The following is a 57,671-nucleotide window of genomic DNA, read 5'->3' as shown; positions in this document are numbered from 1 at the left end:
ACCGGAAGTGCGTGGTCGACAGTTAAAACGGAGCTAATGACCCGAAGGGGACTCTGCACCATCTGCCCGTGAAGGATGGTTTTGCCACCATTTCGGCACGGTTCCGTAAATTGCTTCCTTTCCTAAGAGAAAAGCGCCGATGCGCGGCTGCATTGGATTGAGGTTGCTGGGCCTCGCTCCACCGCCCACGATGCTGGCCGAGGCCGACGAAATGTGGCTCCCTAGCGGACAAATAACGGCAGTCGGTCCGATTTCGGCTTTCGACCATCTGAGACATCGAGCCTGATCGCGTCTGAGGCCGGTTGGGTGCAACTCGAAATTCACCAATGCTGGGATCAAGTGTGCGGCTGGATGCAATAGTACCCGGGTTGCCGAGCACTCTCCCGATAGCGTTCTCCGCTGGCATGATTGCAGACCCAGCGCTCGTGTATTCAACCGCATTGTCGCGTGAAAGGAGGTCGTCGTCCGCGAAGACGATCAAGCTTGTTCACAAGAATGTCTTTTCGGTACGCATGTTCCTGCTCATGGTGTATTGTATCCGACAGTTGCCCTTAATCTGGGACGTGCTGACGTTTCCAGCTGACTGATTGGGCAACTTTGATGCCATCAGCAGGCATAGCAGCCTCGTAACCCGACATTCCTTTCTGCCGGCGATCAACATTCGCATTGGAACGCGGAAGGGGCATAATGGCGAAGATCGATCCATCAACCCTGGCGGAACCTCACGCCTTAGTGAGGCGAGCTGTCTATCTGCAGCGCCACACCGCGCTCGCGTTGCCGTATCTCACCCCGCACAAGGTCGCGAATCTTATTCTCAATGAGATCGAGCTGCGGCTGGCTCGAACGCGTCCGCACAGCGTCCCTCCCTACATCAAAGTCGAGGCGACCCCACTCTGTCATCTGAGTTGTGGCGCCTGCTGGCACCACAGCAAGGCCTATAAGAAGACGCTCAACAACAAAATGCATCTCACAGTCGAGCGCATCGCGCGCATAGTTGATCCGATTGTGCGTGAACTCGTGGGGGTGAGCCTCAGCTATTCAGGCGAGCCGCTCTTAAATCGCGAGTTGTCCCAGATCGTTCGCTATTTACATGAGCGTCGCATCTGCACCGGCTTCCCCACGAACCTGTCCGTGCCAATGACACCGTCGCAAGCCGAAGCGTTTGTAACTGCCGGCCTCGATCAGATGCTGATTTCACTCGATGGTGCCTGCGAGGAGACCTATCTGAAGTACCGGATCGGCGGTAGTTTCGAACTCGTCCTCCAAAACGTCAGCAAGATGGCCGAAGCCAAGCGGCGTCTGGGCGCGAAGCGCCCAATCCTGGTTTGGAAGATGGTGGTATTTCCTCATAACTCTCAGGAGATCCCAATTGTCAGGCGGACGTGGCGCTCACTGGGCTTCGATGCAGTCGAATTCGTACTCGACCACCAAAGTGCAGAAAGCAATGCGATCAAGGCACAGGCGAACAGCGAGATGGTTGCCGGCCGCAAACCATGCTTCTGGGCTTGGAACACCACCGTCATCGGTTGGGACGGCGGAGTGCAGCCGTGCTGCCAGCAGGTCAACGAGATCCAGCTAGGGAACGCGGCCGACCAGGACATACGAACGATTTGGCGGGCAGAACCTTATGCCCGCCTCCGGGCTGGGTTCGCTCGCGACCGCTACGGCGAAGACATGCACCCGGTGTGCCGGCGATGCGTCGGTTTACCTGCGAAAGCTCAGCAGAGTAACGTTGGCGGCGACGTTGACTATGCCGTGCTGGTCCACGAGCCTGAAAGTGAAAAGCGACCGCAGAGTGCATAGGACTGGGAAGCTAGAAAACTGAGGCGCCGCTTCTAGCGGCCGAGGTGAGAAATCCGGCGAGCAGCAAATGCCCTGGGACGCAGTTCCTGCATTCTCCAGAAGGACGCACAGAGAAACCGCTGAGGCCAGCGCGTCGCCTCGCTCCAGCAATGCGTAGTCGGGATCAGCCAACAAAGCGAACATCTTGGCCAGCGGCCCAATGTCTGGATCTGGCCCTTCGCGTCATTTCGTTGCCACGCAATAAGCTGGTCGGTTTCGGGGAAGAGCAGACATCGAACACAAGCCGAACCCGCAGAGTCGGTCGAGAATGCCCCGAAGCGGACATTCGGTAGCAGCATCTCGCGCATGGGCCGATCAAGGGCACATAGCTCGGCCGCGATCCCTGCCGATGTAGCGAACCCCACGCGGCGAATCGCCGAAGCGAGCTCGGAACAGGCGATTGAAATGCGAAACGTCCGAGAAGCCCACCTCGAGGGCGATATCGGAAATCAGTTGCGCGCCGGCGCGCGCCTCGGTCAGCAATTTGAGCGCAAGTTGCAGACGTAGCTCATTCACGTGCCCGGTGAACGATGATCCTGACAGCGCCATCAGGCGCTGCAGATAGCGAGGTGATATGCCCTGGCAACGAGCGACCGTCTCGACGCTGAGCCCTGGCTCCTGAAAGTGTGTCGCGATGTAGTCGAGGACGGCACTGTGGCGCGCGGCCACGACCGCACTCGCATCGCTCTCGCCCAAGGGAGCGCACTCGCCGACTGCGAGCGCTACGAGATCACAGGTGTGAGCCATGACGACTTCACGCAGCTTGGGAGTGGCCAGAGCCCCCTCCTTGAATGCCGACTTCAGATAGGCCATGAGGAGACGAAGCGGTTCATTTCGCTGAGGGATCGGTCGCATAGCGAGGCTCTCGATGTCCGTCACGCGCTGCGCAAGCGCCTCGCGGGGCACGGCCAGACCGAATAGTATTCCGTCGACATAGGTGACGGTGGCGGGCTCCGAATGCAGAATCGAGACTGCGCCGCCGGCGCAAAGCTCGATGTCGCGGCCCCGCTGCGTCAGCCGACTTTTGCCGGGCGAGGAGACGATCAGGCCGATCGAGTCGTCACCGTCGGCAATGCTCGTCCGCAAGCGCTGGAAGCGCATTGGCGAGCCTTTCAGTGCGAGCGTGCGCAAACTGCGGATCGCTTGCAGCGTTGCGTCGACTTGAAACGGAATGTTCGCAAGAGGCTCGACATCGACGTGGACTATCCCCCGCACAAAGCTCTCGCGCCATAGTGGAAGTCGCATCGGCTCCGGATGTTCGCGCGTCGAAAATCGATGCGATACGAAATCGGCTGCGTCCGTAGACATGGGGACCTCCAGCCTTGATAAGACATTGAGTTCAGATGCAGCGACAGGCCAGCTGTAGGTATTCGTACTTTGCAATTTGCGCACCGACCGTCCCTTGAGGTACGCAGAACTCCAAGAAGCTACATCACTTGTCTGCTAGTCTCGTTCACCTGTGATTGATGTTGATGTGAACTGGCTCACGTGGCGACCAGAAAATTGCGACAATCTTTGATTGCGAATATCGCGTGCAAATACCTCCTTGATGATTGTGATGGCTCTATTTCAAATTGCTGCCATCGGATCAAATTTGGAAATCCCTGGCAGGGTGCAAGACCAAGTCCAACTTTACAACGCTGTTCGCGACTGCTCGGGCTCATCGATCCGCGAGCAGAAGTTCTGCAGCACGAGATATCCTCTACCGATTTCCTGTCGTGCCTTGATCGTCGCATCACCATTAAGGTCCGTCGGACACAAATTACGTCCCGGCACTGCTCCTTTTCAGCCGCCGGGTGAAATGTTCGAAATCTTTCACATGGGACGTCAACCGTGGTGATCAGGAAGGGATTCGATCATGTCCGCCATAGTCGACATGCTTTATCGCGAATACTGCCGTGCCCGTCTCACCGAAATGCGAAAGCAACTTTTGATACGGGGCGTCGGCGACAAAACCTTGCAAGTGCCCTGGGAGAACGATGATCCCGCCGACCGTGGCGCTCAGAGGAGCTGCTGGGTGACCAAGGAGTCCCCATCATCCATCGGGTAGCTGGCGCGCGTTATCGACCCCATGAGCGCGAGCGCACGCAGACAGGCCGGCAGATGGATGATCGAACTCACACCTCGACGCGGTTGTTCGGCGAAACTCCGCCGGAGTTCAAAGCGGCTGGCCGCGATCTGCGTATCGACATCTGTCGCGGGATCGCGTTATGGTGGATCTTTCTCGATCACGTTCCCAATAACATCGGGAGCTGGCTGACACCGCGCAACTACGGCTTCTGCGATGCCGCCGAGATCTTCATGTTCCTCTCGGGCGTGACCTGCGCACTCGCGTACGGCAGGGCACGGGAGCGCGAGGGCTGGAGCAGCATGATCGGCCGTTCGCTGCGGCGAGGATGGGACATCTATGCGGCGTTTCTGCTGCTCACGCTCGCTTGCGTCGTCCTCGTCTACCTTGCGGGCAGCGATGATCTCGCCGACTTGAGCAATACGCGAATTCTGCTCCAGCATCCGGGCGCCACGCTTGCGCACGCCGTAATCCTGCAATACCGGCCCGTCAATACCGACGTCTTGCCGGTTTTTGTGATTTTTCACGTGCTGTTCGCGCCGCTGCTGTGGCTGCTGCTGCGAGCACCTAACGTGACGCTGGGAGCGTCCCTGTTGCTGTACGCGCTCGTGCACGTCTTCGGTTGGAGTGTGCCAGCCTGGCCCAATGGCGTCTGGTTCTTTAATCCGCTGGCTTGGCAGCTTCTGATCGTGCTGGGCGCATGGTGCGTCATTGAGGGAGGGAAATTCCGGCCATGGATGATGTCGCGCCCGGCGCTTGTTCTTGCTGTTCTCTATCTGGTTTTCGGCCTGGTCCTTGCACAGAGTTGGAGCATCAAGCCGCTGGTCCCGCAAACTTTGAAGGATCTGGTGTTTCCATTGGATAAATCGAATCTCAGTCCGATACGGCTGCTGCATTTTGTGGCTCTCGCAATTGTGGTGCTGCGATTCATTCCCCAGAATTGGGGAGCGCTATCAACGCCGACGCTGAGCTGCGCAAGGTGGTGTGGCGAGAATTCGCTGTCGATCTATTGTCTCGGCGTCCTTCTGGCGCTCGCTAGCCACCTTACGCTGCTCGACCTCTCCGAGGGGCTTGCGATGCAGATCGTGGTCAGTTTTGCTGGAGTCCTGATGATGATCGTCGGCGCGCGGCTACTGAACGCGATCAGCCTCAAGCGCGAGCGGAAGTCAGGGTGGACGCAGTCGATCGAGAAAGTTCCGCCGGTTCGCTAAACTGTAGGCTAAACTGATAGATTGCGTGGAGCACGGCGAGCGGCTCTTGGCCCTGAGCCGACGTGCAGCCAAAGCCCTTGGCATGTCCGCTATCGAAGAAGACAGAGCGGACCAAGCATCTGGCAGCCTCAGACTTCCGCTTTTGACCCAAATGTATGGTCCGGCCGTGCGGTGCAAGAAGATTTCGACGATCCGATAGATGCGGTCTTGCATCAATGTATCCGGCCTCTGCTTGGAGCGCAGTGCTCCGGGCCATCATGGATATCAGCGCGCAATGCGATCTGTTTAGCGGACAGGCCTCGACCGGGCCATTTGGGTCACCAGTGTTCGCATGTGCCGGGAAGACCGATTCTCCATCGTCGTCTCATCCTCTCGCAGACCTCGGCGGGTAAGGGTTTGTTACGTCATCGATAGCTCCTCACGTCGCGCTGTTGCTTTGTTCGTGCCCAGCGGTCGTTCCTTCGTCCCGGCCTGCGCGCGCAGACGCGCCGCGCGCAAGGGGCCGTCAAGGCCGGCCGTCGTGCTGTCCTGACGTCTTGCTCTCCTGCTGCCAGGCTGGATGGTTCAGCCATTCCGTTTCATCACCGGGATCCTTGCTCAATCCACGGCAAGAACGGCGTCCATGATCGGGGTGGCGGTGGTTCGTCCCCCCTAAACTCAGCATTTTGACGTTTTACCCTTAGCCATTGCGGCCAGATTTCTGGTGGCGGCGTTACGGGATCGTCGGTCAGTTGCAGAATGACGCGCTTGAGCTGGAAGCCCGGTCCAAAACTTGCGGCAAGATCGTCAGGCGAGACCGACACCCGCGTATTTGGATCATTGATATCCAGAAATCGATCAAGCTGGGGCAACGCCGCGAGGGGAACCTCGCGCGGTCCGCTTTGCCGAAGCAACTCGGCGAGCGCAGCCTTCCTCTCGCCGTGGAAGCTGCTGCTGCTGCTAACGATTAGCTTGGTTAGTTTGTAAGCTACGAACGGCATGCATCCGATATCTCTATAGAAACACCGCATCATGTTACTTTCTTTCCGCTGCGCCGGTGTACGGATCGGATCTATAAATGACAGAAACAACAACCCCTTTTCACCGAGATCGACGGTTGGGGCATAGCCAGAAATGCTCACATCGGGGAGGGCGTCCGTGAAAATATCTGCCATAGGGTAAGCGACATCGATGACGCTCGATCCGGCCTTAATCTGATCGCCATCTTGCACCTCAACGGTCAGCCGGTAGCGAACATCGATGGAATGAAATCTGATCCAGATTAAAGCGATCAAAGCGATCGCTGCCCCTGCGAAAATTCCGAGCACGATGAGGTAGACTTTTTTCATTCGATTTCATCGCAACGAGGAGGGCAGCACCGAAGAGCGCAACGCCTAGGCAAACACGCGTTGGGATTGAATACGCATTGAAATGAGGGTGATCGATCACGGCACACTCCCTCTCGTCTCATGCGGGAGCGCGATTGCTCTCTCAAAGGGTCCTTTCGGCCCCTAACCGCAAATCGAAATCATTGTCCCCCGCGCTTAATCGCAGTCCTACGACTCGCCATGTTGCAGGGAGCCGCATACGCGGAGCCGGCGCTGAAGGCTAGCACCGCACCGAAGATCATAAGCCTGTTAGCAATCATCGTGTTCTCCTTTAGGTTGACGCTAAACTAATGAACAGAAAGTCCGTTCCGGCGTTTCGGCGCTGCATGATCTGCACGATGAAGGTTCAGATCATGGCTGCAGCGCACCAGAGCGTGTTGATCTGCTCTGCAAGGATGGACAGGACGCCGAACGAGGCGCCCGTTCTCTTGCCAGCGACCAGAGGCCGCCAACCGAGTCCGAACAGAGCGTCGGGCACTAAAATGAGGACACTGGGGCTTACCCGTCCGCACGTCAGCGGCAACGGCCTTGCTGATCGGAAGACATGCGCTCGAGCGCCGAAGGCTGACGTTGGCTGCTTTCGAAGTACGTTGCTAAAGCTCCCGCGTCATCGCCGGGTGCGTCCGGTTCTTCACCTTGATCCAGTCCTTTGACCGGCCGGCGCCGTAGCGCCGGTCGCGTCGTTTCGAGACCAGGCCCTCGAGCCCCATGCTGCAGGCCGCGCGAAACAGCTCCGGCCGGATCTCGCCGCTCTCGAACGGCGCGATGAAGATGCCGTCGGGACGGCCACGCAGCAGCCGCGCAAGCTTGGTCTTGCGCGTGGTCAGCGGAAGCGGCCGCAAATCCTCTCCGCCGAGGGCGAGGATATCGAACGCGTAGAGCTGCACCTCGGCATCGTTCTTGCGTGAGTGCAGGGCGTTGAAGTCGGAGATACCGTCGACGCCGAGCACCACGGCCTCGCCATCAATGACGAAGTGCTCCTCGCGGTTCTTCAGCGCAGCTTCGACGATCCAAGGATAGCGTTTGGTCCAGTCGTGGCCGTTGCGGGTGAAGAGGCGCACGGTGTCACCCTTGCGCTCGACGCGCAGCCGGTAGCCGTCATATTTGATTTCATGCAGCCAGCCGGCGCCATCGGGCACGATTTTGGCGGCCGTCGGCAGGCAAAATTCGAACGCGGTGGGCATGACGATCAGATAGGGATGGCCACAGAAAAAGCGAATCCGCAATACGAGAGGGCCGCCTTGCGGGCGGCCCTGTCCGAAGTCTCTTCAACGCCAGTCAAAAAAATTGGTGCCAGCAAACCCAGCCCCGGGGAGTAAATCACTAAGGATGAAACGCGCTGCCCGGTCGACGCAGTAAAGCAGCAGCGCATTTTCGCCGCAATAGAAATCGTCGTTCCGCTCCTTGGAACCGCGTCACGCTGCGCCGCGCAAGGGAAGCGAGAGCTGGATGTCGAACGTGTTCGAAGTGTTGGTGGCGATGAACGCTTGCAGAGCTGGCGAAACCTCTGCGTCGGTGTCAACGGCCCGCTGCGCCACGGCGTCGGCGACATCTGTGGTGGCGTCGCGGCTCCATCCCTCGCTCGGGTTAAAGGCGACGATCCGAACGGGATAGGTGTATTCGCTGGACAGGATGTGCCGGATCACGGTCTCAAGGTCGGTGTCGGCCTCGTCGGTCTCCCGCCAGGCGCAGCCGGCGCGCGCGCCGAAATCTTCGAGCACAAGGTAGATGTCGCGGTCGAGCCGATCGAGCGGGACGATCGAGGGTGAGGTACGCATTACGCTTGCTCCGACTGCAGCAATAAGGCCGGAGTGTAGTGCAACGTTCCGTCAGTGTCGCCAGCCGTCCTTGCCGACCTCGACCCGAAAACCTTGAGGCATGCCCGGCACCTTGCCCTTGGCGGGGACTCTGTTCACAAGTGAACAGAGCTTTACCCGTCGACTTGGCATTATGACTCATCACCGCCCGGCCCTAGGTATCTATCGGTGATGAGAACGTCGGTTGCGCTCCCGCCCCACTCGAACAGGGAGCTGCGCCATGACAGAGCGGCGTCGTATCCAGCAAGCTAAATCCCTAGAAGAGCGCCTTGCAACCGAGGCTGTCCGCCTGCGCGCGGAGGCCAAGGGCACTCCCCCTGGTGTCGAACGAGAGCGCTTGCTGCGGAGAGCCCGCCAAGCCGAGACCGGATCTCACATAAGCGAGTGGCTACGCTCGCCTGGCTTGCTGCCGCCAGAGTAAGGCCGTCTCAGTTGGCTGCGCCCTAACGGGAATGAGATTTCTTGTCGGACGTTTGCAATATCGGTCTGTGGCGCGATAGCCAGATCCCTCTTGCTCCGCGCCATCCACCCGGAACGGTCCATCGTCCAACGCGCGTGAGGCGGTGGGCCGGTTCTCGCTAGGCCGCGTAAATTGGCGGCCTCGGCGCCGAGTAAACTTAAGCGGCTGGGTTCGAGGGGGCGATGACGCAGCACCGACGCCGCATCAAGCAGACAGCATACTTGGAAACGCGCCTAGCCGCGGAAGCCGATCGGCTTCGCGAGGAGGCCGAACAACTCGCGCCCGGTGCGGCGCGTGACGAAGCTCTGAGAAAAGCCCGCCAATGCGAGAAGTGGCTGCGCTCACCGGGCTCGTAGTCACCCGACTGAGGGAGCGTTATCCGCTGCCGAGGCGCGGCGGCCGATCATCGCGCCGCTGGCCGACATGCCGGCCTACCGCATTGCCGAGATTTTGAATGAGCGTGACGTCCCCACCGTGCGCGGCGGCAAGTGGCAAGCCAACACAGTGGCGCGCAAGTGGCCCGCCTCCGGCTCGCGCGATAAGCCCCCGGGGGGGATTGTTTTGGACGTGAACACGCGTCCGACAGAGCGCGGGCCGGGGGGGCGGCTCAGCAGTGCGGCCATCGTTAAGCGCAAGAGCCTCGGTATCGCCGCATGCAGTGTTAAGTTGATGCTTCAGCGGTAATTCGATCGAGACGTAATCGATGCCGATGATCGGTGAGCAGACGTGCGCCTCCCATTACCGCAGCGAGAGTTCCCAATCCCGTCCCACCGGCGATTAAGAACATGATCAAGAGCTGATATTTAACAGCGTCGATTGGTTCGACGCCCGCGAGAATCTGGCCAGTCATCATCCCCGGTAAGGAAACAAGGCCGATCGCCGCCATGCTGTTCATGATCGGCATGAAGCCGCTTCTCAAGGCGTCGCGTATGACTGGCAGCAGGGCTTGGTGTCGGGTGCCGCCGAGCGCAAGACAAGCTTCCACGGCTGCTCGCTCGCGCACCAGGCTGTTTGTCAGCACGTCCAGGCCCAGGCTTATTCCGGTCATGGTGTTGCCCAGGATCATACCCAGCAACGGCAGCGAATAGCGCGGGTGAAACCACGGGTCTGGACGCAGCGCTGTCAAAAGTGCAAACATCGTGACGGTACCGGCGGCGAGCAGCATGCATCCTGCGCCCAAGCCGTAGCTCCAAATGCCAGGCAGGCGCCGCTTCTGCCGCGCGACGATCTCTCGCGAGGCGAAGAGAACCATGATGAAAGCGGCGAGTGCGGTCCAGAGGGGCGATACCGCGGCAAACAGGAACGTCAATACATATCCAACGAGGACGAGCTGAACCACCATGCGCACGGTCGCGATGGCCAGTTGTTTTTCAAGCTTGAGGCGGAGAACAAGCGAAAGAACGCCGTCCATGACGACAAGGAGGGCGGGTAGGGCCAGATCACCGTACGAAAGCTGGATGTAGGTCACGTCCGGCTCTCCTCGATGCCGCCGTCGGGGCCCATCGCGAATATCCTTGATCCGACCCGGCGCGCTTGAGCGTTGTCGTGGGTGCTCCAGATGACGCTCGTTCCATTCGAAATGCGTTCGGCGATTAGGGATTCCACCGCCGCGGCGGAAGCCGGGTCGAGCGCCGAGGTTGGCTCGTCCAGCAGCAGCACGCGCGATCGCAGCATGAGCGCCCGCACAAGCCCCAATCGTTGTCTCTCGCCGGTCGAAAGCCTCTGGATCGGCCACGGCCCGCAGTCGTCCGGAAGCCCCAGGCGCGTGGCCAGCGGTAGGGCATCACCCCAGCCCGTGAAGTGTTCCTGCACGGTGTCGGACCACCAGCCGGGCTCGGCGGCGAGGTAGGTCACTCGCTTTCGCCAGGCGGGGGCGGGCATCGTCTCTCTCAGCGTTCCGTCAAGCTTGACCGTTCCATCGTTGGGATCGAGGTCCGCGATGGAGCGAAGCAGCAAAGTCTTCCCGACCCCGGACGGCCCCTGCAGGGCGACGCATTCGCCGTCCCGCAGCTCGAATGACACGGAGATGTGCAAGCGCCTGAGCCCGTTGACCGTCAGCATGCGTCACAGCTTGAGCTGCAGCCGATCGGCAACGCGCCTGGCGATCTCCGCCGGCGCCTCGTCGGGGTAGGGATGCACCGAGCTGACGTTGATCTCGCCGAGCACGTAGCTGTCGCTCCCGTCGGCCTGGGCGGAACCGAGCATGAAGTCGGCGTCCCAGATCGCGGGCAGGTCACCTCGCGCGACATCCAGCAATGAGGTTAGCTGCGGCGTCCACTCGTCTTCCATCAACCGCCGCAGCCGCTAGAAGCGCGGTTCGGCGTTGGACGTGTAGAGCCGTGGCCCGGCTCCGGCGCGTGCGGCCGGCGATTCGACCAGGGCCTTGACCCTGTGATGGCCGAAATCCGCGCAGCGATCGCCAGCCATGTAGCAGCGCATGACGCCCTCGCTCAGGCGAGGCTGGAACGCTTGGTCGATCACGCTGTCGTTCTCGAAATACTCCGAGCAGCGACTGAGAAAATCATCAAGCGTCAGTTCCTCGGGCGCGTCCTTGGTCGCGTCCAGCACCCTGATCATGGGTGAAGTCGGCAGCTTCTCGACCTTCCAGACGCCCTGGCCGCCGTTGCCCCGGTTGCGTTTGATCACGCGCGGACCGCCGGCCAGCCGCGTCGGCAACTCGGCGCGCATCGCTTCGGCGGTTCGATATAGGGCCGTATCGCTTCCCCATCCCATCGACTGGGTCCGATAGAGGACTTCCTTGGTCCCCATCTTGAGGATGACATCGGGATGCGCGCTCACCCAAACGCCCTGCGCGGCGACGTCGCGCAGCATGGCGTCGAGACCGGCGCGATTGCGGCCGTCTTGAATCGGGTTGACCCAGACCAGCACGCCGTCCGCCGCGAGCAGTTGTTCGCGGGCGGCGTCCGCGAAGCTCTCGTCGTAGATGACGGGGTGCCCTTCCATGCCGGCGGCGGCAAGCGCTTCGAAGACGTCGACGAAGCGTCCGTTTTTTGAGGTGGCATCTCGACGCGCAGCGGCGTCTCCTCGCGAGAGGACAACGACGGTATTTCGGGGAGAGGGGTGTTTTTCGGTGTCCATGCGCAAGCTCCACGTGTTGCGTGCTGCGCAGAGCTTGGACCGAAGTCTCGCCGGGAGTCTGCTTGATCCCGCTCAGGCAGTCTACGTGAGGTCGCGTGGATCCTTCAAGCCGGTGTTTTCGGGCTCCCAGGTCGCTTCAGTGGTGAAACCGATTCCGTTCCAATCGGACGGTGAAATCTTCGTGACGTCCCGGCGATGGATTTGGCGGTGCCCGAGCAAACGCGGGTTGACAGCCCCGCGATCCGGGCTTTTATTCGCGGCACGGGGATGTGCGATCTCCCCGCGAGGCGTCATGCCCAAGAATCGCGTCCTGATCACCAAGGGCGCAGCATGTCAGCATCGTACACCTCCATTTCCCCCGACAAACTGTCTCGATTGATAGGCACGGCGGCCGCGCCGGCGCTCATCGATGTACGCATCGACGAGGACTTTTCGGCGGATCCGCACCTGATTCCTGGCGCGGTGCGGCGCTCGCACCTCGACGTCCAGGATTGGGCGTCTCGCCTGACGCGCCAGTCCGTGGTCGTGGTCTGTCACACGGGCAAGAAGCTCAGCGAAGGCACCGCGGCCTGGCTGCGGTGCGGTAAGGTCGCCGCCGAGGTCCTCGAAGGCGGCCACGTCGGCTGGAAGGAAGCGAACCATCCGACTGTGCCGGCCAACAAGATCCCCAAGCGCGACGGCCGTCGTCGCACGGTGTGGGTCACGCGATCACGTCCCAAGATCGATCGCATCGCCTGCCCATGGCTGATCCGCCGTTTCGTCGACCCCGCGGCTGTCTTCCTGTTCGTGACGCCGGCCGAGGTCGAAGCCGTGGCCGAGCGCCTCGGAGCCACGCCGTTCGACGTCGAGAATGTGTTCTGGAGCCATCGGGGCGAACTCTGCACCTTCGACGTGATGGTCAAGGAGTTTGGTCTGTCGTCGCCTGCCCTGGAGCGGCTGGCGACGATGGTCCGCGCCGCCGACACGGGGCGGCTCGATTTGTCTCCGGAGGCGCCGGGCCTGCTCGCAGCCTCGCTTGGCCTATCGCGGATGTTCGACGACGACCTAGAGCAGTTGAACGCGGGTTTCCCATCGCCACGAACTCCGTGCGCCATCGTTCGAGGCTCCCGAAGTCGCGTACGATCGCTTCGGCGAGCGCGCCACCGGGCTTGCTCGCGCCGCCGAGGCCATCGAAGTAGACCTCATGCAGGATCATCGAGTTCGCCGCGATCAGCTCTTCACGCTTCAGGCCGTTGATGACGAAGTTCGGCGCCTTGGCGAAGTCCAGCTCGGCGAGTTGCGCGCTGATCGCGTTGAGCCGTTTCACCGCGCCGCCGTAGTTGTTCTCATAGTGACTGACGAGAACCTTTTCAGAGATGCCGTTGATCGACTTCGGATCGAACGGCATCGGCTTGGTTTCGTAAGGCATCAGGCGACTCCTTGAATCTTTGGCTCAGCTCTTCGTACTGGCAGTCTTGTCGAGGGCCGCGCGCAGGCCTTCGGCGAGCTTCACGGCGTCGTCGTTCGCCCAAAAGTGCATGAAGAACAGCCTCGGCGTGCGTCGCGCACCGGGTCGTTAGCCAGTCGTCGCCGTGAAGGCGGCCAGGATCACCGCGCACCTCGCAGCAGGTGGCGCTGCGGGCTTCCGCCAGCGCGATGGCCTCTTCGACCTGGATGGTTTTTTCCGCTGAAAGCCTGCCCTCCCAATAGACGCGCAGGGTGCCGTACTTCTCCTTGATCTGGCTGAACTTGAAGGTGCCGCCGGCCCTGATCGCGGTCCGGATCCGGACGCACATCCGGTCGAGGAGGTCATGCCAACCGGAGCCGCACTCGGGGGCGCCCTGGGCCGCCAGCGCGGTGTCGCACGGCGGGGAGAAGAGGTCGCGGTGAGCTTCGATGAGCTCCACCCTCCAGTTTCCCACGCTACACGGAGCGTCGGTCCCGGGCGAATGCCTTCGACCTCCGCTACGCTGGCGACGTGACTCCGAAAGGCGACCGTTGGGAGCTCTGCGAGAAGGTTCTCGCCCGGCACGATGTGAAGCAAAGGCTTTCGCGCGGTTGGGGTGAGCGGGAGCGTTCGGAGCAATCAGTGGTGGCATAGCAATTGGGGGAAATTCGTGAGCAGGAAGGGGCATTACAACGGGGGCGGCACGATCATCCGCTCTTGGGATTCATCGTGGTTCGGCAAGAAAGTACCCAAGTGGGCCAAACGAAAACAAACCGATAGCGCACCCAAGCTCCCACTATCGCTGGCGGAGAAAGCTGCCCTTGAGGCTTTCAAACAGGAACGCGAGTCGGGCAGCAAGTTGATCCGGAAGGGCGAGAACCGACCGAACAAGAAGCGATCCGGCAAGCCCAACTCCGCCAAACTCAAATCCGCAAAACCCAGTCCGTCGGTCATCAAGCCCAGCCAATCACGACCCACCCCAGGGTTGACAGAGATCCATCAGTCACAGCGCTTCGGTCGATCAAGAAAGGTCACCGTCGAGTTTGCTTCAAAGGGGAAGCGCGAACCTGGATGAGCCCTGCCACCATCGGTCAGCTGGCAGCGATCTCCACGCATCTCTGGCGAGCGTAGTCCCATGCCGAGAATTTGACGGGCGCGGCCCCTGGGCTGTCGGGAACAACGAAGGGGTCCTCGCCGAACATCGTATAGCTCTCGAAGAGGGCGTCGGCCGTCATGCCTGGCTTGAAGGCGCCGGATAGGTACTCGTCCACGATCGACCGGCAGGCGGCAACCGCCTCCTCGGGGGTCGCGAAGACGCCGTGCTTCACGCGCTCAGATTCGTCCTGGTAGTGGAAGTTGTCGTCGATCAGGACCTGGTAGCCCATCCCTTATTCGCCTCCTCGGAAAGACTATCGTATTTCGCGTGAGCGCGCCGTCGCCGACGGGGTTCAGGCAGGGCGGGTCATCTCGAAATACTCGTAGTCCTGCTCCTTCTCCGCGAGCATCTTTCGGGCGACTTCCAGCCACACGGGCTGGTATTTCGAGGTGTTGTCTCGAAGTGGGACTGTGCGCTCGATCCTACGGTGGAGGTTGACGGCTCTTTCCAGCCGTGCGGCCGCCATCTCCATCGCGCCCTTCGCCGTCGTCGCCGACGCGATATCGCTCACATTATTGGCGACGGAAAGCAGCAGGTGTCGGTACGACTCCCACTTGTCCCAAGGGAGATCGCGCTCGGTCGGGGCGGAATAGGAGGTGGACAGCATGATCTCCCGCCTGAGCTCCCTGTCGATCTGCAGGGCTTCGTCGGGATAGACGATGGTGCCCCAAAGCGGAGCGGAGAAGAACCGCGGTGGAGCATTGCCGCCGCCTCCCTGCTGATCGGCGCTCTCTTTCCAGCGCTCCCTGTTGAAGCCCCACAGATTTTGCCAGAAGGACACCGCCGTGCCCGTTGCGCCGGATCCGAACGACAGAATCGAAATCGGGCCGGCGAAGGCGTGCAGAACGGGCGCACCGGTGCAGGCCAAGGTAAGCGAGGCATTCGCGAATCGGAATACGTCGTCGACGTCCGTCGGCAACCGCTCTTCCTTGAATTCGAACGTCGAGTACCACCCGTCGGCCTCTTCGGCGGTCGCGCTGGAAAGCGCTTTCTCCACGAGCTCCATGTTCGAGAGCGTTTGCGAGATCGCCACCGTTCCGTAGGTCGGCACCCCGATGGCCTCGCCGGCCTTCTTCGCCGCGCGAAACAGCTTGGAATTGAGCGCTGCGATGTCCGGACGGGCGGCTTCGTACGGAAGCGCCGGCGCGATGACGGCCGATGTCCCGAACTTGCGGTTCTCGTCTTCGAGCGCACGGGCCAAGCCCTCCAGGTCTCGTTCAGTCACGGCTCCGAGGGTGGTGATGGATTGTCTGAAAGCAGCCGTTGGATAGGTCCCGACTTTTCCGGCCGAGTATTCGGGTACGTAGAACTGCGGATCCAGCAGGACATCCGCTCCGTCGGACCTGTATTGGGACGCGTGCTCGATGGCTTTGTCGTGAGCCAAGTCCTTCGGGCTCACGATCACGCCGACGCCGACGCCGGCCTGCAGGAAGTCCTTGACCACGATCTGGGTGTTGAACCCGAGTTGATACCATACGCCGCGCCGCATCACTTGATGCTCCGGAGGAGTTTAGCGACCAGGTCGGCGCTCACCGGGCGTCGCGACCGTTCCTTCTCCAATAGGCGGGTGATGATCATCTTTAGGCCGTCCGGCAGCGAAGCGAACTCTGCATCATCCGAGATCTTCACCCCTTGGCACACGGCCTGGAAGAGGTCGTCGATCGTCCTAGCGGTGTGGCAAGGGTGTTTGCCGGTGGCGGCTTGGAACATGATGGCGCCCAGCGCGTACAGGTCCGTCCTGTGGTCGATGCTGTGCTTGTCGCCGACGCACTGTTCCGGAGAGAAATACAGGGGCGTCCCGACCTTCATGCCGGTCTGTGTGAGGCTGTCCAGATCCAGCATGCGAGCGAGGCCGAAATCGATGATGACGGGACTGCCGCTCTCGCGGATGCGGATGTTATTGGGCTTGAGGTCGCGGTGAACGATGTTGCGGCGCCTAAGCTCCGATAACCCGTCGCAGAGCTCCCCGAATACCTTCTTGATCTGCTCCAATGGCCAGCAAAGCCCCGGGCGGATGTCCTGGGCCAGGTCGTGTCCCTGGATGAATTCTTCGACCATGTAATGGGTCGTGCGGCCGCCCTTGGAGCTGAAGACGTACTCGATCAGCTTGACGACGTTGGGCTGGTCTATCTCCTGCATGGCAGCGACCTCCCGCTGCGCCCGCTCCAGAGAGTGGTTGGGGGCGATGATCTTCAGGCAGAGATCGTCCGTTCCCCGTCTGACGTGGAAAGCGGCCTTCTGTTCGCTGGGAGTAAGGGCTGAGACGAACTCGAAATCTGGGAAATCGGCTCTGGCTTTATCAATGTCGACTACGAACGGCACCGCGAGCTCCGTTGAAATATTCAGCGGCAAGACTCGCGATCAGGTAGTAGTACAGCCAGATCCTTGGTGTTGCGCGCCTTGCGTGTCTAAGGACGCGAACACTATCACAATTTTCAACCGAGAGAATCCCAATTCCGTATCGCTTGAACGTTTCGTCTTCTTTTGCTCTCAGAGCGACGTTGGAAGGAAGCGCGACGAAGGATCGATGGGCGAAAAGCTGATTCCGCACGGCCTGATTCAGGGCACGACGCCAATCACCGACCTTGGCTTCGATCGTGACGATTTCGGGCAGCACCGATTTCCAGGGATCAGACATCTTGAAGCTGTCGTTCTCGGCGAGGACGATCTTGGCTTCGAGTAGACCCTCGAGCGACTTCTTCACAGAGTTGGCGTCGTACCCGAGTCGAGCAGACATCGTCACAAGCTTCGCCTTGCGCGCCATTCTGAGATAGGCCAGGAGAGCTTTGGCTCGGCCGTCTGTGTGGTCGAGGGCGACAACTTCAGGGGCGCAGCCGGCGAGTATGATGTCGGGCTTGCCGGCGCCTACCGGCGCGGAGCCAGCCCTCCATACCAGGCGATCTTGTTGCGGGAAAAGCTCGAGCAGTCGTCCTTCGACGGCATGCTGCAGGGGCGCTTCCGGTCCCTGCTTCAGACTGCCGTATTGGATCATCTCAGATGCGTACATCGGGCCCTCGATGAAGGAGGGTATAAGGTGATTTGCTGCATGGAAACAGGTCTATCTTAAGTTTCCCTGACACCCGTTCCAGGGCAGCCGGCGACCACAGATACGGCTGTAAACCGGCAGCGCGAGATTCGCGACTACCTAACGGCAAACCCGCATTGCTGCGGGGGCGGGGGAATTGGCGGATACATGTCGATCCCATCTCTTCGGGGCCCCAAGACGGCGGCCTTCAAGGCGCTCGGGATCAACTGAAGCTCTGTCGTCGGAGCAAACGTGCCGAGGCAGCTTAAGTCACAGCCGGCCGGCCGCGGTATGGTCGCTGCGCTAGGGCCGCCGCTTCCGCCGACGGGAGGGACAAAACGGGTCTAATGGTCGTCCTCTTCTAGATTCACGAATTCCTTCACCCATCCGGATTCAACTCGCCGGTAGGTTACCTTGCGGTAGAGTTTCCTGAATTCCTTTTTTACGCGGCCCCGCGCACGGTCAGTAACCTGTTCCATCAGGTCAATAAAGCCTGGAACGTCCGTCTGGTGACTGGCGGAGATGCAATTCTCAGCGAGGTGTTGCAGCGTCAGTTCGTAACGCCATTCCTCCTTGCGTCGATCCAGCAGGTATGTGGCCGCATACTCATCCATCCGACCCAGCACGAACGAGGAGCTGATCGGTCGGTTTGAACGCTGAAACCCGCGATCGGCGAAGACCCCGGCGCAATATTCCGCCGCCTGAAGGCTCGACGTGTTCAACAGGCGTTCTGCAGTTTCCTTGCTTGGCAGTCCCTTGCCGATGCGCCATGAAAGATCAGTTGCAGGAAACGCGATCATGAAGGCAATCAACTCATCGACGTTTAGCCCGCCGTTTGGGTTGGCCCAGTTGCAAAAATGCGCAGCCATTTTAAGCGAGATGTCAGTGGCCATTAGCCGGAAGCGCTGGTCGCGATCTGCTCGAAGCAACACCAGGCATTCGTTTATGTTTTGGGGCCGCTCCCGACGATCGAGAGATAGGCACTTATCGATGAGGCTCAGTAGGCGGTCGCTGTATTTCCCGCCAACAAAGTCTTTAACCGACACAAAGTTCTCATCGGTCAGGCGGCGGCGTGCTGGGCTCGGACGGCGTCCGGTCACCATCTCGAACATCACTGCTCCCAACGAGTAGATGTCAGTCCAGGGACCGAGGTCGCCGGTTGGATCAAACTGCTCGGGAGGCGCGTAGGCCTCCGTGCCAATGAATGGAATTGGTCCTCTAGCGGCGTCTCCAAATTGAACGGCGGCGCCAAAATCTATCAGCGCAGGAGAGCCGTCCGGACGGACCACTACGTTGTCCGGCTTGATGTCACGATGGAGCAACCCCAGACGATGTAACTGGGCCAGTCCGTCGCATAGGGGGAGGATCAGCCCCTCGACTTCCTGATCGGGCATGGCGCCGTCAAGATTCGAGATGATCTCGCGCAGGCTTCCGCCTGCTTCGTAGTCCATCACGAAGTAGCCAGTGCCGTGCGCCTGAAAATACCGATTTACGCGAACGATGTTTGGATGATGGAAGAGGGCAAGCTTCCGTGCCTCTTCCAAGAACTTGCCAAGGCCATCAGCGAAGACGATCGCCTCGCGACTGCCTAAAGCCTCTAGATTGCCAGCGGGGCCTCGCCTCACCAGTCGGTGTGGAGTGTACTCTTTGATAACAACGAGCTTCTGTAGGTGCTCGTCTCGACAAAGGTATGTCGTTCCGAAACCACCCTGTCCGAGCACGTCTTGGACGACGTACTCAAGGAGTGAATGGTCGCGGTTCAGCGGCTTAACTAGCTCAAACAATTGGAGCACCTGCTGGAAATGGAAATGAGCGCTGGAAATAGGCACCGTAGGTCATCTCCGCCACCTGTAGAAATCTCGCAAATCCTAAGCGGAGTCCTGCCGTCGCCAGTGCGATTTGCTGACTAAAAAGGGCGTCGCGACCCCCCAAAGACCCCCCCTTGCTTTTTTCGCCCTCAAGAATCGGCGAAAAAATCGGGGCGAAATTCGTAAGTCGTGTCAGTGGGATCTGAGATCGAGTCGTTTTCAAAACGAAATCGAGTCGTTCTTAAACCGCGAATCGAGTCGTTTTCAAAGTGTCCGCACAGATGCTGCCGACTGGTGGGCCCGGCAGAACTCGAACCTCCAACCAGACTATTATGAGCGGCCGGCTCCAACCATTGTAGCCGCGCGCAGGAGAACGGTATTCGCGGTTCAGTCCAGACTTACCTGGCGGTGAGTCCAGCCTGGATGGCACAAGTCCAAACTTAGGTGGCGTCCAACAGAAATCACTGGTGGGCCCGGCAGGACTCGAACCTGCAACCAGACCGTTATGAGCGGCCGGCTCTAACCATTGAGCTACAGGCCCCGCCGCGAGACGGCCGCCTTGACGTGCGGCCGGCAACGGTGCGCGGTTCGTTTACAGGGCCTGAGGCGGGGGTGCAATGCCGGCCCTGGGCGATCGGGAGCGCTGGCGCCGTGGCGTCAAGCTCTGCTCGCCGGTCGATCGCCGGGATGGGGTGATGATAGGATTGTGCCGGTGTTTTGCCCGACGAGTCAAATACCCCTGCGGAGTTCATTTTTCGCTTCTGTAACTCGCTGTGATCCCCCGCCTTTTCTACTGTGCATGGGGTTGTTTTCGAGTTTTTTGATTCGAGGGGGCCCCTCCGGTCCCCCCGATGTGCCGGCGAGCTACACACCCCTGGCCGGCCGGCCCTAGTCGACCGAGACGCCAGCGAATTCCACTACCTTGCGCCACTTTTCGGTCTCGTCCGCGACCAGTTTGCCGAACTCGGCCGGGGTCATCGGCTTGGGGATGCCGCCGTTCTCGGTCAGCCGCGCCGCCAGCTTCGGGTCCTTCAGCGCCTCGCCGACGGCCTTGTTGAGGATCTCGACCACCTCGGGCGGCGTGCCCTTCGGCGCGGAGATGCCGTAGAAGCCGACCGATTCGAAGCCCGGCACGGTCTCGGCGATCGCGGGCACGTCGGGCACGGCGGGCCAGCGCTGCGGCGAGGTCACGCCGAGCGCGCGGACATTGCCGCCCTTCGCCTGCTCCAGTGCGGAGGGCAGATTGTCGAAGATCAGCTGCACCTTGTTGGAGATGATGTCGGGGAAGGCGATCGCCGAGCCGCGATAGGGCACATGCACCATGTCGCACTTGGTCATCACCTTGAACAGTTCGGCCGACATGTGCACCGAGGTGCCGTTGCCGGAGGAGGCGAAGGAGATCTTGCCGGGATTGGCCTTGCAGTAGTCGATGAACTCCTTGACGGTCTTCACCGGCATCGCATTGGAGACGACCAGCATGTTGGTGAGCTGCATGATGCTCGCGACCGGCACGGTGTCGCGCAGGAAGTCGTAGGGCAGCTTCTTGTAGAGCGAGGTCGAGATCGCGTTGTTGGGCGCGACGAACAGCAGCGTATAGCCGTCGGCCGGCGCGTTGATCGCCGCGGCGGCCGCAATGTTGCCGCCGGAGCCGGCGCGGTTCTCGACGATGAATTGCTGGCCGAGATGGTCCGACAGCCACTGTGCCATGATCCGCGCAACGATGTCGACCGGGCCGCCGGCGGCGAAGCCGATCATCCAGTGCACGGGGCGGTTGGGGTAGTCGGCGGCGGAGGCGGGAGGGGAGGCGCTGAAAAGACCGACAAGAAAAACCAGCCCGAAAACAGCATTACGCAAAATTCGCAACATGTCGCCTCCCATTGTTTTATTGTCGTTGGGCAGCATGCTTTCACAAAATCGGGCCGTTGCCTACATCGCCGCAAGTCGGTGTTGACGCAGGTCCGCCGGGAACGACCATGAGATTCGCTTTCCTTTTCCTTCTCAGTGCGGCGCTGCTCTTAAGCCCCGCCGCTGCTCAAACCGGAGGCAAGGCCATTCCGACCACGACGATTAGCCTTACGATCAGCCTCGGCACCGCGACGCCCGGCGGCGGCTTTCCGCTCTATGGCAACGCCTTTGCGGAGGTGATGAACGCGGCCGATCCGCAAGCCACCATCGCCCCGCGCAACACCAAGGGCAGCAACGAGAACATTCCGCTCCTGGAGAAGGGTGAGCTCGATCTCGCGCTGGTCGCGGGCGAGCCGGCCTATGAAGCCTTTGCCGGCATCGGCCGCGCGCCGGTGCGGCTGAAGATCCTCACCGCGATCTATTCCAATCCCGGCATGTTCGTGGTGCGGGCGGACAGTCCCTACAAGACGATCCGCGATCTGGTCGGCCAGCCCGTCGCGTTCGGCGCCAAGGGCTCGGGCCTGCCGATCCTGGCGCGCTACGTGCTGGATGGCCTTGGCTTGAAACAGGACGAGGACTTCAAGGCTGTTTATCTCGACCGCGCCGGCGATGGCCCCGCGATGGTCGAGGATGGCCGCGTCGCGGCGCTGTGGGGCGCCGGCATCGGCTGGCCCGGCTTCGCGGCGGTGGCATCGAGTGCATCAGGCGCGCGCTTCATCGCGCCCAATGCCGAAGAGATCGCGCGCATCCGCGCCAAGCATTCGTTCCTCAAGCCGCTGACCGTGCCGGCCGGCTCCTACCCGAAGCAGTCCGAGCCGATCGCCTCGCTCGGCTCCTGGAGCTTTGTCCTGACGCGCGAAGATCTGCCTGATGATGTCGCCTACCGGCTGGCGAAGACGCTGCACGGTGTCGAGGCGACGTTCTGCAAGAAGCTCGCGCAAGCCTGCGAGACCACGGCGGCGAACACAGTCGCGGCGGCGCCGAGGGTAGAGCTGATACATCCGGGCGTGATGAAGTACTTTCGCGAGATGGGCGTGGTGAGATAGGGCACGACTGCACGCACAGTCGTCATGCCCGGGCTTGTCCCGGGCATCCACGACCGATGGCGATCGCGGAAGCGCGTGGATGGCCGAGACAAGGCCCGGCCATGACGACGCGGCTAGATTCGGTTGCTTGTCACTTCTTCACCAGCGGACACGCCGGGTCCGGCGGCCCAAAGGCCTTCTCGCCCGAAATCGTCGTGAGGATCTTGTAATAGTCCCAGGGGTACTTGCTTTCCTCGGGCGTCTTCACCTGCACCAGCCAGAGGTCGTGCACCATCAGATTGTCCTCGCGCAGCTTGCCGTGGCGGGCGAAGAAATCCTCGACCGGCTTTTCCCGCATCTTCGCCGCCACTTTGAGCGGATCGTCGGTGCCGGCTTCCTTGATGGCGTTGAGATAGTGGATCACGCTCGAATAGACGCCGGCCTGCCACATCGACGGCATCTTGTTCATCTTGGCGAAGTAGCGCTTCGACCATTCGCGGGTCTTGTCGTCCATGTCCCAGTAGAACGACGTCGTCAGCAAGAGGCCTTGGGCCGCCTGCAGGCCGAGGCCGTGGATGTCGGTGATCAACGCCAGCAGCGCCGCCATCTGCTGGCCGCCCTTGAACACGCCGAACTCCGAGCCGGTCTTGATCTCGTTCATGTTGTTGGGCGGGCCGGCGGCGATGCCGATGATCTTGGCCTTGGAGGCCTGCGCCTGCAGCACGAAGGAGGAGAGGTCGGGCGTTGCCAGCGGCGGCCGCACCGAGCCCAGCACCTTGCCGCCATTGGCGGTGATGACGCTGGAGGCGTCGCGCTCCAGCGAATGGCCGAAGGCATAGTCGTCGGTGATGAAGAACCAGCTGTCGCCGCCGCGCTTGACGACTGCATCCGCGGTGCCGACCGCGAGCGCGCGGGTGTCGAATACCCACTGCATCGCATAGGGCGAGCAGAACTTGCCGTGGAAGTCCGCGGTGCCGGTGGAGTGGGTGATGAATAGCCGCTTCTTCTCGTTGGCGATGTTCTGTACGGCGAGCCCGACCGCGGAGACCGGCACGTCGACGATCAGGTCGACCTGGTCGACATCGTACCAGCGCCGCGCAATGGCGCCGCCGACGTCGGCCTTGAGCTGGTGGTCGCCGACGACGATGCTGATCGGCTTGCCGAGCACGGTGCCGCCGAAATCGTCGATCGCCATCTGCGCCGCCGTCACCGAGCCCTGGCCGGTCGGCGCGGAGGCGGGACCGTTCATGTCGGTGAGCACGCCGATCTTGACGACGTTGTCGGAAACCTGCGCCGACGCGGCGCCCGGCATCAGCGCCGCCGCCAATGCGGCAACGACCGGCAGTCCAAATCTAATTGGATTCACGCTTGTCCTCCCCTGATCCGGCTCGTTGGCCGGTGTTGCCCGGGTATGGCCCGGTTTAATTGGTTTCTTTTGCAACTATTTGGGGGTGGCCGTCAACGTCAGGCTGCGAAGCGGATCTGTCCCGCGGGCGAGGGATCGTAGCCGGTCAGCTCCTCGGCGCGCTGCCGCAGCCGTCTTTCATTCAGGAACCGGAGCAGGGCCTGCATCGGCGGGCGGAAATAGCTGCGCTGCCGCATCGCCAGATCGAAATTCTCCCAGACCAGCGGCACGAAATCGAGGCCGGCCGAGCGCGCGGCCGCGCGCGTCGCGACGCCGCAATCGGCCTGGCCGGCGCGAACCACTTCGGCGAGATCCGGCCCGGTGAGGGCTGGCGTCTCCACCCGGCGCAGATCGCGCGTCGAGGCTCCGGCGCGCTTCAGCAGCATGTCGAGCAGCATCTGCGCGCCCGTGCCTTGTTGTCGCATCGCCATCCTGCTGCCGAGTGCGAGCACGTCGGACAGGCCGCGCAGCCGCTTGGGATTGCCCGGCGGCAACACGAGACCCTGTTCGCGGCGCGCGAACGCGACCAGCACCGCATCATGCAGGTCCGGAGCGACCCGCAGCGCATCGGCGCTGGCATCGCGGGCGAGATTGTCGGAGGCATCTAAGCCGTGGAAGTGCACGGCGACCGCCATCACCTCGTCGCGCTGCAAGCGTTCGAGCCCGCGTGCGCTGCCTTCGCTCATCGATCCCAGGCCTGAGCCGGATTCGCGCAGGCTCCAATCCAGGAGCTCGTCCTGGCTGCCGCCCACGACCGGCGGCGGCTCCGCGATCAGCATGCCGGCCGGACGCGACATTCCCGACAGCACCCAGCGATCGAGCTCGTGCCGTGGGAAGAGCCACTTCCCGGTCACCTTGGTGCAGGGGATCGCACCGGTGGTGACGAGCTCGTAGAGCTTGCGTTCGCCGAGCCGGAGATAGTCGGCGGCTTCACTGGTCGTCAGGAATTCCATCCTGCATTCCTATGCAAATTCTTGCTTCTGCTAGACGTTTGATGCAGGTGGAATTCTGCAGTTCAATTTCGGTTCACGCGGACCATGCCCGATCATCTCGCTGCTTTGCAACACGTCCTGACTTCCGATTCTGCACCTGTCGTCATTCTTGCACGCTGACTTGGTGCGGGCCTTGCGACGCGCGCTCGCGATTGCAATCGACGTGCCGGTCGATGCATTGCCGATGTTTCCCGGGTGCGCAATCGGCCGCGCGCGGTGAGACCCGCTGCCGGTGGTGGTCAATCACGCGTTCTATCTGGTATTGTCCTGTTTGTGCCGTTCGAAGCGGAATCGCGTCATGAGCGCGGCGCAATCCGCCATCAGGATCATGCCGATTTCGTACCTCACGGGAACCAGCCATGGTCGTTCGCCGCCTGTCCGTTGCATTAGCGCTTCTCTGCGGCCTTGCCGCAGGCGTCGCGGCGTCATCCGCGGAGGACCGCGCGATCGTCCTGGCCACGACGACATCGACGCAGGATTCAGGCCTGCTCGATTATCTGCTGCCGATCTTCCGTGACAAGACCGGCATTGAGGTGACGGTGATTGCGCGTCGCGCCGATGAGGTGCTGGACGGGGCGCGAAGGGGTGAAGCCGATGTCGTGCTGATGCATGCGCGGCCGCAGGAAGAGAAATTCGTCGCCGACGGTTTTGGCGCAAAGCGCTTCGACGTCATGTACAACGACTATGTGCTGATCGGGCCCAAGAGCGATCCCGCCGGCGTAAAGGGCAAGGACATAGCGACCGCGCTGAAGGCGATCGAGGCTAAGGGCGCCCCGTTCGTGACGCGCGGCGACCGCTCCGGCACCCACGCCGCGGAGCTCGCGCTCTGGATCGTCGCCGGCATCGACATCGCCAGCGCCAAGGGAGCCTGGTATCGCGAGGCCGGGCAGGGCATGACCGCAGCGTTCGAGGCCGCCCGGGCCGCCAATGCCTATGTGCTGTCGGACCGCGGCAGCTGGATCGCCTTCAAGGATCGCGGCGATCTCGACATCGTCGTCGAAGGCGACAAGCGGCTACTCAACCAATACGGCGTGATGCTGGTGAACCCGGAGAAGTTTCCAACCGTGATGAAGGAACTGGGGCAGACCTTCATCGACTGGTTGATCTCGCCGGAGGGGCAGGCGGCGATCGCCGGCTACAAGGTCGACGGTCAGCAGCTGTTTTTCCCGAATGCGGGCAAGTCTGGCGGCTGACGCCCGCATCGCCAGCGGTTGCCAAACCGGGCGATGCATGGTCCATCATGGCGCATGACCCAGCGCCTGCCGCCATCGCTGACGCCGCTCGACACTGCGCTCGTCGCGTTGTTGGAAGGGCTCGGGCCGGTTGCACCGGTGGAGCTGCCGCTGACCGAAGCGGCCGGTTGCGTCGCGGCAGGTACCCCGCTGCTGGCGGCCTATCCGCCTCACGACATCGCCGCCGCAGACGGCTGGGCGCTGTGCGCCAATGATCTCGTCGGAGCGTCCGCCTATTCGCCGCTGCCGCTCGCAACGAAGCCGGCCTGGGTCGATGCCGGCGATGCGATGCCGAGGGGATCCGACTGTGTGCTCGATGCTGACGCCGTCGAGATGTCGGGTCCGCTTGCCCAAGTGCTGGCGGAGGCCGTGCCGGGGCAGGGCGTCAGGCGCGCCGGAAGTGATATCGGAGAACGCACGTCTGTCGCGATAGAGGGGCATCCGGTTGGTTCCGCCGCTCTGCTGCTCGCGCGTGTTGCCGGGCTGGACCGGCTGAGCGTACGACGACCGCGGTTGCACATCGTCAATGTATCGGGCGTGGCGGCGACAATGCATATGATTGCGGACGTCGCGCGTACTGCGGGACTGCATGTGCAAACGCGCCAAGCCGGCACGCGCGACGCCGCATCGATCGCAGAGGCGCTCGGCGATCTCGACTGCGATCTTCTTGTGACGATCGGCGGCAGCGGCGTCGGCCGCCGCGATGCTGCTGTGACCTCGCTGGCCCGGCGAGGCGACGTGATCGCCCATGGCCTTGCGCTCCAGCCGGGCCGCACCGCGGCTGTGGCACGGCTCGGAAAAGTTCCCGCTGTCGCCTTGCCCGGCTCACCGGATCATGCGCTCGCGGCCTGGTTCGCGCTCGTGCTTCCGCTCATCGACCGACTGTCGGCGCGCCGGCCGCGCCGACAGTCCACCTTGCCACTCGCGCGCAAGATCGCATCCAGTGTTGGCATCGCCGAGATCGCCCTGCTGGCGGAGGAACATCATGCGTGGATGCCGCTTGCGGTGGGGGAGTGGCCGTTACAGACAATTGCCCGTGCGGATGCCTGGCTGATCATTCTCGGGAGCAGCGAGGGATTTGCAGCGGGCGCGCCGGCCGATGCCTATCTGATGCGGGAATGATATGGGTTCCGGCATGACCTTGATCCCGCAGTCGCAAGATCGTAGCTCGCTCGAACAGGAACAGTTCCTCAAGATCCTGTCGCGCGAGGATGCGCTGGCGCGCTTCGAGGCTGCGCTGTTCCCGCGCGCGGTCCCGGGCGAGCCGCGCAAGCTTGTCGATGCGCTCGGCACCGCGCTCGCCGAAGACATTACCGCGCCGATCGATGTTCCGCCCTTCGACCGCTCCAATGTCGACGGCTTTGCCGTGCGCTCGGCGGATCTCGCCGCAGCCGACGAAGGCGCACCCAGGCGCCTCGCGCTGAACGGCGAAACCATTCACTGCGGCACCGCGCCGATACTGCTAGTCGCTGTGGGAACCGCGACGCCGATCGCCACCGGCGGTCCGCTGCCGCGTGGCGCCGACGCCGTGGTCATGGTCGAGTATACCCAGCCGGCTGGTGCGGATGCGATCGATGTCCGTCGTGCCGCGTCTCCCGGACAATTCGTGTCCTATGCCGGTTCCGACATCGCGCGCGGCGAAGCGCTGCTTCGCACCGGAACGATCATCGGCTCGCGCGAGATCGGCATGCTGGCGGCCTGCGGCATCGCCGAGGTGATTGTCGCGCGCAAGCCGCGCGTCGCCGTGATCTCCACCGGCGACGAGCTGGTGCAGCCCGGCGAAGTGCTCGCGCCGGCGGCGATCTACGACACCAACGGCGCGATCGTCGCAGCCGCAATCGACGAGAATGGCGGCGAGGCGGTTTTCCTCGGCGCCATTCCCGATGATGAAGCCAAGCTCGAAGCCGCCATGCGCCGTGCGCTGGTGGACGCCGACATGCTGGTGCTATCAGGCGGCACGTCGAAGGGCGCGGGTGATCTGTCCCATCGCATCATCGGCCGACTCGGCAAGCCCGGCATCATCGCGCACGGCGTTGCGCTCAAGCCCGGCAAGCCGCTGTGCCTCGCGGTGTGCGATGGCAAGCCGGTGGTGATCCTGCCGGGATTTCCGACCTCGGCGATGTTCACCTTCCACGACATGATCGTGCCGGTGCTGCGCAAGATGGCCGGATTGCCGCCGCGCTCCGATGCCAAGGTGAACGCGACCGTGCCGGTGCGCATCGCCTCCGAACTCGGCCGCACCGAATTCGTCATGGTCTCGCTGGTCGAGGGCAAGGACGGCCTGATCGCCTATCCCTCCGGCAAGGGGTCTGGTGCAATCACCTCGTTCGCGCAGGCTGACGGCTTCCTGCGCATCGACGCGCTTGCCGACCAGATGCCGGCGGGGACCGAGGCCGAGGTGACGCTGTTCACGCCGCATGTGCGGGTCCCCGATCTTGTCATCGTCGGCAGCCACTGCACCGGCCTCGATCTCGTCACCGCACAGCTCGCGCATGCCGGCTTGACCGTGCGCTCGATTGCGGTCGGCAGCCTCGGCGGGCTTGCGGCGGCGAAGCGCGGCGAATGCGATCTTGCGCCGATCCATCTGTTCGACGACAAGAGCGAAACCTACAACACACCTTACCTCGTCGAGGGGCTCGAGCTCGTGCCGGGCTGGCGGCGGATGCAGGGCATTGTCTTCCGCAAAGGCGACAAGCGCTTCGAGGTCTTCAGTCCGAAGGATGCCGTCGCCGCTGCGCTCACTGACCCAGACTGCATCATGGTCAACCGCAATCAGGGCGCCGGCACGCGCATCCTGATCGACCGGCTGCTCGGCGGTGCGCGCCCGGAAGGTTATTGGAACCAGCCGCGTTCTCATAACGCTGTTGCTGCCGCCGTCGCGCAGCACCGCGCCGACTGGGGCATGACCATTGCGCCGGTCGCCCATGCGGTCGGCCTCGGTTTCATTCCGCTGGCGGAAGAGCATTATGACTTTGCCTTGGTGACGGCGCGCAAGCAGCGTCCCGCAGTGCAGGCCTTTCTCGAGGCACTCGGCTCGGGCGTGGCGCGTACGGCACTGGAGCGAGCCGGCTTCCGGCCCGCGTAGAATAGACGACGCGGCATTCAAGCCGCGCGGCAAATAGGGTGGGGGACGCGATGGCACGGCCGCTTTCGGTTGCGATCGTGGGTGCCGGCATGGGCGGGCTTGCGACTGCCGCGGCGCTCAGGCGCGTTGGCATCGACGTGATGGTCTACGAGCAGGCTTCCCAATTCGCCCGGATCGGCGCCGGCATCCAGGTCGGCTGCAACGCCATGAAGGTGCTGCGCGCGCTGGGGCTGGAGGCCCGGATGCGCAGCCAGTCCTTCTATCCGCGCTCCTGGAACAACCGCGACTGGCGCAGCGGCGACATCAAGTTCGACATGATCTTCGGCGAGAGCGCGGAGGAGAAATTCGGCGCGCCCTATCTGCTCGCCCATCGCGGCGATCTCCACGCGGCACTGGCGAGCGCGGTGCCGGACGAATGCGTGCGGCTCAACCACAAGCTTGTCGGTCTCGACGAGACCGGCGAGGGCGGCCGGCTGACCTTTGCCGACGGCACCAGCGCTATTGCCGACGCAGTGGTCGGTGCGGATGGCGTTCATTCGGCGGTGCGCGACATCCTGTTTGACACCGCGCCGGTGAGATTCTCCGGCCGCATCGCCTATCGCACCACCTATCCCGCCGCGCTGCTCGGCGGCGGGACGATCGACGACTGCACCAAATGGTGGGGCGAGGACCGCCACATCGTGATCTATTACGTCAAGCCGGACCGCAGCGAGGTCTACCTCGTCACCAGCCAGCCCGAGCCGAACTTCCGCATCGAGTCATGGTCGGCGAAGGGTGATGTGCGCGATCTGTGTGCATCGTTCGAAGGCTTTCATCCGCAGGTCGGCCAGGTGCTCGCCGCCTGTCCCGATGTGCACAAATGGGCGATCATGGACCGCGATGCGCTGGATCGCTGGGCCGACGGCAAGGTGACGCTGCTCGGCGATGCCTGCCATCCGATGACGCCCTATATGGCGCAGGGTGCGGCCATGGCCATCGAGGATGCCGCCGTGCTCTCGCGCTGCCTCGACGGCGTTGAGCGCGATGGCGTCGCCAACGCGTTCCGGCGCTTCGAGGCGACGCGAAAAGAGCGGACGACGCGGGTGCAGGAGACCTCGCGCGCAAACATCTGGCTGAAGGAGAGGACGGATACGAGCTGGGTCTACGGCTACGACGCCTGGTCGGTGCCGCTGGCCGCCTGATCCTGGGACAACTGGCGCGCGTCGCTGCCGGCTTCGATCCGGTTCAATGCACCCCATGAACTCGGATGGCCGCCGCCGCGACAAAGGAACGTGAGCCAGCCATGACCACGTCAGCGCCCCTCAATTTCCGCAAAATTGCCGCCCTCGTCGCAGCCGCCGGAACGCTGTTCTGGCTCTATACATTCTACGCGATCGCCCATGTCCCGCCCGGCGACGGCACCGGCTTTCAATGGCTCGCGGTATTTCCGCTCGGCATGATCTTTGGGCTCTTCTTCCTTCCGGTCTGGCTGCTGGTCGCGCTCGGACGTCTGCCGCGATTCAGTACTGCTGTCGGTCTCTGCGGGCTGATCACCTTCGCGATCGTCTGGACGCAGCTCCTCAACGAATTTCCCAAATCGTGAGTTCGCTAGATTGCCGCATCCAGCGCCGCCAGCCGCTCGGCTTCGGCGATGTCCTCGACCGTGTTGGCATTGAAGAACGGATCGAGCGGCTCGGCCGGCCATGTCACCGTCGCGAGCGGATAGCGCGCGGTCCAGCGATCGATCTTGCGGAGGTCCTCGACGACCAGGGCGTGACGTAGCTCGTCGCGCAAGGCGACGCGCCACAAGCCGATCACTGGATGCGACTGATCGCCCGATGCGGCGACTGCGAGCTGCGCGTTCTCCCGCTCTCGCGCTTCATGCAGGCGCGCGACGAGATCGCGCGGCAGGAACGGGCAGTCGCCGGCGGCGCTGAGCACCCATTCGACCTCGGGCCGGTTCGTTGCGGTCCAGTCGAGCGCGGCGAGGATGCCGGCGAGCGGGCCGGGAAAGCCGGGCACGTCGTCGGCGATGATCTGCAAGCCGAACGCGGCGAAACGCGCGGGATCGCCATTCGCATTGAGGATCAGCCCGCTGCATTGCGGCGAGAGGCGCGCGATCACGCGCTCCAGGATGGTGCGGCCGCCGATGGTGCGCATCGGCTTGTCGCCGCCGCCCATGCGCCGCGCCAGGCCGCCGGCGAGCAGCACACCAAGAGTCGATGGAATGCTCGTCAGCGGAATCTCAGTCGTCACCACCTTCACCCTTGCGCTTGTGCTTGGCCGATTCTTCCTCGACATAAGCGAGGTTCTGGTCGTAGACGATGCGGTCCTCGCCAGCCAATGCGATGAAACGTTTTCCGCGGGTGCGGCCGATCAGCGTCAGGCCGACCTGGCGTGCAAGATCGACACCCCAGGCGGTGAAGCCGGAGCGCGACACCAGGATCGGAATTCCCATCCGCACCGTCTTGATCACCATCTCGGAAGTCAGGCGTCCCGTGGTGTAGAGGATCTTGTCGGATGCATCGACGCCGTGGCGGTACATCCAGCCCGCGATCTTGTCCACGGCGTTGTGGCGGCCGACGTCCTCGGTGTAGCAGAGCGGTTCGCCCTCCTTGCACAGCACGCAGCCGTGAATCGCACCTGCCTCGAGGTAGAGCGAGGGCATGGTGTTGATGGTTTGCGTCATCTGGTAGAGCCAGGAGGTGCGCAGCTCGGCCTTGGGCAGCGCGACGCTCTCGACCGCCTCTAACAGGTCGCCGAAGGCGGTGCCTTGCGCACAGCCCGAAGTCTGCGTGCGCTTCTTCAGCTTGGCTTCGAAATTGGTGTCGTGCTCGGTGCGCACGACGACCACCTGAAGGTCGTCGTCGTATTCGACCTCGGTGACCGCGTCACTATATTTCAGCATATTCTGGTTCAGCAGGTAGCCGAGCGCCAGATATTCCGGATAGTCGCCAATCGTCATCATGGTGACGATCTCCTGCGAATTCAGGTAGAGCGTTAGCGGTCGCTCCATCGGCACCTTGATCTCGACCTTGGCGCCGGTCTGGTCGGTCCCGGTCACGCCCTGGGTCAGGCGCGGGTCGTCCGTGTCAGGGATGATCAGGGGCACCGGGACTTTGTCGATCTTCATCATGGTTGCGACGTTAGCATGACATTCGGGTCAAGCCGATATAAGCATGGCGGGGAATAGGTGAAATGCCTCCGTTCGTCATTGCGAGCGCAGCGAAGCAATCGAGACTATCTCCGCGGTGGCAGTCTGGATTGCTAGAGGTTCCATCGGCGCGTGCCGGTTGCGAGAGAGACCTGGAATGAAAGTCATCGGCCTTGCAGGCTGGAGCGGTGCGGGCAAGACCACGCTGTTGACGCGGCTGATCCCCCATTTCAACGCACAAGGTCTGCGCGTCTCTGTGATCAAGCATGCGCATCACCGGTTCGACGTCGATGTGCCCGGCAAGGATTCCTGGCGCCACCGCGAGGCGGGTGCGGCCGAGGTGCTGGTCTCCTCGGCGAACCGCTGGGCCCTGATGCATGAGCTGCGCGGCGCGGCGGAGCCGCGGCTGCCGGAACTGCTCGGCAAGCTGTCGGCGGTCGATCTCGTCGTGGTCGAGGGGTTCAAGCGCGAGCCGCATCGCAAGATCGAGGTGCACCGCGCCGCCAACGACAAGCCGCTGCTGTTTCCCGATGACCCCGGGATTGTCGGGATCGCGACCGACATCGCGATTGAAACCCGGCTGCCCACTGTCCATCTCGACGATATCCCGGCCGTCGCGGCCCTGATGCTGCGCGCGGCCATGCCACTCGAGGAAGCGGTGGCAAAAAGCGCTGCAATGCGCTGACGAGGCACCATGGCGCAACTGTCTGACGATTGCTTTGCCTTCGGCGGCCCGATGATGTCGGTCGACGAGGCCGTTGGTCTGATCACGACCCGCGTCAACGCGATTGCCGATCTCGAAACCGTGGCGCTCGTCGATGCCGATGGGCGCGTGCTGGCGCGTAATATCGCAGCGCCCCTGCCGCTGCCGCCCTTCACCAATTCCGCTGTCGACGGCTATGCCGTGCGAAACGCCGATCTTCCTGATAGCGCCGAACAGGCGCTCCCGGTCGACGGCCGTATCCAGGCCGGCGGCCTCGCGCAAGCACCGATCAAGCCCGGCCATACCGCGCGCATTTTCACCGGCGCGCCGATGCCGCCGGATGCCGAAACCGTCTTCATGCAGGAAGATGTCCAAATCGATGATGCCGGCCGAATCGTGCTGCCGCCGGGGCTGAAGCCCGGCGCCAATGTCCGCCCCGCGGGCGAGGACATTCCCGAAGGGCACGTTGCGTTGCGCGCTGGCCAGCGGTTGCTGCCTCAGCATGTCGCGCTCGCCGCGGCGTTCGGCCTGACCCGGCTCGACGTCGTCAGGCGCATTCGCGTTGCCGTGTTCTCGACCGGCGACGAGCTGACTTCGCCCGGCGAGCCGCGCGCGGCATCGCAGCTCTTCGATTCCAACCGCTTCATGCTGATGGCGATGCTGCGCCGGCTCGGCTGCGAGGTCTCGGATCTCGGCATCTTGCGCGATGAACGCACCTCGCTCGCGAATGGTTTGAAGCAGGTTGCAGGTAGCCATGACCTCATCCTCACGACCGGCGGCGTTTCGACCGGCGAGGAGGACCACGTCAAGGCTGCGGTCGAGAGCGTAGGTTCGCTGGTGCTGTGGCGGATGGCGATCAAGCCGGGCCGGCCCGTGGCGATGGGCATCATCGACGGCACGCCGCTGATTGGATTGCCGGGCAATCCCGTCGCGAGTTTCGTCACGTTCGTCCATGTGGTGCGGCCGACCGTGCTTGCGCTGGCCGGCGGTCTGCCCGAACCGCTCTCGCCGATTCCCGTGCGCGCTGCGTTTGCCTACAAGAAGAAGATCGGCCGCCGCGAATACGTTCGCGCATCGTTGCGGCGTGGAAGCGACGGCGCGTTGGAAGCGGTCAACTTCCCGCGCGAAGGCGCCGGGCTGTTGTCGTCTCTGGTCGAAACCGACGGTCTCGTTGAACTCGGCGAGGACACTACGCAGGTTGAACCGGGGCAAGCCGTAGGTTTCTTGTCCTATGCCGATCTGCTCTGAAGTCCTTGCGTTGACGCCGATCATCGGCCCCGCCATGTTGCGTTCATGACAAGAACGATACTCGATCTCACCGGACTCAAATGCCCGTTGCCCGCGTTAAAGACGCGCAAGGCGCTGAAACCGTTGCAGCCGGGCGATCAGCTCGAAGTGCACTGTACCGATCCTTTGTCGGTGATTGACATTCCGAACCTGATCCGCGAGACGGGCGACACGGTTGAGATCACCGAGCGCAGCGACGCGCGTATCGTGTTCTTGATAGAAAAGACGAATGGCTCGATAGAGCGCGTCAATGGTGCGCTGCATCCGTGAGAGCGTAACCTCGCTGATACCGACCTTTTGTCTATCGACATCAACGACAGCTTCTGCCCAATTGACGATCTCCGTGCAGACGCGGAGGTTGAGTCTTGTCTGCGATACGCGTCAACGGGGCCCCACCCACGAAGACAGCACGTTGTATCGGGCATAGAGCCCCGCTTGCGGGGTTAACGTTTCGGATGCGCGCGATGATCCTGGCGCGCGTCGGATGATTGTGCGGGGTAGCAGGGACCGTTGGCTGCACCGCAACGGGGCTGAAGAACTGGATCGTAGCGGCAGACCTGCTCAGAAGGGCGGCTGCAGGGGAGGAGTACATGACAACAATTGAGAGCGCCGGAACGATTTCGGGCGCTGGCACAGGTTTTCTCGATCGCGAGCGAACGATCGCCAAGGCCGGCTTCAACCGCTGGCTGGTGCCGCCGGCAGCGCTGTGCATTCATCTGTGCATCGGCATGGCCTACGGCTTCTCCGTGTTCTGGTTGCCGCTCTCACGCGCGATCGGCATCACCGCGCCGAAAGCCTGTCCGGATATGTCGCTGTGGCAGGAGCTCTTCACCACCACTTGCGACTGGAAGGTCGCAAGCCTCGGCTGGATGTTCACCCTGTTCTTCGTCGTGCTCGGCGTCTCCGCCGCTCTGTGGGGCGGCTGGCTTGAGCGTGCCGGCCCCCGCAAGGCTGGCTTCGTTGCGGCGCTGTGCTGGTGTGGCGGTCTCATCCTCGGCGCCATCGGCATCTATCTGCATCAGCTCTGGATCATGTGGCTCGGCTCCGGCGTGATCGGGGGCATCGGCCTTGGCCTCGGCTACATCTCGCCGGTGTCCACGCTGATCAAATGGTTCCCCGATCGCCGCGGCATGGCGACCGGCATGGCGATCATGGGTTTCGGTGGCGGCGCCATGATCGGCGCACCGTTTGCCAACCTCCTGATCAACCACTTCAAGACGTCGACCGACGTCGGTGTGTGGCAAAGCTTCGTCGTCATGGGCGTGGTCTATTTCGTCTTCATGACCATCGGCGCATTCGCCTACCGCGTGACGCCGGTCGGCTGGAAGCCCGATGGCTGGACGCCGCCGAGTGAGAAGAAGACGATGATCTCCGAGCATCACGTTCACCTGGACAACGCGCACAAGACGCCGCAGTTCTGGCTGATCTGGTGGGTGCTGTGCCTGAACGTGTCGGCCGGCATCGGCGTGATCGGCATGGCCTCTCCGATGCTCCAGGAAATCTTCGCCGGCAAGCTGATCGGGCATCCGGAGCTTGCCTTTGGTCAGCTCTCGGTCGAGCAGAAGACCGTCATCGCCGGCATCGCGGCGGGCTTCGCCGGCCTGCTGTCGCTGTTCAACATCGGTGGCCGCTTCGTCTGGGCCTCGCTGTCCGACTATATCGGCCGCAAGAACACCTACTATACGTTCTTCATCCTCGGCATCGTGCTCTACGCGCTGGCGCCGACCTTCGCGGCAATGGGCTCGAAGCTGCTCTTCGTCCTCGGCTTCGGCATCATCCTGTCGATGTATGGCGGTGGCTTCTCCACTGTGCCGGCCTATCTCGCCGATATGTTCGGTACCCAGTTCGTCGGCGCCATCCACGGCCGGCTGCTGACGGCGTGGTCCACCGCGGGCATCATCGGCCCCGTTGTCGTGAACTACATCCGCGAGTTCCAACTCGCGGCTGGCGTGCCGCGTGACCAGCTCTACAACACGACCATGTACATTCTCTGTGCGATGCTGATCGCGGGCATGATCTGCAACTATTTGGTCAAGCCGGTCGCTTCGAAATGGTACATGAGCGAGGCAGAGGTTGCGAAGTTGCAGGCGGCTAACGCCGGCGCCGCTGTGGTCCAGACGGGCTCGTTCGGAATCGGCACTGGCGGCCTCGACGTCAAGGCCGCGATGTTCTGGCTCGTCGTCGGCATTCCGCTGGCGTGGGGCGTGTACAAGACGCTCGAGAGCGCGGTTAAGATCCTCTGATCGCAAACCCGCCGCCCGCGGGAAGCTGACGCCAGCTTCCCGCGGTGTTCGCCTTCCAATCATTGAGAATGGGACCAAGGGGGATTCCTATGCTTCGCACCCGTATCTGCCTCGCCGCCATGCTTTTGGCCGCGGGCCTTCACGCCGCGTCTGCGCAGACCGCAGCCGCACCCGCGACTCCCGCTCCTGCGGCATCAACCGCCGCCAAGCCGCCGGGCAAGATCAAGCTCACCATGCAGAAGCTGAAGGACATGAAGGCCAAGTGGTCGGCCAACAAGCCCAAGCTGAAGGCCTGCCGCGCCGAGGTGAAGGCCAGGGGCCTGATCGGCGATGACCGCTGGTTCTTCATCCAGGACTGCATGGAAAAGACCTGATTCAGGTTCCGCGCGAAGTTTGCGCGAGGGGGGGTATGGCAGGGCGGCTCCCTGCCCCCTAACTCCTTATAGAGTCGTTCTAAATTGTTCTTGCATCTGGCATACCAGCAACTAGAGTTGGGTCGAATGAGACCTGATCCGCGGGGCGCCGGCGACGCGGTTGCCGGCGATCAGGCCTGGAGATGAGAGCGGATTGCGACGGCGATCCCGCCCGACATCATCGCGCTTTTGAGGAGAACGCGACGTTTCCATGAGTAGCAACGACGACGTTCACAAGGTCAGAGAGTTCGAGCATCCGGGCGAGGGCCGCCGGCGCGCCAAGGCCACACCCAAAGGACGGCAGGTCGATCCGACCGCCTCCCACGAGATCGAGCAGTTGCTCGGCGACAGGCCGAGGCGGCGCGACCTCCTGATCGAATATCTGCACCTGATCCAGGACAAGTATCACCAGATCTCGGCCGCGCATCTTGCCGCGCTCGCCGACGAGATGAAGCTTGCCTTCGCCGAGGTGTTCGAGACCGCGACCTTCTACGCGCATTTCGACGTGGTGAAGGAAGGCGAGCCTGACATCCCGCCATTGACCATCCGCGTCTGCGATTCGCTGACCTGCGCGATGATGGGAGCCGAGAAGCTGCTGGAAGAGCTGCAGGACACAGCCGGCCCCGGCATTCGCGTTGTGCGCGCGCCCTGTGTCGGCTTCTGCGACAGCGCCCCCGTTGCCGAAATCGGACACCGTTATGTGCTGAACGCGACCACGGCGGAGGTGCTTGATACCGCTGCGCGCGGCGAAACCGATCCGATCATTCCGGCCTATGTCGACTACGACGCCTATGTAAAGGAAGGCGGCTACAAGCTGCTTGGCGATCTTCGCGCAGGCAGGATCAGCAAGGAGGACATCCTCAAGACCCTCGATGATTCCAGCCTTCGCGGACTGGGCGGCGCCGGCTTCCCGACGGGACGCAAATGGCGCGCCGTGCTCGCCGAGCCTGGCCCGCGATTGATGGTCGTCAATGCCGACGAGGGTGAGCCGGGGACTTTCAAGGACCGCTTCTACATGCTTCGCGACGTGCATCGCCTCTTCGAGGGAATGCTGATCGCCGCGCATGTCGTCGACGCCACGGACGTCTATATCTACTTGCGCGACGAGTATCCGGCAGCGCTCAAGCTCGCGCCGATCGAGATCGCCAAGCTGCCGCCGGGCGGCCCCACCATCCACATTCGGCGCGGCGCCGGCGCCTATATCTGTGGCGAGGAATCGGCGCTGCTCGAGAGCATCGAAGGCAAGCGCGGCCTGCCGCGGCACAAGCCGCCTTATCCGTTCCAGGTCGGGCTGTTCAGCAGGCCGACGCTCATCAACAATCTCGAGACGCTGTTCTGGGTCCGCGATATCGTCGAGAAGGGCGCGTCCTGGTGGACATCGCACGGGCGTAATGGCCGCCACGGCTTGCGCAGCTATTCGGTCTCCGGCCGCGTCAGGGAGCCGGGCGTCAAGCTTGCGCCCGCCGGCATCACCGTGCGCGAGCTGATCGACGAATATTGCGGCGGCATGGCTGACGGCCACAATTTCTATGCCTATCTGCCGGGCGGTGCATCTGGCGGCATCCTGCCGGCCTCGATGGACGATATCCCGCTCGATTTCGGCACGCTGGAGAAATACGGCTGCTTCATTGGCTCGGCGGCGATCGTAATCCTGTCGCAGCAGGACAGCGTGAGATCCGCGGCGCTGAACCTGATGCGCTTTTTTGAGGACGAGAGCTGCGGCCAGTGCACGCCGTGCCGCGTCGGAACTCAGAAAGCGGCGCTGTTGATGCAGAGGCCGGTCTGGAACCGGGCGTTGCTGGAGGAATTGAGCCAGGCGATGCGCGATGCCTCGATCTGTGGTCTCGGACAGGCTGCGTCCAATCCGCTCACATCCGTGATCAAGTATTTCCCTGACGAGTTCAAGGAAGCGGCCGAATGACGAAGATTACGTTCGAGCTCGACGGCAAGCAGGTCGAAGCCAATCCCGGCGAGACGATCTGGCAGGTGGCCAAGCGTCAGGGCCGCGACATCCCGCATCTGTGCTATTCGCCCGCGCCCGACTATCGCCCCGACGGCAATTGCCGTGCCTGCATGGTCGAGATCGAGGGCGAGCGCGTGCTCGCTGCGTCCTGCATGCGGACGCCGTCGGTCGGCATGAAGGTGAAGACCGAGTCCGCGCGTGCGGTGTCGGCGCAAAAAATGGTGATGGAGCTGCTCGTTGCCGACCAGCCGGCGCGCGCGACCTCGCACGACCCGGATTCGAAGTTCTGGCACTGGGCCGAGACGACTGGCGTCACTGAAAGCCGCTTCCCCGCCGCCGAGCGCTGGGCGACCGACGCCAGCCATCCGGCGATGCGCGTCAATCTCGATGCCTGCATCCAGTGCGGTCTCTGCGTACGCGCCTGCCGCGAGGTCCAGGTCAACGACGTCATCGGCATGGCTTACCGCAATCACGGCGCCAAGATCGTATTCGACTTCGACGATCCCATGGGCGAGTCCACCTGCGTCGCCTGCGGTGAATGCGTGCAGGCCTGCCCGACCGGCGCGTTGATGCCGTCCGTGATGCTCGACGAGGCGCAGACCCGCGTCACCTATGCCGACAAGAAGGTCGATTCGCTCTGCCCGTTCTGCGGCGTCGGTTGCCAGGTGACCTATCAGGTCAAGGACGAGAAGGTGATCTATGCGGAAGGCCGTGATGGCCCCGCCAATCACAACCGTCTCTGCGTCAAGGGCCGCTTCGGCTTCGATTACATTCACCATCCGCATCGCCTGACCAAGCCGCTGGTGCGCTTGCCGAATGCGAAGAAGGATCCCAACGACCAGGTCGATCCGGCCAATCCCTTCACGCATTTCCGCGAAGCGAGTTGGGAGGAGGCGCTCGACATCGCCGCCAAGGGGTTGGTCAAGATCCGCGATGAGAAGGGCGTGAAGGCGCTCGCGGGCTTCGGCTCGGCCAAGGGCTCGAATGAAGAGGCCTATCTGTTCCAGAAGCTGGTGCGCACCGGCTTCGGCTCGAACAACGTCGATCACTGCACCCGCCTGTGCCACGCCTCGTCGGTGGCGGCGCTGTTTGAAGGTCTGAGTTCGGGCGCTGTGTCGGCGCCGTTCTCCGCGGCGATGGACGCCGAAGTGATCTGGGTGATCGGCGCGAACCCGACCGTGAACCATCCCGTCGCCGCGACCTTCATCAAGAACGCGGTCAAGCAGAATGGCGCAAAGCTGTTCGTCATGGATCCGCGCCGGCAGTCGTTGTCGCGTCACGCGACCAAGCATCTGCAGTTCAAACCCGGCGCCGACGTCGCCATGCTGAATGCGATGATCAACACGATCATCACCGAAGGCCTCACCGACGACCAGTACATCGCGGGCTACACCGAAGGTTTCGAGGACCTCAAGGAGAAGATCAAGGAGTTCACGCCGGAGAAGATGGAGCCGATCTGCGGCATCCCGGCGCAAACCCTGCGCGAGGTGGCGCGGACTTACGCGCGTGCCAAGTCGTCGATCATCTTCTGGGGCATGGGCATCAGCCAGCACGTCCACGGCACCGACAATGCGCGCTGCCTGATCGCACTCGCGCTGATCACCGGCCAGGTCGGCCGTCCCGGCACGGGCCTGCATCCGCTGCGCGGCCAGAACAACGTGCAGGGCGCCTCCGACGCCGGCCTGATTCCGATGTTCCTGCCGGACTATCAGCCGGTCGGTCGCGACGACCTGCGCGGAGCCTTCGAGAAGCTGTGGGGCCAGGAGCTCGATCCCGTGCGCGGCCTGACCGTGGTCGAGATCATGAACGCGATCCATGCCGGCGAGATCAAGGGCATGTATATCGAGGGTGAGAATCCCGCGATGTCCGATCCTGATCTCCAGCATGCGCGCCAGGCGCTTGCCATGCTCGATCATCTCGTGGTGCAGGATCTCTTTGTCACGGAGACCGCATTCCACGCCGACGTGATCCTGCCTGCCTCCGCCTTTGCGGAGAAGGAGGGCTCCTTCACCAACACGGATCGCCGCGTGCAGCTCGCGCGTCAGGTGATCAAGCCGCCGGGCGATGCGCGGCAAGATCTCTGGATCATCCAGGAGATCGGCAAGCGGATGGGCCTGCCGTGGAATTACTCCGGCCCCGGCGAGGTCTACACCGAGATGGCGGAGCTGATGCCGTCGCTCAAGAACATCAGCTGGGAGCGGCTGGTGCGAGAAGGCGCCGTGACCTATCCGGCCGATGATCCGAACAAACCCGGCAACGAAATCATCTTCACCACGGGCTTCCCGACTGCGAACGGCCGCGGCAAGATCGTGCCGGCCAAGGTCATTCCGCCCGATGAGCTGCCCGACGCCGAGTATCCGATGGTGCTCTCGACCGGCCGCGTGCTGGAGCATTGGCACACTGGCTCGATGACCCGCCGTGCCCAGGTGCTCGACCAGATTGAGCCCGAGGCGGTCGCCTTCATGTCGCCGAAGGACATGCGCAGGAAGAAGCTCGCGCCCGGCGATTTCATCCGGCTCGAAACCCGCCGCGGCGCAGTCGAGGTGAAGGTCCGCTCCGACCGCGACGTGCCGGAAAACATGGTGTTCATGCCGTTCTGCTACGCGGAAGCGGCGGCCAACCTCCTGACCAACCCGGCGCTGGACCCCTTCGGCAAGATCCCGGAGTTCAAGTTCTGCGCGGTCAGGGCCGAGCGTGCGGAGATGCGGGACGCGGCGGAGTAGGGCTCCGCCGCCGTTTGGCGGCAGGGCTTCGCGGAGTCCTCCGCCGCGGCTTGCGTCGCGACGACGGCTCGGTGTGTGGCCGATCATTGTGCCCGCACCGTCATTGCGAGCCACCGGGTCCGCGCGAAGCGCGGCCCGATGACAGGCTCCGCGAAGCAATCCAGACTGCCCCCGCGGAAAGACTCTGGATTGCTTCGTCGCTTCGCTCCTCGCAATGACGGTGCTAAACGTTGACCATGTCCAAAGTCACCCCAGCCACGCGCGCACTTTCGGCCGCCGGTGTTGCCTTCTCCGTTCACGCTTACGATTACGATCCTGACGCCGAGAGCATCGGGCTGCAGGCGGCGGCCGCGCTCGGCGAGGATCCGGCGCGCGTATTGAAGACGCTGATGGCGCTGGTGGATGGCAAGCCGGTCTGCGTCGTCGTCCCGTCCGACCAGGAAGTCTCGATGAAGAAGCTTGCCGCGGCCACCGGCGGCAAGTCGGCGCAGATGATGAAGCCGCCTGAAGCCGAGCGCGTCACCGGTTTCAAGGTCGGGGGCATCAGCCCGTTCGGGCAGCGAAAACCGGTGCGCAGCGTGATCGAGCAGAGCGCGCTCGCGCATGACCAGGTCTATCTCAATGGCGGACAGCGCGGCTTGCAGGTGCGGCTGAGGCCGGGCGACGTGCGGGATGCCTTGAAGGCGGTCGTCGCGGATGTGCTCGCGTGAAGGCGAAGAATAGCGATAGCGGTCCGCGTGGGTAGTGTTAAGCGATTGAACTATCGCAGAGGCTTGGTTGATGCTTCGTCAGGAAAGAGATCATCCCGAAATGTTCCGAAGATCTCTGCTACCTTCATTCTCGGCTTTTCTTGATCGCTGTTGATCAAAGCGCGTTCCTCCAACCAGGCGTCCACCTCTGTTGGATCAATGGATTCGCGGTTTAAAAGCTGCGTGAGAATAAACTGACATAGTTGAAGAGCGGCGGTGGCTTTTGCGTCGCCATTTTCGGGCATGAGGGCAAGTTCTCCAAATTCGAAAGAGCTAAGTTTAGCCGTGTAGGCCGGGGGAGCCTAATACGGGCGGGCCAGCTAGTTTTGGTCTCTCCCCGCTTTAAAATTGAACCGGTTGCCGACTTTATTGCCAATTATTCCTGGCACCCTAGCGAATAGATTAAATTGATACACGTAATAAATGCCTGCGCGGCCGTTACCAATTCGGATAAGCTCGTAGGGCCTACTTCCTGATCTTCCTTGCCGTTTCTCTCGCTCCGCTGGCGCCGTATTGGTGAGTCGCGAGTTCAGCCTGCGCAACTCTCTCACGCAAAGAAATGACCTCCGACATCTGGCGCGTCAATTGCGCTTCCGAAGGCGCCGCGGGGCGATGTCGAGCTTTCCGTTTTCGCGATGACTTCAAGTTCGTGATCCTCGCTACGGTCCATGCCGGACGGCATCGGTGCTCTAAACATCGCCAAGGAATGTGGCCACAAATAGGGCCGCAATCCTCGTGAAATTCGAAGGGCATCAACAGCCCTGACGGAGCGGCTATCGCTCCCCACCCAGGTCAGCTCCGCGAGCGCGCTCCCTCGTCGTTGTTGCTTTTTCAGAGAGAAGCTCAATCAGAATGACCGTCGCGAAGGCGGGCTCTGCATGTCTATTCTGACGGTCTGCTCGGCGGTCATTTTTCTTTATCGGCCCGCAGTCGGCGCGCCTAGCTCAGGCGGACCGTCTGGTTCTGGCCCCTACGTTCCTAAGCTTCAACTCCGATGCGGGTTATGCTTACGACGATCAGCGCAAGCAAGCCTATCCAAAGACACACGGAGAAACTGTTGGACAGAAATCGACGCATGCGGCGCTCCGAGCGAAGCCGCCGTGCCGAACATCCTGGCGCAGCGACTTCGCCGTGGGTGGACCCGGACAGTGCAATGTCCGGTGCGGGCAAATCTAACTGCGGCGAATGCGATCGCAATCAAACTCGCGAATTAAGCTTTATGCGGTGGGCGCTGGCTAGTTTCGGAACTTGAGGGCGCGCGGCCCACTCTTGGCATTCTGCTTGCTCAGTCAAGGGCCAAAGATCAATCCCAGCGAAGGGGTTGTTTCAGGTTGAGGCAAACGATGCAAGAAGTGTCCCGTTCCGGCATCACCGGAGAACTGCAACTCAGTGCGCTCATCGCGGATTTGTGGTGGCGCGTCGATCTTATGAATTCCGATATTCTCGAGGAAGAGGCCAAGGCCGGGGTGTTCGACGTGCGCCAGCAAACGTATCCACTGCTCGCGCTAAACCTTCGTGCGCGTCGCGATAACCTCGTGTCAACGATTAGCGTTCTTGAGGCGCGTGCGAGGTTGGTCCGAGCAGCGGCGTGATATGCCTACCCGACGGCGGTCCGTCCTTACCGGTAAGGACCGCCGATGTCGAATACGCCTAGACGGATATCTTCCTCCACCGACTGCTCAGTTGGCGATCACGCGATCAGCGTGAACGTCGCCTCGTGGTAGCGCGTCCACACCTCAAGATCCTCTCGCGAGACGGTTAGATGTCCGAACAAGCACGGTATCGACCGGGCTTGGCTATGCGGCCAATTTAACCATCAGTTGCGCTCTCGGGAGAGGCTTGCAACCTTTCCTCAATAGATCGAAGCTATTCTTTCGCAGCATGAGCCATGAAGACGTTTCTGATTGGTGGGTGCCGGCTTTCAGGCACAACTATGCTTTCCTGGCAGCGTGGATGACGCGTGGCAATCGCGTGCCTGAGCCTGGCCGGTCGCCGGCGCCACCGCGGGTGGAGCCGCCTGCTCGCATCCCTGACGAGCCACGACGGCCAGCACCGCCACGCGTCTGAACGGCAGAGGTCTCGGGCGATTCGCCTTTCCGATCATCTTGCAGGTCCCGCGAATGACAAATGATCGCTCTTTGACGCGCTCGTGGATGCCGGAAGAGGAAGCGAGCTTGCTCTCGCTCTTTCGGGAGGGTGCTACAGCGGATGAGGTTGGCCAACGGCTCGGCCGCACGCGCCAAGCGGTATACGCTCGATTGCAGCGCTTTCACAAACAGCGAGGTCGGGCGAGCAAGACGAGCGGCAAGTCTTTTCCTCAGTTGTCAGAGTGATTGAGCACCCTGCGCCGCAAGGCGCTCTTGCGGATCCACAATGCCCGCAACGGTCGCAAGAGGAGCGGCGTCAGCAGTCCGGCCGTGGCGGATAAGGTAACAACCGACCCTGCGTATTCGAGCACTTTGGCGTAGAGGTTCACCCCAGAAGTTCGCACAAGTGAGACTTCGCCATCGATTCCGTTCGGTCCGTGGAGCTATAGTTGTCTGGACCCTTTGATCGACGTCATGTCGTTAGCGTCTAGTCCGTAGCGACTAACACGGATTTCGGTCTGCCGCGGAACGACCGAACGGTACAGAATTCGCAGAATGTGATCAGGAGCAGCGTGCGTCGTCCAAGAAAACGCGACGACTGTTGACAGGGAATGGAGTGATCGCGATGGCAGTGCAGCACTGCAGATCAATTTCGCGCTCTGGGGAATCCTCATCTGCGCAGCGATCAAGATTGGTCGCGTGATGTCCGCCTTCTAGCCTAACATCCAATCGGCGTAGGCCAGCGTGGCATCTCGATAAGTCCATTTCCTCCAGGTGAACGGCGCGCCAAAGACCGCCCGAAAGCTGTCTCTCTACAGCTCTGACAGGGTTAGCTATCAGGCCACTGCAAGCAAGTTACGGCGGCGATGGGCCAGAAGGCGCCCAGGCGGCGAGCCGCCGGGACATAAACCTTCGCCAAAGTTCTAATTTCCCATCCCGGTGAGATGGGTGCATATTTTCCCGATTTGAACTGGCCTTTTCTCGATGGGGGGTCGTTGCCATGTCGAATAGCGTCGAAGATCTGCAGATGCTGCGCTTAATCAAGGCGTTTCAGAAGATTGCCGACCCGAATGCCCGGCGCAGTATTCTTCTATATGTAGAGGACCAGCTGGAGAAGCAGCAGGCGAGGGCGCAGCAAAACCCTTCGCGAACGCGGTGCTGACCCGCGACTGGGGCCCGGCCGCGGGAGCAACCTAACGTGAGTGCGGCTCGAGCCAGCCGGTGCCGCGGCCTATGATCCGCTTTGCTTCACGCCGAAGCAGAGCCCTTGCTCGCCGGAGAGCATTGCTGTCAGCGAGACCAATAGGCCGACCTCAGAGAACAGAGCAAGGGCAACGATTTGGTTGGGGTCGGTTTTCTGATCTTCGAGAAACGGGATTTCTTCGCGTGAATGGCTGATGCTGAAGCGGACCGCCCCTAGGTGTAACGACGCCGAGCCCTTTGCGGTCCGCTGCGTGCGGTGCAACGTTATCACGCTGCCGGAGAGACCCGGTCGGCCTCTCGGTCCCCGCGCCGGGGATAGGTGCGGACCCCACGGCGCGGGGGGCTGATTTGTATGTCTGCCGTCAACTGGCCGGCTGCTGTCGGCGACTTGGCTTGATGATGGTATCGACTCTCCGTCGCGGGGCTGGACGACGCTTGCTTGGCTTTGCCTATATGACGCCTCATCTCGCTGTCACAGGCTGCACGGCGTGCTTGCCGGCGCTGCTGCGGTCCTGTCGACGGCGACGGCGTCGTCTATCGGAATAGCTTCTCCTGCGCCGGCTTAGCCGGCGACATCGTCTATTGCTCCGCCGTGCTGACCGAGAAGGATCCAGCTCCACATGACATATGGGCGCACTTGAGTTCTCACGCGAGCCTTGTATAGAACTGGGGTAGAAATAGAATAATGTTCTGTTGGATAGAACAATTCAAATCGAGGGACGAAACGATGGAGTCCGAACGCGTCCGCCAAACCACTGATCCACCGGTGCCGTTCGCGCATGATGCCGTCATCGCGGCTTTCAAGGCGATTCCCGGCTTGCTGGCGCGCGATGCGGCGCTGACCGCGCGCGGCCGCTGGCTCGACGTTGACTGCCTGCTCGGGCCGAGCACGCAGCCGTTTCACGTCGCCATCCGCGCCGGGCAGATCGTGGATATGACGCCGGCGCCGGTTCTGATGCGCTCCTGGCGGTTCGCCTATCGCGCGACGCCCGCTGCGTTTGCCGCTTATTGGCAGGCGATGCCGCCGGCAGGCTGGCATGATCTTCTGGCGCTCACCAAGCGCGGACAGGCGACGCTCGAAGGCGATCTGCATCCCTTCATGGCGCATCTCCAATATTTCAAGGATCTGCTGGCCTTGCCGCGGCAGAACGGTTTTGGAGGCGCGTCATGAGCGGCTTCATCGAACCAATCGTCGGGTGCTACGTCCATGTCGAGATTGATGGCGAGATCAACCGGATCTATTTCGAAGAGAACGGCACCGGCATTCCGCTGGTCTGCCTGCACACCGCAGGCTCCGACGCGCGGCAGTGGCGTCATCTGCTGGTTGACGAGGAGTTCACCAAGAATTTCCGCGTCATCGCCTTCGACATGCCCTGGCACGGCAAGTCGAACCCGCCTGACAGCCAATATGGCAGCGAATACCGGCTGACCACCGCAAGCTACACCACGACCATCCGCGCGCTCTGCAATGCGCTGAAGCTGGAGCGGCCAGTGGTGATGGGTTGCTCAATCGGTGGGCGGATCGTGCTCAATCTCGCCATTGAACATGCCCGCGAGTTTCGCGCGCTGATCGGGCTCGAGTCCGCCGACTTCCAGCAGCCCTGGTACGACACCACCTGGCTGAACCGGTCCGACGTGCATGGTGGCGAGGTCTGCGCCGCGCTGGTGTCCGGCTTGATCGCGCCTGATGGCCCCGAGGCCGCTCGCAACGAGACGCTGTGGGGCTACAAGCAGGGCGGCCCCGGCATCTTCAAGGGCGACCTTTATTTCTACCGCGTCGACGGCGATCTGCGCGGGCGCACCGGCAGCATCGATGTGCGCGATTGCCCGCTCTACCTCCTGACCGGTGAGTACGATTTCTCCTGCACGCCGGAGGACACGTTACGCACCGCAGCCGGCATCCCCGGCGTGAAGGCCACCGTCATGGAGCGGCTCGGCCATTTTCCGATGAGTGAAAACCCAGAACAGTTCCGCCGCTACATCGCGCCGGTGCTGCAAGACATCCTCGAAAAGCAGAGTTCGTAAACGGGAGGCGTATCTTATGAAGTTTCGTTGGATGGTGGCGGCCGTTGTGGCCGCACAAGCGGGTGCCGCGTTTGCGGCCGACAATGTCATCAGGATCGGTGTGCTCAACGACCAGTCCGGCGTGTTTGCCGACAATGGCGGGCGCGGCTCGGTCGCTGCGGCAAAGCTTGCGGCAGAGGATTTCGGCAATGAGCTCCTCGGCAAGAAGATCGAGATCATCTCGGCCGATCACCAGAACAAGCCCGATATCGCCTCGGCCACCGCGCGCAAATGGTTCGACAATGAGGGCGTCGACATGATCGCGGACGGCGCGGCGTCGTCCGCCGGCTTTGCTATCCTCGAGGTCGCCAAGCAGAAGAACAAGATCTTCGTTGTCTCGGGGCCCGGCTCGTCCGACTTCACCGGAAAGTCCTGCTCGCCGGTCAGCTTCCACTTCAACTACGACACCTATGCGCTGTCGAAGCTCACGAGCGACGCGATCACGCGTGCCGGCGGCAAGACCTGGTATTTCGTCACAGCCGACTACGCGTTCGGCCATGCGCTCCAGCGTGACGCCACGAAGTTCATCGAGGCGGCCGGCGGAAAGGTGATCGGCTCGGCCGCGCATCCGCTCGGTTCCTCCGATTTCGCCTCGTTCCTGTTGCAGGCGCAGGGCTCGAAGGCCGACGTCGTCGGGCTCGCGACATCAGGCGCGGACGTTCAGACCGCGATCAAGCAGGCCGGCGAGTTCGGCATCGTCGAGGGCGGCCAGAAGCTCGCCGGGCTCCTCGTCTTCATCACCGACGTCAATGCGCTCGGGCTGAAAGTGACCCAGGGCTTGCAGGTAACGACCTCGTTCTATTGGGACCTCAACGAGGAGACGCGGGCGTGGTCGAAGCGCTATGCTGCGCTGATGGACGGCAAGGTCGCGAGCATGGTGCAGGCCGGCGTCTATAGCGGCGTCCATCACTATCTCGCCGCCGTGAAGGCCGCTGGTACGACGGATGCGACCGCCGTCGCCGCCAAGATGCACGAGATGAAGGTCAACGACATGTACAACAAGGATGTCGCGATCCGGCCCGATGGCCGGGTCCTGCACGCCATGTATCTCGTGCAGGTGAAGAAGCCGGAGGAGTCCAAGTACAAGTACGACGACTACCGGGTCGTCAGCTCCAAGCCGGGTGATGAGGTCTTCCGGCCGATGAGCGAAGGCGGTTGTCCGCTGGTCAAGTGATCGGGTCGACCGGGCGGGCATTCGCGCCCGTCCGGTCGCAGCATTTTTCGAGGAGACTACGGAATGTCTGGTTTGATCGGGTTCATCGGTCTCGGCGTCATGGGCGAGCCGATCTGCCGCAACCTCCTGCGCAAGAACGGGCGAACGGTGCTTGCATTCGATCTCGCCGCGGAGCCGCTGGCCAGGATCGTGGCCGACGGTGCGACTGCGGCGAAGTCGGTCGGCGATGTGGTCGGCGGCAGCGAAACCATCTTCCTGTGCTTGCCCAGCGCCAAGCATGTGATGTCGGTGTTCTCAGGCATTTTGCCGGAGATCAGGAGCGGCCAGACCGTGATAGATCTTGGCACCTCCGATGTCAGCTTGACACGGTCTTTCGCCAAGCAACTCGCGGACAAGGGCGCGCTCTGGATCGATGCGCCGATCGCCCGCACCCGTCAGGCGGCACAGGACGGCACGCTCAGCGTCATGGTCGGCGCAACACCGGAGCAGTTTTCGAAGGTCGAGCCGCTGATCCGGCATTTCGCGACCGATGTGACTCTATGCGGCGGCAGCGGAGCGGGGCAGGTGACAAAAATCCTCAACAACATGGTGCTGTTCGAGACGGTCAATGCGCTCGCGGAAGCCGTCGCTATCGCCAAGCATAGCGGCATCGAGCCGAAGCTGTTGCTGGAGACGCTGTCGAAGGGCTCGGCGGACAGTTTTGCCCTGCGCAACCACGGCATGAAGGCGATCATCGCCAAGGATTTTCCGCTGCGCGCCTTCTCGACCGAATACGCGATGAAGGATCTGACCTACGCGCTGGAACTCGCGGGTGAGGCCGGGCTGAACTTGCGAGGCGCGGCTCTGATGCGCACGATCTTCCAGGAGACGATCGACAAGGGCATGGGCGATGCGTACTTTCCGGTGATCGCAAAGCTCATCGATCCCTCCGGATTCCCCCAATAGGAGACCACATGCCTTCGCCCGGTGTCGCCGCCGTTGACCGTGCTTTGACCATCCTTGCGGCCTTCGAGGATGCGCCGGAGCCGATGACGCTGGCCGAGCTTGCCCGGCGCACCGGCATGTACAAGAGCACTCTGTTGCGGTTGATGACATCGCTCCAGGAGTTCGGCTATCTCCTGCAGCTTGCCGACGGCCGCTATCATCTCGGGCCGACGCCGTTCCGGCTGGGCGCCGTCTACCAGCGCAGCAACGATCTGCATGACCGCGTGATGCCGCTGCTGCGGCAGCTTGTAGCCGACGGCGCCGAAAGCCCGTCGTTCCATGTCCGGCATGACGAAAAGCGCAGGCTCTGCGTCTTCCGCGTCGATTCCCAGCATTCGACGCTCGACCGGGTCGAGGCCGGCATGCTGTTGCCGCTCGATCGCGGCGCGGCCGGTCGGATCATTCTGGCTTTTGACGGCGAGAAGGGCCAGGCCTTTGACGAGATCCGTGATGAATGCATCTCGGTGTCGTTCGGTGAACGCGATCCGGATTGCGCCGGGCTCGCCTGTCCCGTGTTCGGCCCCGGCGGCAAATGCGTTGGCGCGCTGTCGCTTTCGGGGCCGAAGCCGCGCTTCACGCGGGACAACATCAAGACGATGACGTCGCTGCTGCTGAAGGCCGCCATCCGCCTGACACGCGCGCTGGGCGGCCCGACCGAGCTGCTCGACAGTGCTCTGACTGCCGCGGCCGATGCAGATGCGCGTCCTGCGCGTCGGGCGAGGAGATAAGCCGCCTACTGCTTCTGCAGCAGCTTGAGCCGGCAGCGCAGCGCTTCGCGAATGTGTGCGCGCGCAAGCTGTTCGGCCTTGCTGCCGTCGCGCGCGGCGATGGCGTCGATGATGGCCTGATGCTCGCCGTGGCTGGTCGAGGGGCGGCCCGTCACGGTGAAGGTGGTCGGGCCGAGCAGGGCGATCCAGTCCTGCAATTCGCGGGAGGCGTTGTCGAGATAGCGGTTGCGCGCGGCGCGGCAGATGGCCTCGTGGAAGGCGCGGTTGAGCCGGGCCATCTCGGCGGCGTCGGTCTCGGAAGCCTCAAGAGCCTGCTCGATATCCCTGAGTGCGTCGACCTCGGGCGCAGAGGCGTGTTCGGCGGCGAGGCGCGCAGCCGCGCCTTCCATGATCTCGCGCATGGCGTAAAGCTCGAGCACCTCGGAAATGTCGAGGTTGCGCACAATCACACCGCGGCCGCCGGCGGGCTCGACAAAGCCGCGCGCCGCGAGCCGGCCGAGCGCCTCCCGGACCGGTGTGCGGCTGACCTTCAGCCGCTGAGCGACCTCTTCCTCGCGCAGGCGGTCGCCGGCACGGTAGCTGCCGGCCTGAAGCGCCTCGCAGAGCGAGCGGAATACGGCTTCGCCCAGCGCCACGCCAGCGCCGCGCACAATCGATCCGTCTGCCTTTGCCGGGCGTCTGGCCATGCTTCCTCGTGGGCCGTCAAGCGCATCCTGCCCATGCAGAGATGCCGCTTGCCCTCCATCTGTATATCTTTGTATACAAACGTACGCAATAGCGGACCGGATTGACCGAGGCCGCCGGCGGGCAGAATGTTTCCAACTTCGTCGTACCGGGCAGACGGCATGAGCAGTAAATACGATGTGCTGGTGATCGGCGGCGGCAATGCGGCGCTGTGCGCCGCGATCAGCGCCCGCCGGGGCGGCGCCTCGGTGCTCGTGCTCGAAGGCGCGCCGAAATTCTATCGGGGCGGTAATACCCGCCACACCCGCAACATGCGCTGCGCCCACGACGCGGCAACGGAGATCCTCACGGGCCCCTACACCGAGGACGAGTTCTGGGAGGACCTGCTGCGCGTGACCGGTGGGCAGACTGACGAAATGCTCGCCCGTCACATGATCCGCGAGTCCAAGGACATCCTGAACTGGATCGTGGAGCAGGGCGTGCGCTGGCAGCCGTCGCTTGGCGGCACGCTGAGCCTCGGTCGCACCAACTCCTTCTTCCTCGGCGGCGGTCGCGCGATGCTCAACGCGCTTTATCTCACCGCCGAGCGGCTTGGCGTCGACGTCGAATACGACGCCGAGGTCACCGATCTCGTGATCGAGGACGGCATGTTTCTCGCCGCCCGCGTCAAGCGGCCGATCAAGGGCGAGGCCGAGATCAGCGCGACGTCGCTGGTCGCCGCGGCCGGCGGGTTCGAGGCCAACATCGAATGGCTCAAGCAATATTGGGGCGAAGCCGCCGACAATTTCCTGATCCGCGGCACACCCTATAATCGCGGCTCGATCCTGAAGATGCTGCTCGACAAGGGCGTGCAGGAGGTCGGCGATCCCACCCAGTGTCACGCGGTCGCGATCGACGCCCGCGCGCCGAAGTTCGACGGCGGCATCATCACCCGCCACGACTCCGTCGTGTTCGGCATCGTCGTCAACAAGCATGCGCAGCGCTTCTACGACGAGGGCGAGGACATCTGGCCGAAGCGTTACGCGATCTGGGGCCGTCTGGTTGCGGCGCAGCCCGACCAGATCGCCTACATCATCTTCGATTCAACCGTCGTCACGAGCTTCATGCCGACGCTGTTCCCGCCGATCGCCGGACAGACGGTGGCCGAGCTCGCCGGCAAGCTGGAGCTCGATCCGGCGGCGCTGGAAAAGACCATCGCCGAGTTCAATGCCGCGGTGCGGCCCGGCACGTTCGACCACACCATTCTGGACGACTGCCGCACCGAAGGCATCACGCCGCAAAAGACGCACTGGGCGCGACGGATCGAGACGCCGCCTTATCTCGCCTATCCGGTGCGGCCCGGCATTACCTTTACCTATCTCGGCACGCGCGTGAACAAGGAGGCGCGGATGCTGATGGCCGACGGCAAGCCGTCGGGCAACATGTTCGCGGCCGGCGAGATCATGGCGGGCAATGTGCTCGGCAAGGGCTATGCCGCCGGCATGGGCATGACCATCGGCAGCGTGTTCGGGCGGATCGCAGGACGGGAAGCGGCGAAGCATGCACGGAACTAGCATTCTGGACGAAGCCGACCGTCTGATGACGGTCTGCAATTCCTGCCGTTATTGCGAGGGATTGTGCGCGGTATTTCCGGCGATGGAGATGCGGCGCGCTTTCTCGGATGGCGACCTCAACTATCTCGCCAATCTCTGTCATTCGTGCGGCGCCTGCTACGTCGATTGCCAGTTTTCGCCGCCGCACGAATTCAACGTCAATGTTCCCAAGACGCTCGCTGTCGCGCGTGCGGAGTCTTATGCGGCCTATGCCTGGCCGCAGGCACTGTCCGGCACCTTCGCACGCAACGGCCTCGTCATCAGCATCATCGCCGCGCTCAGCATGGCGGCCTTCATCTTCGGTTTTGCCGCCCTGGTCGACCATAGCGTGCTGTTCGGCGCGCACACCGGTCCCGGCGCGTTCTACAAGCTGATGCCGCACAATGCGATGGCCGCTTTGTTCAGCGCCGCCTTCCTTTACGCGATCCTCGCGCTGGTCATGAGCGTGCGCGCCTTCTGGCGCGACATCGGCGCGCCGATCGGCGGCCGCGCCGACGGCGGCTCGATCCTCCAGGCGATCCGCGACGCGGGTGAGCTGCGCTATCTCCACGGCGGCGGCGTCGGCTGCTACAACGAGGACGACAAGCCGACCGACCGGCGCAAGCTTTTCCATCACCTGACCTTCTACGGCTTCCTGCTGTGCTTTGCTGCGACCTCCGTCGCTACGCTGTATCATTACCCCGGGGGACGCGAGGCGCCATATCCGTGGTGGGATTTGCCTGTCGTGCTCGGCACGCTCGGCGGCATCGGCCTCATCGTCGGTCCGATCGGCCTGTTCGTCGCGAAATCGCGCCGGGCGCCGGAGCTGCTCGACGAGCAGCGCTACGGCATGGATGTCGGCTTCATCGCCATGCTGTTCCTGACCGGCCTCACGGGAATGCTGCTTCTGCTCCTGCGCGAGACTGCTGCGATGGGGCCGCTGCTGGCGCTGCATCTCGGCGTGGTGTTCGCGCTGTTCATCACCATGCCCTATGGAAAGTTCGTGCACGGCATCTATCGCTTTACGGCCTTGGTACGCTATGCGCAGGAGCGACGCAGCGAAGCCGGCTCTTGAGGGGCGTGCTGGGCTGACGTATGTCTTGCGCCCTGCTCGCGCGGAGAGCGAATCGCTCGAGGAGCCGGCGCATGTACATGTTTCTGCCTTTCCTGCTGGCGCTCGCGAGCTGCGGCTGCGTCTGGCGTTCGCGCGCGAGACTGGGCTACGTGCTCTGGAGCGCAACAATCGTTGTCACGGTCGCATGGTTCTTCCACCACGCGACCGATCCGCTGAAATTTTCGTTCTGACCGCAAAACATGGACACGACGAAGATGAGCGAACCACGATCGTTCAGCGCGATACTGAATATGCTTGGGCTGCTCGGGTTCTCGTCTGTCCTGGCGGTCGCTTTCTACTATCAGCTTGCGCTTGGTGAGCTGCCCTGTCCGCTTTGCCTGCTGCAGCGGGCCGGGTTCGTCGCGATCTGCCTGGGCTTCCTGTTCAACATGCGCATCGGGGAGCGGCCCTCGCACTATGCGATGATTATCGTGGCGAGCCTCGTCACCGGCTTCATCTCGATCCGGCAGGTGTCGCTGCATCTCGCGCCTGGAGATCCCGGATACGGCTCGACGCTGTTTTTCTACACCTGGGCGCTCATCGCGGCCGTCGGCGTCGTGTGCTATGTCGCGCTTGTCTTCGTCCGGAAGGACGTGATCGGCAAGCGGGGCGCCCTGGACTCGCCCATGAGCGGACCGGCGTCGAACGCGGTATTCGCGATCTTCGCATGTTTTATTGCCGCAAATCTCCTGTCCACCGTGCTGGAATGTGGAGCGGGCCAATGCGACGACAACCCGGTCCGCTATCTCCTGCTCAAGTGATAAGGGCGTGCGCGACGGCGGCAAGAGTCACGTCGACCTGAAGCGGCCGTCGTGCAGGAACGCGATCGTCTGCTCGATTGCGGCAGGGTGACGCGGCAGTCCGGTATGGGACGCCTTGACGACGATGTGGTCGGCCATGTCGATCAGTTTCGAGCTCGCGACTGAAACTCGTCCGTCATTGGGCCGCGGCAGGACAAAGGCCGAGGCGATCGGAGCAATGGTGCGGCATCCCGCGATGACGCCGATCGCATAATCGGGCCGCGGCAGGGCGGCGAGCACCGGGGCCTGGGCGGTCGAAAGCTGCAGGCCGGCCGGGCCAAAAACGGCGCGGTAGATCGAAAGGTGCTTCAGGAGATCGGCGACCTCGCTGCCACCATTGGGCGTGCCAAGCATCACGACGCGGCCGAGCCGCGACGGCCGGTATCTTGCGATGTAAACTCGCGCGAGCAGCCCGCCCATGGAATGGGCGACGAAGTGGATCGAGCCGTCGCATTGCTCCGCAAATGCGGCGACCGGCGCGTGAATTTCCTCTGCAAGCGCCTCGAGCGGCTTCCTGCGGCTGGGGTAGTTGAGATTGAGCGTCGCGAAACCGCGGCACTGCAGCGCTCGCTCGAGCTTCTTCAGCGACCAGGGGCCGACTCCGATGCCGTGGAGCAGCACCACGCCGTCGCACCGCGCATGCGCGGGTGCAAAAGCTCTGGTCTGCGCGTCACGCAAATTCGCGCTCCGGTGCCGACGCCTGCTCGCGGGCTAAAGAAGTTGCGGTGACGTAGTCAGTCTTGCCGGTGCCGAGCAGCGGCACCTTGTCGACCACCATGATCGTCGCGGGGACGGTCAGCTCGGACGCGCCGATCGCCTTGGCCTCGGCCTGCATCGCGCCGCGTTCGGCGGTCTTTTCGGTCGTCAGCAGCACGATGCGCTCGCCCTTACGCTGGTCCGGGATCGACACGGCAACCGACGCGGCCTGCGGCCACAGCGTCGTCGCGATGATCTCGACCGCCGACAGTGAGACCATCTCGCCCGCGATCTTGGCAAAGCGCTTGGCGCGGCCCTTGATGGTGATGAAGCCGGCAGAGTCGATCGCCACGATATCGCCGGTATCGTGCCAGCCTTCGGCGAGTGCTTCGAGCACGCCGGGATTTTCGGCTCGCAAATAGCCGAGCATCACGTTCGGTCCGCGCACCGAGAGGCGTCCGCCTTCCTCGATGCCGGGGACCGGATCAAGTCGGCTTTCCATCAGCGGCGAGAGGCGGCCGACGGTGCCGGGGCGGTTGGCCATCGGCGTGTTCATCGCCAACACCGGCGCCGTCTCGGTGACGCCATAGCCTTCGAGGATGCGGATGCCGTAGCGCTCCATGAACACCTGCCGCGTCCGGTCCTTGACCGCCTCGGCGCCGGCGATCACCAGGCGCAGGGTGCGGAAGTCGTAGGCGTGCGCCGAGCGTGCATAGCCGGTGAGGAACGTGTCGGTGCCGAACAAGATCGTGGCGCCGGTCTGGTAGATCAGTTCGGGCACGATCCGGTAGTGCAGCGGCGAGGGGTACATATAGATCGGAATGCCCGCGAGCATCGGCATCATCATTCCGCCGGTCAGCCCGAAGGAGTGGAACACCGGCAGTACGTTGAACACTTTGTCATTGGCGTTGGCATCGACCCGTGCCAGCGCTTGCGCCGCGTTGGCGAGGATGTTGCGGTGGGACAGCACTACGCCCTTGGGCGTGCCTTCCGAGCCCGACGTGAACAGCACGACGGCCGGATCGTTCGCTTGGCGAGAGACACGCGGCGCCGTGCCGGCGAGCAGGCCCTTGATCTTGTCGGCCGTACCGATCGAGGCGCGAACATCCTCTAGATAGATGACGCGGGCTTCAGTGGAGATCGCCGCCATCAGCTTGTCGAGCTTGCCCTTCTCGATGAAGGCCTTCGACGTCAGCACGGTCTTGACCTGCGCGGCCTTCATGGCGGCGAGGACGTTGACCGGGCCGGCCGAGAAGTTGAGCATCGCCGGAACCCGGCCGATGTTTTGCAGTGCCATGAAGACGACGGCGACGCCTGCGGAGTTCGGCAGCAGGACGCCGACATTCTCGCCGGCCGAAGTGCCCGCTTCAAGCTTTCGGCTCAGCACCTGCGCGCCGAGGATCAGCTTGCGATAGGTCAGCTTGGTGCCGAGCGCGTCCTCGACGATGACCTTGCCGGTGTCGCGGTCGCGATAGGCGTGTCCGAGCGCCTCGAACAGCGTCTGGTCGAGCATGGCGTTCTTCACCAGGGCGTCGATCATCACATCCTGCAGCGCGCTGCCGGCGGCGTTGCGGCGCGCCTTGCCTTTCAGCTGTTCATCGATCGGAAGCTTGACCGGTGGCAGGATCGTGACCGTCACCCGCGGAAACCACGAGCGCTTGATCTGGCTACTGTCGAGATAGCTGAGACGCGAGCGCTGTGCGCCTTCGATGCGAACCGGCACGACCACGGCGTCGGCCTTGTCCGCGATCATCGCGGTTCCGTCATAGACCTTCATCAGCGAGCCGGAGACGGTGATGCGGCCCTCGGGGAAGATCACCACCGGCTCGCCGGCGGCGACGAGCTTGATCAGGTCGCGCGCAGCCATCGGCTTGGTGGGGTCCATGGTGTAGTGCTTGACCACGCGCAGGAACGGCTTGGCCCACCAGGCCTTGGAGATGCCGGTATCCACTGCGAAGCTTGCGTCGATCGGCAGCACGGCATGCAGCAGCGGGCCGTCGATCAGGCTGACATGGTTCGGCGCGATCAGCATGCGCGTGCCGGGAGGCGGCAGGTTCTCGAGCCCGCGAACCTCGGTGCGGAACAGTGCGCGGAACAGCAGCGCGCCGAAATCGCGTACGCCTTCCTTGCCCCACTTCGTCAGCACGAACCACACCACGCCGAAGCTGGCGACGCCGAGGCCGAAGAAGATCCAGCCGACATGCAATCCGCCCGCCTGCAACAGCGCGACGAACAGCGAACCGACCACCATGAAGGCGGCCTGCAACACGTTGCCGGCGGCGATGATGCGGGCGCGCTCGGTCGGTGCCGACCAGGCCTGGACGGCGGCGAAGGACGGAACGACGAACAAGCCGCCGCCGACAGCGAATGCGACAAAGTCGATCAGCATGCGCAGGCCTGCGAATGACCTTGCGAAGTCGACCGAGGTG

48 protein-coding genes, 1 tRNA gene and 2 pseudogenes (1 of these 51 running past the window's edge) are annotated in these 57,671 nt (G+C 62.8%); 28 read left to right on the top strand and 23 right to left on the bottom strand.

All coding sequences use genetic code 11. From position 1 onward, the window contains the following. Nucleotides 1–687: 687 nt before the first annotated feature. Nucleotides 688–1,803: a radical SAM/SPASM domain-containing protein gene (locus AC630_RS13565; protein WP_074119018.1), complete on the top strand. Its 1,116-nt coding sequence runs from the start codon at nt 688–690 to the stop codon at nt 1,801–1,803. A 354-nt stretch (nt 1,804–2,157) separates the two neighbouring features. Here AC630_RS13565 and AC630_RS13560 read toward each other — a convergent pair whose 3' ends face one another. Then, on the bottom strand, nt 2,158–3,234 hold the full coding sequence (locus AC630_RS13560; protein WP_245330369.1) for a helix-turn-helix transcriptional regulator: 1,077 nt from the start codon (nt 3,232–3,234) through the stop codon (nt 2,158–2,160). A 711-nt stretch (nt 3,235–3,945) separates the two neighbouring features. Here AC630_RS13560 and AC630_RS13550 point away from each other — a divergent pair. Then, nucleotides 3,946–5,121 carry an OpgC family protein gene (locus AC630_RS13550; protein WP_074119015.1) on the top strand — a complete coding sequence of 392 codons (1,176 nt, stop codon included), beginning with the start codon at nt 3,946–3,948 and terminating at the stop codon, nt 5,119–5,121. A gap of 581 nt (nt 5,122–5,702) precedes the next feature. Here AC630_RS13550 and AC630_RS13545 read toward each other — a convergent pair. The 6 genes and pseudogenes from AC630_RS13545 to AC630_RS13510 form a co-directional block, all read right to left on the bottom strand. Further along, on the bottom strand, nt 5,703–6,449 hold the full coding sequence (locus AC630_RS13545; protein ID WP_074119014.1) for a hypothetical protein: 747 nt from the start codon (nt 6,447–6,449) through the stop codon (nt 5,703–5,705). A gap of 632 nt (nt 6,450–7,081) precedes the next feature. Further along, entirely contained in the window at nt 7,082–7,672 is a 591-nt protein-coding gene (locus tag AC630_RS13540) for an ATP-dependent DNA ligase (RefSeq protein ID WP_074119028.1), read from the bottom strand. Nucleotides 7,673–7,903: 231 nt separating this feature from the next. Beyond that, entirely contained in the window at nt 7,904–8,266 is a 363-nt protein-coding gene (locus AC630_RS13535) for a hypothetical protein (protein WP_074119013.1), read from the bottom strand. Between the two features lie 1,160 nt (nt 8,267–9,426). Next, the gene (locus AC630_RS13520; protein WP_074119010.1) at nt 9,427–10,233 is read right to left on the bottom strand and encodes an ABC transporter permease; all 807 of its coding nucleotides are present in this window, start codon (nt 10,231–10,233) and stop codon (nt 9,427–9,429) included. Continuing rightward, on the bottom strand, nt 10,230–10,826 hold the full coding sequence (locus AC630_RS13515) for an ABC transporter ATP-binding protein (protein WP_074119009.1): 597 nt from the start codon (nt 10,824–10,826) through the stop codon (nt 10,230–10,232). The genes AC630_RS13520 and AC630_RS13515 overlap by 4 nt, the downstream gene beginning before the upstream one ends. Nucleotides 10,827–10,829: 3 nt before the next feature. Then, a pseudogene (locus AC630_RS13510) lies at nt 10,830–11,864 on the bottom strand (Cj0069 family protein). A gap of 330 nt (nt 11,865–12,194) precedes the next feature. On the opposite strand from AC630_RS13510, the gene AC630_RS13505 reads away from it, so the two are divergent. Further along, entirely contained in the window at nt 12,195–13,100 is a 906-nt protein-coding gene (locus AC630_RS13505; RefSeq protein WP_143198026.1) for a chromate resistance protein ChrB domain-containing protein, read from the top strand. Nucleotides 13,101–13,296: 196 nt separating this feature from the next. Here AC630_RS13505 and AC630_RS13495 read toward each other — a convergent pair. After that, a pseudogene (locus tag AC630_RS13495) lies at nt 13,297–13,398 on the bottom strand (DUF1259 domain-containing protein); the annotation flags it as partial. 562 nt (nt 13,399–13,960) lie between these two features. Between AC630_RS13495 and AC630_RS43780 the strand changes: the two are divergent. After that, nucleotides 13,961–14,365, top strand: a complete 405-nt coding sequence (locus AC630_RS43780) for a hypothetical protein (RefSeq protein ID WP_143198024.1) — start codon at nt 13,961–13,963, stop codon at nt 14,363–14,365. Nucleotides 14,366–14,381: 16 nt separating this feature from the next. Here the strand turns inward: AC630_RS43780 and AC630_RS13485 are convergent, their stop codons facing one another. From AC630_RS13485 to AC630_RS13455, 7 genes are all read right to left on the bottom strand, one after another. Next, nucleotides 14,382–14,675: a hypothetical protein gene (locus tag AC630_RS13485; RefSeq protein WP_074119007.1), complete on the bottom strand. Its 294-nt coding sequence runs from the start codon at nt 14,673–14,675 to the stop codon at nt 14,382–14,384. A 63-nt stretch (nt 14,676–14,738) separates the two neighbouring features. Then, entirely contained in the window at nt 14,739–15,938 is a 1,200-nt protein-coding gene (locus tag AC630_RS13480; RefSeq protein ID WP_143198023.1) for a hypothetical protein, read from the bottom strand. Next, nucleotides 15,935–16,768: a serine/threonine protein kinase gene (locus AC630_RS13475; protein ID WP_074119005.1), complete on the bottom strand. Its 834-nt coding sequence runs from the start codon at nt 16,766–16,768 to the stop codon at nt 15,935–15,937. Before AC630_RS13475 ends, AC630_RS13480 begins: the two co-directional genes overlap by 4 nt. Further along, nucleotides 16,746–17,453 (bottom strand): hypothetical protein, encoded by a 708-nt coding sequence (locus AC630_RS13470; RefSeq protein ID WP_074119004.1) that lies wholly within the window; start codon nt 17,451–17,453, stop codon nt 16,746–16,748. The genes AC630_RS13475 and AC630_RS13470 overlap by 23 nt, the downstream gene beginning before the upstream one ends. 362 nt (nt 17,454–17,815) lie before the next feature. Further along, entirely contained in the window at nt 17,816–19,300 is a 1,485-nt protein-coding gene (locus tag AC630_RS13465; protein ID WP_074119003.1) for a serine/threonine protein kinase, read from the bottom strand. A gap of 444 nt (nt 19,301–19,744) precedes the next feature. After that, a tRNA-Ile gene (locus AC630_RS13460) sits at nt 19,745–19,820 on the bottom strand. Nucleotides 19,821–20,167: 347 nt separating this feature from the next. Continuing rightward, on the bottom strand, nt 20,168–21,145 hold the full coding sequence (locus tag AC630_RS13455) for a Bug family tripartite tricarboxylate transporter substrate binding protein (protein ID WP_074119027.1): 978 nt from the start codon (nt 21,143–21,145) through the stop codon (nt 20,168–20,170). A gap of 107 nt (nt 21,146–21,252) precedes the next feature. Here AC630_RS13455 and AC630_RS13450 point away from each other — a divergent pair, with 107 nt between their 5' ends. Beyond that, complete coding sequence (locus AC630_RS13450) at nt 21,253–22,230, top strand: TAXI family TRAP transporter solute-binding subunit (RefSeq protein WP_074119002.1); 978 nt, start codon at nt 21,253–21,255, stop codon at nt 22,228–22,230. A gap of 130 nt (nt 22,231–22,360) precedes the next feature. Here AC630_RS13450 and AC630_RS13445 read toward each other — a convergent pair whose 3' ends face one another. Further along, a complete protein-coding gene (locus AC630_RS13445; protein ID WP_074119001.1) occupies nt 22,361–23,575 on the bottom strand; it encodes an ABC transporter substrate-binding protein in 1,215 nt (404 codons plus the stop codon). Nucleotides 23,576–23,673: 98 nt separating this feature from the next. Further along, entirely contained in the window at nt 23,674–24,567 is an 894-nt protein-coding gene (locus AC630_RS13440) for a substrate-binding domain-containing protein (protein ID WP_074119000.1), read from the bottom strand. 398 nt (nt 24,568–24,965) lie between these two features. Here AC630_RS13440 and AC630_RS13435 point away from each other — a divergent pair, with 398 nt between their 5' ends. The 5 genes from AC630_RS13435 (at nt 24,966) to AC630_RS13415 (ending at nt 30,505) form a co-directional block, all read left to right on the top strand. Next, nucleotides 24,966–25,799, top strand: coding sequence for an ABC transporter substrate-binding protein (locus AC630_RS13435; protein ID WP_074118999.1), 834 nt, complete (start codon nt 24,966–24,968; stop codon nt 25,797–25,799). A gap of 54 nt (nt 25,800–25,853) precedes the next feature. After that, nucleotides 25,854–26,960: a molybdopterin-binding protein gene (locus AC630_RS13430; protein ID WP_074118998.1), complete on the top strand. Its 1,107-nt coding sequence runs from the start codon at nt 25,854–25,856 to the stop codon at nt 26,958–26,960. Between the two features lie 13 nt (nt 26,961–26,973). Next, complete coding sequence (locus tag AC630_RS13425) at nt 26,974–28,923, top strand: molybdopterin biosynthesis protein (RefSeq protein ID WP_074119026.1); 1,950 nt, start codon at nt 26,974–26,976, stop codon at nt 28,921–28,923. Between the two features lie 50 nt (nt 28,924–28,973). Further along, nucleotides 28,974–30,104, top strand: coding sequence for an FAD-dependent monooxygenase (locus tag AC630_RS13420; protein WP_074118997.1), 1,131 nt, complete (start codon nt 28,974–28,976; stop codon nt 30,102–30,104). 101 nt (nt 30,105–30,205) lie between these two features. Then, the gene (locus AC630_RS13415; RefSeq protein WP_143198020.1) at nt 30,206–30,505 is read left to right on the top strand and encodes a hypothetical protein; all 300 of its coding nucleotides are present in this window, start codon (nt 30,206–30,208) and stop codon (nt 30,503–30,505) included. Nucleotides 30,506–30,510: 5 nt separating this feature from the next. Here the strand turns inward: AC630_RS13415 and mobA are convergent, their stop codons facing one another. Together mobA and fdhD are read right to left on the bottom strand one after the other, a co-directional pair. Further along, nucleotides 30,511–31,203, bottom strand: a complete 693-nt coding sequence (gene mobA / locus AC630_RS13410) for a molybdenum cofactor guanylyltransferase MobA (protein ID WP_208867009.1) — start codon at nt 31,201–31,203, stop codon at nt 30,511–30,513. Beyond that, nucleotides 31,148–32,038 carry a formate dehydrogenase accessory sulfurtransferase FdhD gene (gene fdhD, locus AC630_RS13405; protein WP_074118994.1) on the bottom strand — a complete coding sequence of 297 codons (891 nt, stop codon included), beginning with the start codon at nt 32,036–32,038 and terminating at the stop codon, nt 31,148–31,150. Before fdhD ends, mobA begins: the two co-directional genes overlap by 56 nt. 175 nt (nt 32,039–32,213) lie before the next feature. On the opposite strand from fdhD, the gene mobB reads away from it, so the two are divergent. The 8 genes from mobB (at nt 32,214) to ybaK (ending at nt 42,098) form a co-directional block, all read left to right on the top strand. Beyond that, nucleotides 32,214–32,741: a molybdopterin-guanine dinucleotide biosynthesis protein B gene (gene mobB, locus AC630_RS13400; protein ID WP_074118993.1), complete on the top strand. Its 528-nt coding sequence runs from the start codon at nt 32,214–32,216 to the stop codon at nt 32,739–32,741. A gap of 9 nt (nt 32,742–32,750) precedes the next feature. Then, nucleotides 32,751–34,007 (top strand): molybdopterin molybdotransferase MoeA, encoded by a 1,257-nt coding sequence (locus AC630_RS13395; RefSeq protein ID WP_074118992.1) that lies wholly within the window; start codon nt 32,751–32,753, stop codon nt 34,005–34,007. Nucleotides 34,008–34,052: 45 nt separating this feature from the next. Then, the gene (locus AC630_RS13390) at nt 34,053–34,316 is read left to right on the top strand and encodes a sulfurtransferase TusA family protein (protein ID WP_074118991.1); all 264 of its coding nucleotides are present in this window, start codon (nt 34,053–34,055) and stop codon (nt 34,314–34,316) included. Between the two features lie 320 nt (nt 34,317–34,636). Next, nucleotides 34,637–36,289: an OFA family MFS transporter gene (locus AC630_RS13385; protein WP_074118990.1), complete on the top strand. Its 1,653-nt coding sequence runs from the start codon at nt 34,637–34,639 to the stop codon at nt 36,287–36,289. A gap of 89 nt (nt 36,290–36,378) precedes the next feature. Continuing rightward, entirely contained in the window at nt 36,379–36,663 is a 285-nt protein-coding gene (locus tag AC630_RS13380) for a hypothetical protein (protein ID WP_074118989.1), read from the top strand. 250 nt (nt 36,664–36,913) lie between these two features. Continuing rightward, nucleotides 36,914–38,623, top strand: coding sequence for an NADH-ubiquinone oxidoreductase-F iron-sulfur binding region domain-containing protein (locus AC630_RS13375; protein WP_074118988.1), 1,710 nt, complete (start codon nt 36,914–36,916; stop codon nt 38,621–38,623). Continuing rightward, entirely contained in the window at nt 38,620–41,388 is a 2,769-nt protein-coding gene (gene fdhF, locus AC630_RS13370; protein WP_074118987.1) for a formate dehydrogenase subunit alpha, read from the top strand. Before AC630_RS13375 ends, fdhF begins: the two co-directional genes overlap by 4 nt. Nucleotides 41,389–41,624: 236 nt before the next feature. After that, nucleotides 41,625–42,098 carry a Cys-tRNA(Pro) deacylase gene (ybaK, locus tag AC630_RS13365; protein ID WP_074118986.1) on the top strand — a complete coding sequence of 158 codons (474 nt, stop codon included), beginning with the start codon at nt 41,625–41,627 and terminating at the stop codon, nt 42,096–42,098. A gap of 50 nt (nt 42,099–42,148) precedes the next feature. Here ybaK and AC630_RS13360 read toward each other — a convergent pair whose 3' ends face one another. Beyond that, entirely contained in the window at nt 42,149–42,382 is a 234-nt protein-coding gene (locus tag AC630_RS13360) for a hypothetical protein (protein WP_074118985.1), read from the bottom strand. 1,098 nt (nt 42,383–43,480) lie between these two features. On the opposite strand from AC630_RS13360, the gene AC630_RS13355 reads away from it, so the two are divergent. The 6 genes from AC630_RS13355 (at nt 43,481) to AC630_RS13315 (ending at nt 50,377) form a co-directional block, all read left to right on the top strand. Beyond that, nucleotides 43,481–43,729, top strand: coding sequence for a hypothetical protein (locus AC630_RS13355; RefSeq protein ID WP_074118984.1), 249 nt, complete (start codon nt 43,481–43,483; stop codon nt 43,727–43,729). Nucleotides 43,730–46,154: 2,425 nt separating this feature from the next. Continuing rightward, nucleotides 46,155–46,598 (top strand): hypothetical protein, encoded by a 444-nt coding sequence (locus tag AC630_RS13335; protein ID WP_074118981.1) that lies wholly within the window; start codon nt 46,155–46,157, stop codon nt 46,596–46,598. Continuing rightward, nucleotides 46,595–47,452, top strand: a complete 858-nt coding sequence (locus AC630_RS13330) for an alpha/beta fold hydrolase (RefSeq protein WP_074118980.1) — start codon at nt 46,595–46,597, stop codon at nt 47,450–47,452. The genes AC630_RS13335 and AC630_RS13330 overlap by 4 nt, the downstream gene beginning before the upstream one ends. A 16-nt stretch (nt 47,453–47,468) precedes the next feature. Continuing rightward, nucleotides 47,469–48,665: an ABC transporter substrate-binding protein gene (locus AC630_RS13325; protein ID WP_074118979.1), complete on the top strand. Its 1,197-nt coding sequence runs from the start codon at nt 47,469–47,471 to the stop codon at nt 48,663–48,665. A gap of 63 nt (nt 48,666–48,728) precedes the next feature. Further along, on the top strand, nt 48,729–49,610 hold the full coding sequence (locus AC630_RS13320) for an NAD(P)-dependent oxidoreductase (protein WP_074118978.1): 882 nt from the start codon (nt 48,729–48,731) through the stop codon (nt 49,608–49,610). 8 nt (nt 49,611–49,618) lie between these two features. Continuing rightward, nucleotides 49,619–50,377 carry an IclR family transcriptional regulator gene (locus AC630_RS13315; protein WP_074118977.1) on the top strand — a complete coding sequence of 253 codons (759 nt, stop codon included), beginning with the start codon at nt 49,619–49,621 and terminating at the stop codon, nt 50,375–50,377. A 5-nt stretch (nt 50,378–50,382) separates the two neighbouring features. On the opposite strand, the gene AC630_RS13310 is transcribed toward AC630_RS13315, so the two are convergent. Beyond that, the gene (locus AC630_RS13310; protein WP_074118976.1) at nt 50,383–51,063 is read right to left on the bottom strand and encodes a GntR family transcriptional regulator; all 681 of its coding nucleotides are present in this window, start codon (nt 51,061–51,063) and stop codon (nt 50,383–50,385) included. Nucleotides 51,064–51,222: 159 nt separating this feature from the next. On the opposite strand from AC630_RS13310, the gene tcuA reads away from it, so the two are divergent. The 4 genes from tcuA to AC630_RS13295 all read left to right on the top strand — a co-directional run bounded on the left by tcuA (nt 51,223) and on the right by AC630_RS13295 (nt 54,507). Continuing rightward, nucleotides 51,223–52,614, top strand: coding sequence for an FAD-dependent tricarballylate dehydrogenase TcuA (gene tcuA / locus AC630_RS13305; protein ID WP_074118975.1), 1,392 nt, complete (start codon nt 51,223–51,225; stop codon nt 52,612–52,614). Beyond that, a complete protein-coding gene (gene tcuB, locus AC630_RS13300; protein ID WP_074118974.1) occupies nt 52,601–53,707 on the top strand; it encodes a tricarballylate utilization 4Fe-4S protein TcuB in 1,107 nt (368 codons plus the stop codon). Before tcuA ends, tcuB begins: the two co-directional genes overlap by 14 nt. A gap of 71 nt (nt 53,708–53,778) precedes the next feature. Further along, nucleotides 53,779–53,937: a DUF5993 family protein gene (locus tag AC630_RS45405; protein WP_167561203.1), complete on the top strand. Its 159-nt coding sequence runs from the start codon at nt 53,779–53,781 to the stop codon at nt 53,935–53,937. A 24-nt stretch (nt 53,938–53,961) separates the two neighbouring features. Next, nucleotides 53,962–54,507, top strand: a complete 546-nt coding sequence (locus AC630_RS13295; protein WP_208867008.1) for a disulfide bond formation protein B — start codon at nt 53,962–53,964, stop codon at nt 54,505–54,507. 27 nt (nt 54,508–54,534) lie between these two features. Here the strand turns inward: AC630_RS13295 and AC630_RS13290 are convergent, their stop codons facing one another. After that, the gene (locus AC630_RS13290) at nt 54,535–55,224 is read right to left on the bottom strand and encodes an alpha/beta hydrolase (RefSeq protein ID WP_074118972.1); all 690 of its coding nucleotides are present in this window, start codon (nt 55,222–55,224) and stop codon (nt 54,535–54,537) included. Continuing rightward, a protein-coding gene (locus tag AC630_RS13285) for an acyl-[ACP]--phospholipid O-acyltransferase (RefSeq protein WP_074118971.1) crosses the window boundary here: on the bottom strand, nt 55,217–57,671 show its 3' portion. It continues 950 nt past the right edge of the window; the window shows 2,455 of its 3,405 coding nt (coding positions 951–3,405); its start codon lies off the right edge, out of view — the gene reads right to left on this strand; its stop codon occupies nt 55,217–55,219. The genes AC630_RS13290 and AC630_RS13285 overlap by 8 nt, the downstream gene beginning before the upstream one ends.

The organism is Bradyrhizobium sp. AS23.2 (genome assembly GCF_001908185.1).
GTDB lineage: Bacteria > Pseudomonadota > Alphaproteobacteria > Rhizobiales > Xanthobacteraceae > Bradyrhizobium.
Note: the sequence above shows the minus strand (reverse complement) of the source record. Positions and strands in the feature narration are given on the sequence as shown.

Coding starts and splice junctions, on each gene's coding strand:
- tcuB (WP_074118974.1), top strand. CDS start 52,601: ATGCACGGAACTAGCATTCTGGACGAAGCCGACCGTCTGATGACGGTC.
- AC630_RS13415 (WP_143198020.1), top strand. CDS start 30,206: ATGACCACGTCAGCGCCCCTCAATTTCCGCAAAATTGCCGCCCTCGTC.
- AC630_RS13385 (WP_074118990.1), top strand. CDS start 34,637: ATGACAACAATTGAGAGCGCCGGAACGATTTCGGGCGCTGGCACAGGT.
- AC630_RS13420 (WP_074118997.1), top strand. CDS start 28,974: ATGGCACGGCCGCTTTCGGTTGCGATCGTGGGTGCCGGCATGGGCGGG.
- AC630_RS13435 (WP_074118999.1), top strand. CDS start 24,966: ATGGTCGTTCGCCGCCTGTCCGTTGCATTAGCGCTTCTCTGCGGCCTT.
- AC630_RS13550 (WP_074119015.1), top strand. CDS start 3,946: ATGGATGATCGAACTCACACCTCGACGCGGTTGTTCGGCGAAACTCCG.
- AC630_RS13295 (WP_208867008.1), top strand. CDS start 53,962: ATGAGCGAACCACGATCGTTCAGCGCGATACTGAATATGCTTGGGCTG.
- AC630_RS13535 (WP_074119013.1), bottom strand. CDS start 8,266: ATGCGTACCTCACCCTCGATCGTCCCGCTCGATCGGCTCGACCGCGAC.
- AC630_RS13380 (WP_074118989.1), top strand. CDS start 36,379: ATGCTTCGCACCCGTATCTGCCTCGCCGCCATGCTTTTGGCCGCGGGC.
- AC630_RS13540 (WP_074119028.1), bottom strand. CDS start 7,672: ATGCCCACCGCGTTCGAATTTTGCCTGCCGACGGCCGCCAAAATCGTG.
- AC630_RS13390 (WP_074118991.1), top strand. CDS start 34,053: ATGACAAGAACGATACTCGATCTCACCGGACTCAAATGCCCGTTGCCC.
- AC630_RS13470 (WP_074119004.1), bottom strand. CDS start 17,453: ATGTACGCATCTGAGATGATCCAATACGGCAGTCTGAAGCAGGGACCG.
- fdhF (WP_074118987.1), top strand. CDS start 38,620: ATGACGAAGATTACGTTCGAGCTCGACGGCAAGCAGGTCGAAGCCAAT.
- AC630_RS45405 (WP_167561203.1), top strand. CDS start 53,779: ATGTACATGTTTCTGCCTTTCCTGCTGGCGCTCGCGAGCTGCGGCTGC.
- fdhD (WP_074118994.1), bottom strand. CDS start 32,038: ATGATGAAGATCGACAAAGTCCCGGTGCCCCTGATCATCCCTGACACG.
- AC630_RS13485 (WP_074119007.1), bottom strand. CDS start 14,675: ATGGGCTACCAGGTCCTGATCGACGACAACTTCCACTACCAGGACGAA.
- AC630_RS13330 (WP_074118980.1), top strand. CDS start 46,595: ATGAGCGGCTTCATCGAACCAATCGTCGGGTGCTACGTCCATGTCGAG.
- mobB (WP_074118993.1), top strand. CDS start 32,214: ATGAAAGTCATCGGCCTTGCAGGCTGGAGCGGTGCGGGCAAGACCACG.
- AC630_RS13335 (WP_074118981.1), top strand. CDS start 46,155: ATGGAGTCCGAACGCGTCCGCCAAACCACTGATCCACCGGTGCCGTTC.
- AC630_RS13375 (WP_074118988.1), top strand. CDS start 36,914: ATGAGTAGCAACGACGACGTTCACAAGGTCAGAGAGTTCGAGCATCCG.
- mobA (WP_208867009.1), bottom strand. CDS start 31,203: ATGTCGAGGAAGAATCGGCCAAGCACAAGCGCAAGGGTGAAGGTGGTG.
- AC630_RS13450 (WP_074119002.1), top strand. CDS start 21,253: ATGAGATTCGCTTTCCTTTTCCTTCTCAGTGCGGCGCTGCTCTTAAGC.
- AC630_RS13425 (WP_074119026.1), top strand. CDS start 26,974: ATGACCTTGATCCCGCAGTCGCAAGATCGTAGCTCGCTCGAACAGGAA.
- AC630_RS13505 (WP_143198026.1), top strand. CDS start 12,195: ATGTCAGCATCGTACACCTCCATTTCCCCCGACAAACTGTCTCGATTG.
- ybaK (WP_074118986.1), top strand. CDS start 41,625: ATGTCCAAAGTCACCCCAGCCACGCGCGCACTTTCGGCCGCCGGTGTT.
- AC630_RS13515 (WP_074119009.1), bottom strand. CDS start 10,826: ATGCTGACGGTCAACGGGCTCAGGCGCTTGCACATCTCCGTGTCATTC.
- tcuA (WP_074118975.1), top strand. CDS start 51,223: ATGAGCAGTAAATACGATGTGCTGGTGATCGGCGGCGGCAATGCGGCG.
- AC630_RS13565 (WP_074119018.1), top strand. CDS start 688: ATGGCGAAGATCGATCCATCAACCCTGGCGGAACCTCACGCCTTAGTG.
- AC630_RS13310 (WP_074118976.1), bottom strand. CDS start 51,063: ATGGCCAGACGCCCGGCAAAGGCAGACGGATCGATTGTGCGCGGCGCT.
- AC630_RS13315 (WP_074118977.1), top strand. CDS start 49,619: ATGCCTTCGCCCGGTGTCGCCGCCGTTGACCGTGCTTTGACCATCCTT.
- AC630_RS13320 (WP_074118978.1), top strand. CDS start 48,729: ATGTCTGGTTTGATCGGGTTCATCGGTCTCGGCGTCATGGGCGAGCCG.
- AC630_RS13325 (WP_074118979.1), top strand. CDS start 47,469: ATGAAGTTTCGTTGGATGGTGGCGGCCGTTGTGGCCGCACAAGCGGGT.
- AC630_RS13440 (WP_074119000.1), bottom strand. CDS start 24,567: ATGGAATTCCTGACGACCAGTGAAGCCGCCGACTATCTCCGGCTCGGC.
- AC630_RS13430 (WP_074118998.1), top strand. CDS start 25,854: ATGACCCAGCGCCTGCCGCCATCGCTGACGCCGCTCGACACTGCGCTC.
- AC630_RS13455 (WP_074119027.1), bottom strand. CDS start 21,145: ATGTTGCGAATTTTGCGTAATGCTGTTTTCGGGCTGGTTTTTCTTGTC.
- AC630_RS13545 (WP_074119014.1), bottom strand. CDS start 6,449: ATGAAAAAAGTCTACCTCATCGTGCTCGGAATTTTCGCAGGGGCAGCG.
- AC630_RS13360 (WP_074118985.1), bottom strand. CDS start 42,382: ATGCCCGAAAATGGCGACGCAAAAGCCACCGCCGCTCTTCAACTATGT.
- AC630_RS13395 (WP_074118992.1), top strand. CDS start 32,751: ATGGCGCAACTGTCTGACGATTGCTTTGCCTTCGGCGGCCCGATGATG.
- AC630_RS13355 (WP_074118984.1), top strand. CDS start 43,481: ATGCAAGAAGTGTCCCGTTCCGGCATCACCGGAGAACTGCAACTCAGT.